Source organism: Amycolatopsis sp. NBC_01480, from assembly GCF_036227205.1.
GTDB lineage: Bacteria > Actinomycetota > Actinomycetes > Mycobacteriales > Pseudonocardiaceae > Amycolatopsis.
On sequence record NZ_CP109442.1, the window covers coordinates 1 to 55,980 of the forward strand.

Genomic DNA, 55,980 nt, shown 5'->3' on the forward strand with positions numbered 1-55,980 from the left:
GTGGTGCACCCGCCGTGCGGAGGTTGGTCAGGTCAGACCGCGGTGCGGCCGCCGTCGACGTTGAGGATCGCGCCGGTGATGTAGCTGGCCTTGTCCGTGGTCAGGAACACGATGGCGTTGGCGATCTCGTCGGCGTCGGCGACATAGCCCAGCGGCGCCTGCTTTCCGAGCTCGTCGAGCCCGTCGCCCATGATGCCGACGACCTTCTGGGTGCGGGTGGTTCCCGGGCTGACCGCGTTGACCCGGACACCGGCCGGGCCGAACTCCGCGGCCCAGGATTTGGTGAGCAGGTTCAGTGCGGCTTTGGTCGCGCCGTAGACCGCCATGCCCGGGGCGGCGAACTGGCCGACCATCGTCGAGGTGTTGACGATCACGCCCTTGCCGCGCGCGGCCATCTTCGGCGCCAGCTCCCCGACGAGGAAGAAGTGACCCTTGAGGTTCGTGTTGAACGTCGTGTCCCAGCCCTCCTCCAATGTCTCCGCCGTCGGGCCGAACACCGCCGTCCCCGCGTTGTTGACCAGGATGTCGACTTGGCCTCCGGAAATCGCCAGTGCTCGTCGGGCCAGCTCGCGTGCCGACGCCGCGTCGCCGAGTTCGGCGCGCACGTAATCGGCCTTGCCGCCGGCTGCGCGGATCGCGGCGACGACACCGTCTCCGAGCTCTTGGCGACGACCGGCCACGATCACGTGCGCCCCGTGCCCGGCGAGCTGCTTCGCCGTGGCCTCGCCGATCCCGCTGGTCGAACCGGTCACGAGCGCCGTACGGTCCGCGAGGTCTTTTTCTGCCATTGCTTCTCCTTGTCGATGCTGGTGGCGGTGGGTGTGCTGGTGAGGACCACGTTCGATGAAACGGCGTGTCAGTTCCAGCCGCCGTCGGCTTCGATGGTGGTGCCGGTGATGTAGGACGCGTCGTCGGAGAGCAGAAACGCGACCGTGGCGGCGATTTCCTCAGGTTGGCCGAGCCGGCCGAGTGCGCTCATCGAGCGGAGGAGGGCGGGGAACGGGACGTCGGTGAGCGCGGGGTGGACGTAGTGGGGGGCGTAGCCGGCCATGCGGGTGGCGGTGGCGCCGGGGGCGATCGCGTTGATGGCGATGTTCCGCTCGGCCAGTTCGGGAGACAGATTGCGCACCATGGCCGGGATGGCGGCCTTGCTCGCCGCGTACAGGGCGTGGTGGCGCACCGCCAGGCGCGTGCTGACCGAGGAGCTGAGCACGATCCGGCCGCCGTCGGTCATCGCGGCCACCGCCGCCTGGGTGACGAACAGCTGTCCGGCCACATTGGTCCGGAAGAGGTGCTCGAAGTCGGCCTCGGTGATGGTTTCCAACGCGCCGAAGTGCTCGACCCCGGCGTTGCTGACCAGCAGGTCCAGGCCGCCGAACTCGGACACCACCGAGCCGACCAGCTCGTGGGCCCGCGCCGCGTCACTGACGTCAGCCTGGAAAGCCGATGCGGTACTCCCGTTGCCACGCAGTTCGCCGACGAGCGCGTCGGCCGCGTCCCGATCGGAGCGGTAGTTGACCGCGACCGTGGCTCCCTGAGCGGCGAGCCGCCGCACAATCGCGGCACCGATCCCGCTGCTGCCTCCGGTGACCAGGACCCGCTTGCCCGCCAGGCTTGATGTCGATGTCATCGCTCTACCCACGTTCTCTCGTTGTCTTTCGCTGGATATGACTCTGGATTTGACGCTGGATGCGCACGGTCCCCCGCCGCCTGTCCCCCGCCGGAGCCATCATCCAATCTAGTCAGATATGCTTACTACAGTAGCCGTACATTGGAACCAATGACAACAGTGACAGCGACCACCTCGCCGAGAGACAGGCGGCGCGCGGGCGCCGCCATGCACGCACCGTCAAGACCTCGTCCGCGGCGATCCGGCCCGGCGACGTTGACATAGGGTGCGAGCCTCGTGGGATCAGGGGGCGATGAAACCGGATGGAACTGGGCGGCATGGATGACGAGCAGCGGGTTGATCTAGGGGTGGCGTTGTTCATCCCGTACCGGTACTCCGAGGACCGGATTTTCCGGACCCTGCAGGAGGCCGGGTTCGACGACTGGACCCTCGCCCAGTGCCGGGTGTTCCAGCGCATCCACCCGGACGGTTCACGCCTCACGGACCTCGCTGACCAGGCGCAGATGAGCAAGCAGAGTGCCGGTGTGCTGGTTGACCAGCTGGAGCGGCTCGGCTATGTCCGCCGGGTTCCCGACCCCACGGACGGGCGCGCCCGGTTGATCGTGATCGAGCAACGCGGCCGGCGGGCGGTCGAGGTGGCCATGGCGACACGGGACGAGATCCTCGCGGAGTGGCAGGCCTACCTGGGCACCCGCAACTTCGCGTTGCTGCACCAGATCCTGGCGCAGCTCCGCGAGATCACCGACCCCTACGCGCTCTGAAACCCGGCCCCAGCCACCCCCCGACTCCCAGTCCCCGCCACCCCGGACCACTGGGAAAGCGAGGCTCCGGCAGGATTCGACTCCGCCTTGACATCGTCAGAATGACTGACTAGCTTTATCAATGATTCTGACGAACGTCAGGCAATGGCCGAGTGGTAGCCACGGTCCAGACGAGTCCGGTTCGCCACCACGCCGTCCGCAGCCCCGCGCTGCCACCGCACCAGAGCGGCGCCCCCAAGAAAGGGAAACACCATGTCCATTGTCATCACCGGAGCTTCAGGCCACCTCGGCCGGCTCGTCGTCGACCGGCTGCTGGCCGCCGGAACACCGCCCGCGCAGATCGTGGCCACCGGCCGGGACGCCGGCAAACTCGCCGGCCTCGCCGAGCGCGGGGTCGTGGTGCGGCGCGCGGACTTCGCCGATCCGCGAACCCTCGACGACGCATTCGCCGGCGCGGACACGATGCTGCTGGTCTCGACCACGACGGTCGGGGAACGATTCGACAACGCCCGCAACGCCATCGACGCGGCGGCCCGGGCCGGGGTGTCCCGGATCGTCTACACCAGCATCGTCAACGCCTCGACCGCGCGGATGACGCTCGCCGCCGAACACCGCCGCACCGAGGAGTACCTGCGGGACAGCGGTTCGGCGTTTGTCATCCTGCGCAACGGGTGGTACCTGGAGAACTACACCGACCAGCTGCCGATGATCGCCCAGTACCACGCATTGCTCGGCAGCGCGCACGACGGCCGGGTCAGCGCGGCCGGCCGGGACGACCTGGCCGCGGCCGCGGTCGCGGTGCTGACGCAGGACGGGCACCTCGGCGCGACCTACGAGCTCGGCGGCACCCCGTTCACCCTGACCGAACTCGCCGCCACGATCAGCGAGGTCCTCGGCACCCCCATCGCCTACCAGGACATGCCGGTCGCCGACTACACCGCGACGTTGACCGGCGCCGGGCTGCCGCCGGAAATGGCCGCCGCGGTGGCCGACGCCGACGCCGGCCTCGCTCGCGGCGAACTGTTCACCGCCAGCGAAGACCTGGTGAAGCTCATCGGCCGACCGGCGACCACCGCGCACGAAGCCGTCCGGAACGCCGTGGCTGCCGGGGAGTCACGGTGAACACCTCCGGACCGGGCGTCGACACCCACGAGATGGTGCTGATGCACCGCGTCATCCGGCGCGAGTTCGGTCAGCTCCCCCGGCTGTTCCGCGCCGCGGCCAGCAACCGTGCGCGATCCAAGGTCGTCGGCGCGCACGCCCGGGAGATGCTGGACTTCCTCCACACGCACCACACCGGCGAGGACGAGCTGCTTTTCCCCTTGCTGCGCAAGCGAACCACGCTCGACCCGGAACTGATGGACCGGATGGACGCGCAGCACGCGCAGGTCGACGACGCCGTCGCGGCCCTCGGCAAGGACCTGCCGGCCTGGACAGCCACCGCGGACGCCCCCACTGGCGAGCGGATGGCGGCTCTCGTCGACGCCACGATGCCGACACTGATCGAGCACCTGGCCGAGGAGGAGGAGAAACTGCTCCCGATCGTCTCGGCCACGTTGACGCAAAGCGAATGGGACGCGCTGGGCAAGCACGGCATGAGCGCGATTCCGCTCACCCGGCGGCTGGTCATCCTCGGCCACATCACCGAGGAAACCGATGACACGGAACGGCAGCGGTTCCTGCAGGTCATCCCGGCCCCAGCTCGTTTGGCCTACAAGCTGATCGGCCGCCGTCAGTTCACCCGCGAAACCACCACCATCCGCAGCTGACCCACCCATAGTTTCAAGGAGATCCAATGAGCTTCGATACCCGCGCGGGCACGCGCGGCGGCAAGGTTCCCGCGGGACGGTTCGTTCGCGCGTTCAACAAACTGGCCGAGCGATGGCTGCGTCTTAGGGGTGGCCGTGTCATGGGTTTCAGTGCGCTGGTGCTGACGACCACCGGCGCCAAGACCGGTGCCGAGCGCACCACGCCGGTCGGCTACTTCCCCGATGAGGATGGAAGCTGGCTGATCGTGGCGTCCGCGAATGGCGCGGCGGGCAATCCGGGCTGGTACTACAACATCGGCGCGCATCCGGACAAGGTCCGCGCGGAGGTCGATGGCCGCGCGGTCACCGTCGTGCCCCAGCAGTTGCACGGTCCTGAGCGCGAGGCGGCGTGGAAGCAGATCACCGCAGCATCATCCCGGTTCGCGCAGTACCAGGAGAAAACGGACCGCGAACTGCCGATCATCCGCCTGACGCCCCAGTACTGACCTCGCTCGCAATCAGGTCCCGCGCGGTCGGCGCCAAATCCGTCAAACTGATACACGCCACGAAAAACAAGGAAGGACGCAGAGGTTCACCATGTCCGAGCTGCGGGGTCCTGCAGGAAAGAACGTTGTCGTCACGGGTGGCGCCAAGGGGCAGGGCTACCGCCACGTGCTCGCGTTCCCGGCCAAGGCCGTCGAGGAGCGCGGTGTGCGTTGTCACCAAGCACCGCGCATCGCCGCATGAGCGCCGCCGATGTCCACATCGACCTGCGTGGCCGGATCGCGCTCGTCACCGGAGGTACCGGAGGGATGGGCCGGGTCATCACGACCGAATTGGCCCGGGCCGGCGCTCACGTCGTCATCACCAGCAGGGACCACCAGCGCGGAGACGATCTGCGCCGCCGAATCGCGGCCGAGGTGGGTGCCGACCGGGTAGAGGTGCTGACCGCAGATCTCTCCTCCCGCGCCGACCTGTTCCGGGTCGCCGCCGGGTTCTCGGCCCGGCACGACGCTCTGCACATGCTCATCAACAATGCCGGTGCGCATTACCGGCACCGATGGCTGACCGTCGACGGCGTCGAAGCGCATCTGGCGGTCAACCACCTCGCCGGGTTCGGCCTTACCCACCTCCTGCGTGACCGCATCCGGGCAGACCCCCCGGCCCGTGTGGTCAACGTCGTCTCGGCGGCGATGTCCAACGTCCGCCTGCCGCCGTTCGGCCGGCCGCGTCCGGTTCCGCTCGACCTCGGCGGCGTTGCCGACGTGCGCGAACTCAATCCGGCCAAGGGGTTTACCCCGTTCGCCGCCTACGCCAGGGCCAAACTGCTGGCCACCATCTGCGGCTACGAATTCGCCGACCGGTGGCGGGACGAAGGCGTGACCGTGAACGCCGTGCACCCGGGAATCGTCAGCACCGGCATCGTCGACGACATCCTGCCCACCGGGCTCGCACCGTTCCGCTCGCTGATCCACCGGCGGCTGCTGACCCCCGAGCAGGGCGCCTCGGCAGCGCTACGCCTGGCCACCGACCTCAGCCTCGCCACCGCGTCCGGCCGCTACTACATGCGCGACCAGGAAACGCGTACCCCCAACATCTCCTACGACCCGGTCACACGCGCTGCGGCTTGGCAACTCAGCCTCAACTGGATCACAACACCAGACTGATCGACCCGACCAGCCCCAGGACTCCCGAAGCTGTGCCCGGAGTACGTAGTCATATTGGTGTCCGTTGTGGACACAAGATGCCATCTGGATGACTGGGGCGAGGGACTCAGCCGCGACTTCCCGAGGATCCCATTGGGAGAAATGAGAGCTAACGTGACGGACGACAAGCCTGCACAGACATTCGTTCTGGTTCCTGGAGCATGGCTAGGAGGCTGGAGTTGGCAGCCGGTAGCCCGGTTACTCGCCGACCGCGGCTACCAGGTCATCACTCCTACTTTCCCCGGGTTGTCTTATGACGGGTCTCCCGCCGGGCTCAGGCTTGCTGACGCCATCGACTACCTGGTCAGCGAAGTCGAGCAGCGCGATCTCACCGATGTCGTCCTCGCTTGCCACAGCTGGGGCGGTTACCCCGCCACCGCGGCTGCCCACCGCCTGGCCGGCCGCGTAACGAAGGTGATCTACCACAATGCGGTCGTCCCCGAGCAGGGCAAGTCGATGGCTGACGAGAACGGGCAATACGGCGAGATCATCCGGCAGGCCGTCGCGGCCAGCCCCGATTCGACCATTTCGATCGGTCTCGACGCCGTCCAGGGCGGCCTGATGGCAGGAGACCCCGCTCCACTCCAGGAACTCGTCAGCCGGATGCTGGTGCCGCAGCCAGGCGGATACATGCTCGACAGCGTGGATCTTCCCCCGGTCACGAAGATAGGGCTCGACGCAGCGTATGTGCTGTGCGCTGACGACTTCGCCCTGGCCCGGCCCGGAGCCGAGTTCGCGGCACGGCTCGGCGTCGATCCGGTGGTCGTGCCGGGCAATCACATGACACTGCTGACCCGGCCAGAGATCGTGGCCGACGCGCTGATCTCCGTGCTCTGACGCCGTGCGTATGCCGACGTCCAGGTGACGAGGTGGAGTAGGTCGAACTACGGACTGAAACCCAGGCCCGGTCGACTGCTGCGGGAACCAGCGCACGAGTGACGATGATCGGCGGTCAGGTCGGCTACTCGACAGCATTCGCGTTCGACATCCGTGATCGAGTTACCAGCTCACAGTGAAATACCGGCCGCCATCATCAGCGATGAAACGATCGTGCATGTTAGGGAGACACCAATGACAGTGCATCCACCGACCGACGGCCGGCGCTGGGGCGGGCGGTTACCGCTCGCAGAAGCGGGCACGCTGGACCGGGACCAGCGAGCGGTTGCCGAGCAGTTGCACCTGTTCGCGGTGCCCTGGGCAGAGCAGGCGGGTTTCACGCCGACCACCGATGACGGGTATCTGATCGGGCCGTGGAACGTCTTGGTCCACCGGCCGCAACCAGCCAGGGGTTTCAACGAGTGGGTCAAGGCCGACCAAGTCGGATCATCGCTGCCGGCCACCGTGCGCGAGGTCGTGATTCTGACGGTCGGAGTGGCCTGGCAGGCAGCCTACGAACTCTACGCCCACACGGCAGTTGCTCGGCATGTCGGCACGGCCGAGCCGGTGATCGGCGGCGTGCTCAACCATGCGCCGAACGACGACTTCTCGGCGGCCGAACTCGCAGCGCATCGCTTCACCGACGAACTGGTGCGTGCGCGCACGGTCACCGACGAAACATACGGGCGGACACTGGAGGTGTTCGGACAGCGGGGCGTCATCGACATGGTGCACCTCATCGGGATTTACTTGGCGACGTCCGCGCTCCTCAATGCGTTCGAGATCCCGGCGCCCGACGCCTGCTGACCGCAGACGATCTTGGCCACCGGTGACCGTGCGGCCGGCCGCACGGTCACCGGTGGCCGGAAGGATCAGCCGGAGGGACTCCAAACGGTCGCGGGAGATACGGGGCCGCGACTCGCCCTGTGTTAGACGGCACGGGGATGCCAATGAATCTCCTGTCGTTGGGGCTTCGTCGGCGGCAGCACCGTGCCGACGAAAGCCGTGAATGACGACTTGCTCGCTTCACTGCCTGCCTCGCGCCGCAGCGATGTGCTCGTGGCGATCGCTGCGGCGCGAGGCCGCGAAACTCCCGGCTCCCGCGCAAGAGTTCCGCGCGCTCTTGGACACGACCCTGCGACATGTCGTCGAGCAGGTGGCCGCAGCCTGCCGGGTGTTGATCAAGGTGGGGTCCGGATACCTCACGGGGTACGCCGACGACATCCGGGGACAGATCGCCGAACTCGGGGTCGGGTGCTCCCGCCGGAGGTGCGGGCGGTCTGACCATGGTCCTGCTGTTCTCGGTCGCGATCCCTCATGCGGAAGGACGGCTGGCCGCCCATGGCTCGTGGACGGAGGGTGATCCGGTGCCGACGGCGTTGCTGAAGTGCGGACGGATCGAGCGCAAGGGCACCATCGACAACGCCCTCAAGGAGCTGCGCCTCCATGACCTCGTCCAGCAGCGGCAAGATGGCTGAGCCGCTGGAAGTGCCGCGTGTGAGCAGCCGGGGGCGATCGACAGCAGACACCTGATCGCTGTCCAGACGTTCGACGTCGCGCGCCTGACGACCCACCCGGTGCCGATCGTGCCGGCACCTTCGGCGCGGTTTCCGGTGAAGGGCCGCGTGGAGGCATCCAACGGATGCGGTAAGACGAGTTTTCCCGTCGCCGTCTCGATCCCCTGCTAGGAGACCCGCAGTGGCGGTTCGACACAGCAGGTGGCAAAGCCGCCGCAGGTGTCCTGTTCCGGCCCGATTCGGCCGGTGTCGACGTCAAGAAGACCACTCCCGCCAGGAGCGGCTACATAGTCGGTGTCCTCGCCCATGAAGAACGACCACACGAGCCGCCGCCCAAGTAGCGATACTCCCAGGCTCGACAGTAGCCATGGCCACGAGCGGGCGTCGTGTCGGCTGCGTGTCGAAGTGAAGTGAGAAGCGGCGCCGTTACGCAGATGTCGCCGCCGAAATCTCCGTCGGTGGGGCCGCCTTGGATGGTGTTGACGCGGATGCCCCGGTCGGCGAGTTATCGGGTCAGCACCGTTTCCGCGCCTTTGGTTACCGCTCCGGGCGACCAGTTCGGGTTGCTCAGTGTCGTGAGGGTCGGGGGTGAGTCAGGTAGAGAATTGCCATGTCGGCGATCTCACCGCTCCATTGGCTCCACGTCAGGCCGTCAGGTGAATGGCGCAGGGCCAGGACGCGCTGGACGCACGCGCCGAGGATGAGTCGGGCGACGACGGACAGGGCGGTGATCGGATCTGGTCGCTGCACCTCGTCCAGGTGGCGGGCGGCCGCGTCCAGGAGCAGTCGCTGAGTCGTGGCGAGCGTGTTGACCACCGGGTCGTGAGGTTGCAACTCGGTGCGGGTCTGGGCGACGTACTGACGGAAGACGTTCGCTGCCGTGCCGACGTTCCGGACCACCGCTTCGACGTAGACGTCGATGATGACGGCCAGGTTGGGCGCGTCGGCTTGCAGAGCGGTGGCCAGGTCGGTGTCGAGTCGATCCAGGATCCGCGTTCGCACGGCGTCCAGGAGCTGTTCCTTGCTGTCGAACCTGCGGTACACGCCGCCGATCGACACGGCGGCCCGCTCGGCGACGGCAGCCATGGTGACCTCGTCTTCGGTTCCCTCGGCGAAGAGCTCCTCGGCCGCGGTCAGGACCTTCGCCAGGAGCGCGCGGCTGCGGGCCTGCTGAGGAGGACGTGGACCACGACGATCACGTGCCGGGCGATCAGCAGAGTCGCTCATGCGCTCGGAGTGGTCGGGCGTGCAAGCGAGCAGGACTGCTGACGAGCACACTTTAGCGAACTATAACTCGCATAATCTGAAGCGGAGGCCCCCCGGTGTTCTGTGAAAGGTCGCATCGCTGCAGCATAGCTCGGGAGGTTACCTCTGCCTCGATCGGGTAGATCCGCGTGAGCGAGGCGCGCTCCACTTGACAGTCACCGGCGGACGGCGGACGATCAAATGCGAATTAGAGTTCGCATTGCCGCCCGACGCCCATCAGTAGCGACCGCAAGGAATTGGGTGGCTGGAGGGCCTGCGTCGCACGGCTGATTCGAGTCATGAGGAGTCGGTATGAGCAGCGGATCGGCGGTCATGCTGCCGGCGTTCCCCTACGTCGAAGCTAACGAGGAGGGCGTCTTCAGCAAGTTCGAGCCCAGTTCCAGGGTGCTGCGCGCGGGGTTTCGGACATTGCCGTGGTGCCGGCCGTTGCCGGTCGATCTCGTCTTCGAGAAGGACGTCGCCGTCACGTTGCGCGATGGCGTAACGATCTATGCCGATGTGTTCCGGCCGACCGGGTCGGCGCCGGTGCCCGCCATCGTGGCCTGGAGCCCGTACGGCAAGAGCGAGGGCGCCGCTCCCAAGACCTTCGATCTGCTGACGTCACTGGGCATGGACGTCAGCGGCATGTCTGGTTTGGCGAAGTTCGAGGGCCCCGATCCGGCTTTCTGGTGCGCCAACGGGTACGCGGTCTGCAATCCCGACGCGCGCGGTGTCTTCGAATCGGAAGGCGACAGCGTCATGACCGGGGAACAGGACGGTCGCGACTGCCATGATCTGATCGAGTGGCTGGCCGGACAGGAATGGTGCACAGGCAAGATCGGGATGAGTGGCACGTCGCACCTCTCGATCTCGCAGTGGTTCACCGCGGCCGAGCAGCCGCCGCACCTCACCGCCATCGCACCCTGCGAGGGCATGAGCGACATCTACCGCGACCTCGTCATGCGGGGCGGGATGCCCGACTACGCCTTCCCGACCTCGTGGGCGACGCACTGGGTCGGCAAGCGCCGGCGGGAAGACCTCGTCGCGGAGGCCAAGCGCTATCCGCTGCTGAACGATCTGTGGCGTTCCAAGTCCGCTCGCCTCGGAACCATCACCGTCCCCGCCTACATCGTCGCCAGCTACTCGAACACGATCCACACGCCCGGCACGTTCCGCGCTTGGCGGCAGGCCGCCTCGACCGAGAAGTGGCTGCGCGTCCACAACACGATGGAATGGCCGTACTACTACGACGAAGCGAACACCCAGGAGTTGCGCCGCTTCTTCGATTACTACCTGAAGGGCGAGGACAACGGCTGGGCCGGCACCGCGCCGGTGCGCTACGCCGTGCTCGACCTCGAGGGGCACGACCAACTCGACGTTCCCGCGACCCAGTTCCCACCCGAAGAAGTCACCTACGTCAGGTACTACCTCGACGGGGTGTCCGGCACGCTCACCGAGCACGCACCCGCGCAGCCGATTGCGACGAGCTACGCAGCGGACCTCCCGAAGGGGCACGTGGCGTTCATCATCCGGTTCTCGGACGAAACCGAGATCGTGGGGTATCCCAAGGTGCGGCTGTGGGTCGAAGCCGACGGCTGGGACGACATGGATCTGTTCGTCTTCCTCCAGAAGCTCGATGCCTCGGGTGAACAGCTCGAGCAGTTCAACGTTCCGAATCACGGACCGGACATGCAGGCGCTGACCGACCACGGAGCCGCGATCCTGAAGTACAAGGGCTCCAATGGCCGACTGCGGGTCTCCATGCGACACCTCGACGAATCGACGTCGACCGACGAGATCCCCGTGCACAGCTTCGATCGCGTCGAAAAGCTCGAACCCGGGCAGGTCGTCCCCGTCGAGATCGACATGTTCCCGGTCGGTTTGGTCTTTCACCCAGGCGAGCAACTGCGCCTGGTCGTCACCGGCCACAACATCCTCGGCGGAGCGATGCCGAACATGGGGACCATCGTTCCCGACAACCACGGACGGCACGTCGTACACACCGGCGGACCGCATGCCTCCTACCTGCAGCTGCCCGTCAAGGCGACCGAGTCGAGCACAGCACCTGAGACCTTCCGCCCCGAACACAACCGTTCGAGGGCATCCAGCCAGAAGAGCGAGGAACAAAAATGAGTCCACACCGTCAGTTGGTGACGCTGACGTCAGGCATGGCAGGCGAAAGCATCGATGATTTCGAGCTGTTCTACGCGCGCCGCGCCTTGCGAATCCTCAAGTCGCGCCTGGGACATCAGGGGCTGCTCGACCTCTTGGCCAAGGACATCGACAAGGGCAATGCCTTCCTGCGTGAGTGCGCACAGGCCTCCGACGGGGCGTTTGCGGGCGGCACCATCGTCCTGTCGGCCGACGGTCTCAGCTCGAAGGACTTCGTCACCTGGCTGAGCAAGGCCTTCGCGGATGAGGATGTGTTGATCGCAGCTCACCCTGAGCACTGGGCGTTCTCGGAGCAGCCGGGTAGCGGTGTCAACGTCGTCGAGACGATCGGGAGCCACCTGAGCTCCTTCTATATGGCCGGCTGGGGCGCCGAGGCGCCGGCCTGGGCCGCCGAATCCGACGCGGTCCTGCCTGAATCGAAGTTCCCGCTCAAGATGGCTGCCGATCTGGTGCTCGGTGACGGCACGGTGATCGGACGAGTGCTCTGCCAGTTCGGCGACACCACCACCGGGTTTGACACCGCGCTCACGGTGTACGTGCCGCAGACCTGCAAGGAGGTAGTCGAACAGCACCTTCGGCACTTCTCCGTGGAGTTCCGGAACTGGATCGTTGCCGCCGCTGAAGCGCACAAGTCGCCCGAGTGAGGCTCGGGCGTCCTGGCCCGAGCCGCGTGTTGTTCTCAATTCGGCATTTCCGAGCGCTGTGAGCGGCCAGATCCTGCCAGGACCTTGACTCAGAACAGTCGCGGCGAACGGTGCGAAATAGCCGATGCCGGCGTTGGCCGTGGTGAAGCTGCCGTTCGACCACTGTGTGGAGGACGACCGCGGATCGGTAGACGCTGGCGAGCTTGTCGTGTCGGGTGGCCAGGCCATCGCCATTGTCCGAGTTCGTTGAACCGGCGCTCGACGACGTTGCGGCCGCGGTAGTCCACGGAGTCGAACGTTGGTGGCCGGCCACCGCGTGAACCCCGGCGTTTGCGGTGTCCGGCCGGTCGGCGCGTTCGAGGATCACTGCGACGATGCCACTGGCGCGCAGCTGCCCACGGATCGCGCGGGAAGAATAGGCCTTGTCGCCCCGGGTGCGGTCGGGGCGAGTACGTGCCCGACCGCGTCCAGCGCGGCGTATCCGCAGGTGCCGCATCAGGTGTGGGAACATCAGCGCGTCCCCGGCTTGCCCAGGGCCGACCAGAGCGATCAGCGGTCGGCTGTTTCCGTCGACGAGCTGGTGCACTCTCGTGCTCCAGCCGCCGCGGGAGCGGCCGATCGCATGATCAGGCGGCTCGATGAGCAACTCCGTGTGTGTGCCGGGCTCGACGCCTGGACAACAGTCACCTGCACCACGAAGGGGCCCTGAGGCGCAATCTGGTCAACGAAGGCGACTGGCGAGCCTGGCCGATGCTCAGCCCTCGGAGCGTGACGACGATTCCGATGCGGCTCGGAGGATCCAGTTGTGGAACTCCACCGCGAAGTGCTCCAGGTGGTGCTCGACCGCCGTCGGGCCGCACGAGGCCGGGAGGGTCACTGAGAGGCTGGCGGTGAACCCGCCCTCGACGTCGGTGCACGTGTTGGTGATGCCGCCGACGATGGTGCCGTCCTGGAGCACTATGCGTGAGCGGCGGCCGTACGTCGCGTCAGGGCCGGCCGGCTCTGACGGGGTCGTCGCCTCGTCCCATTCGCGCATGTAGAACGAGCAGACGTGGTCGCCGAGGGTCTCGACGATGTTGACCCGGCCGCCGCCGGCGTGGATGGAGTAGTGCTCTGGGTGCCCGGCGAGCAGGACGTCCTCCCGACCGAAGGCCTGTGAAAGCCAGTCCGTGAACTGGCCAGCGGTGATGCCGTGGCCGTGCAATGTCGTCGTGCCGGTCGTCTCTTCTCCGGCCGAGCGCGCGACGTGGTCGCGCAGGTAGGTCTCGCCTGCTGCGATCTCGTCGGCGAGGAGGTCGAGGAGGCGCTCGCGGCCGAGCTTGGCCTTGAGCAGCGCGAGGGCACGCTGTGCGGCGCGGACCTCGAACCGCTCGATCATGCTGTCGTCCTGCTCGCCGTCCAAGCGGACCCACGCTGCCGCGGCACTCCTGCTGCCGATGGCCGCTGTGTCGCTGCTCATGGTGGTCCCTTCGTCGGTCAGCGGGTCTGGACGGGGAGCTGGAGGTAGGAGGCGTGTTCACCGCCGGTGTGGATGACGTGCTCTCCGCTGTTGGCGCCGGCGTACTCCTGGATGGCGGGCATCAGGGTGCCCAGGAGGTTGCGGGAGCTGACGACGAAGCGCAGTTGCTCGCCGGCGCGGAAGGACAGTCCGATCGGGAGCAGGTCGATCTCGACGTCGACGATCTCGCCGGGGGCGAGGAGCTCGACCCGGTCGAAGCTGTGGGCCGGCACCTCTTCGGTGGACAGCTTCTCGTCCAAGTGCCGGGCCGAGACGCGCAGCCGTCCGTCCGAGCCCTTGTAGCGCAGGATCGACGCGCCGTGGTCGGTGAGGTCGTGGACCACCGCGGTGCGGTTGGGGACGGTGAAGGCCTGCAGGGGTGTGCCGTGGGCGTCGAGCTTCTGCACGAGGACGAACAGGTCCATGTCGTCGGCGTCGCGGGCCTCGACCCACAGGTGCGCCTTCGGGTAGCCGACGAGCACCGTGTCCTCGTCGAATCGCGCGAGGAAGGACACCGCGTCCGGGTTGGCGGCGACTGGGTAGGACACGGTGGCCTCACCGGTGGGGACGGTGGTCGTCATCGTGCGGGTGCGGCCGTCGAGGTAGTACTTGGCCGAGGTGACTTCGGCCGGGGGGAACGTGTCCGCGGGGATGTTGACCTGGTCGCCGCCCTGCAGGTCGAGGACGGAGTAGCGAACCCGGGGTGTGTGCTCCCAGCCGTTGTCGAGGTCCTTGAGGTAGCGGTCGAAGAAGCGGCGCAGGTCCTCGACGTTGGCCTCGTCGTAGTAGTCGGGCCATTCCTGGGTGTTGTGGATGCGCAGCCACTTCTCGGGGCTGGCCATCCGCCGCCAGGCCCGGAAGGTGCCGGCGGTGTGGAGGGTGTTGGAGTAGCTGGCCACGACGTAGGCGGGCACGGTGATCCGGTCGAAGTCGGGGATCTTGCGATCCCAGAGGCCGTCCGCGAGCGGGTGGAGTGCGGCTTCGGCGAGGACGTCCTCCTTGCGGTTCTTGCCGAAGAAGCTGCCCTCCTGAAGCTGCCGGGTGAACCCGGTGTCGGGCATCCCGCCGCGCATCACCAGGTCGCGGTAGACGTCGCTGACGCCTTCCCACGGGTTGATCGCTGCCAGGTGCGGCGGCTGCTCGGCGGCGGTGAACCACTGCGCCACCGCGAGGTAGGACGTTCCGCTCATCCCGACCTTGCCGGTGCACCATTGTTGCTGCGCCAGCCACTCGATGAGGTCGAAGCAGTCCCGGCCTTCCTGGCGGTCCCACAGGACGCTGTCGCCCTCGGAGTCGACGACGCCCCGGATGTCGGGGTTGCAGATCGCGTAGCCCCGGGCGCACCAGTACGCGGGGTCCGGGCCTTCGAACTTCTCCAGCCCGGACACGATCCCGTTGGTGAGGCCGACCATGCCGAAGACACCCATGACGCTCGCCGATGATCCCTGCCCTTTGCCGTACGGGCTCCACGCCACGATCACCGGCACGGGTTCCGTGCCGACCGGGCGGAACACGTCGACGTGGATCGTCACGCCGTCGCGCAGCTGCACCGCGACGTCCTTTTCGAAGACGACGTCGACCGGCAGCGGGCGGAACGGCGGGGCGAGGCGGAAGCCGGCCTCGAGGGTCCGGTTGCCCGGCTCGAACGGTGTCAGCACTCCGGTCCGGGCGGGCGGCAGCGACTGGGACGGCACGAAAACCTTCTGGTCATTGCTCACGACGGGCTCCTTTCGCTCGGGCACGTCCTGGTGCCGCATTCCTTCCTGAAGCGACCGTACGGCCGACTCGCGGAAAACTCAACGAGCGTGGAGAAAATGTCTTGCCACTACACTCGTTCGTATGACCGCGCAGGAGGAGGCGACGGCGGGGGTCCGTCGCGGCCGCAAGCCCGGACCCGGCAGTACCCGGCAGGCCGTGCTCGACGCGGCGAGAGCGCGGTTCGCCCGAGACGGCTTCGCCGGGACCACGATCCGCCGCATCGCCGCTGACGCCGGGGTGGACGCCTCCCAGGTGATGCAGTTCTTCCGCTCGAAGGACGACCTGTTCGCCGCCGTCATGGCCGTCCCGGCGTCGGCGCTGGAACGGTTCGACACCGCTTTCGAGGGGCCCGACGAGCACCTCGGCGAACGCGTGGTGCGTGCCTACCTGAGTGCGTGGGAGGGCAGCCCCGAGGAGTCGGAGCCCCTGATGGCCATGCTGCGCGGCGCGATCGGCAACGAGAACGCGCGTGTGCAGCTGCGCGACTTCCTCCAATCCCGATTGAGGCACGGCTCCGGCGGCGGTGGCGACACGATGCTGCGCGCCGGCCTGGCGGCGGCGATGCTGGTCGGCATCGTCACCAGCAGGCGGATCATCGGGGTGCCCGTGATCGCCGCCGCCGACACCGAACAGATCGTCGCGACCGTCGGCCCCGCGATCCAGCAGGTACTCGCCGGTGCCGCGCCGATCGGCTGACGGTTTCACCCGGCGTCCAGCCACGCGCGGATCTCCTCGTCGTGCTGGCCCAGCGCCGGCGGAGCCGTGTGGGTTCGCGGAACCTCGGTGCCATCGAGGCTCGCCATCCGCAATGGCGGTCCCGGCAGCTGGATCGTGCCGAGGACCGGGTGGTCGACATCGATGACCAGACCTTGGCTGAGGGTCTGATCCCAGGTGTAGACCTCGTCCAGGGTGCGTACCTTTCCCGACGGGACACCAGCCTCGGCGAACCGGCGGAGCCATTCCGCGGAAGTACTCTCTCCCAGCTGTTTTTCCAGGGCGGCGGTCAGCTCGTCGCGGTGCAGGACCCGGTCGCGGGCGGTGGCGAAACGCGGGTCCGTGGGGTCGAGTCCGGTGGTCAGCGCGACAGCGCGCCACTGGTGGTCGTTGCCGACCGCGATCTGGATGGTCCCGTCCTGCGTCACGAACGCTCCATAGGGGACGATGGTGGGGTGCTGGTTGCCCAGTGCGCGCGCCACTTCACCGGCCACGGTCCAGCGGGTGCCCTGGAACGCGTGGGCTCCGACGATCGCCGCCAGCAGCGACGTCCGCACGACGGCGCCCCGGCCGGTGTCCGCCCGCTCGGCCAACGCCGACACGACCCCGAAGGCGCCGTACATCCCGGCGAGCAGGTCGCCGATGGGCACACCGACCTTCGTGGGATCGTCTGGGCCCGGCCCGGTCAGGGACATGAGCCCCGCCTCCCCCTGGGCGATCTGGTCGTAGCCGGCCCGCCCGCCCTCGGGGCCGTCGTGGCCGAACCCGCTGATGGACAGCAGGACCAGGCGGGGGTTGAGCTCGTTGAGGCGGTCGATGCCGAAGCCGAGGCGCTTCAACGCGCCCGGCCGGAAGTTCTCGACGAGGACGTCCGCCCGCTCGACGAGCCGCTCGAGATCACGCCGCCCGGTGGCGGACTTGAGGTCGAGCTGGATCGACTGCTTGTTGCGGTTCGCCGACAGGAAATAGGTGGAGACCGGGTCGTCCGGCGACCCCACGAACGGCGGGCCCCACTGACGCGACTCGTCACCGACGCCCGGTGCCTCCACCTTGATGACCCGGGCACCCATGTCGCCGAGCATCATCGTCGCGTGCGGTCCGGCCAGGGCGCGGCTGAGGTCAACGACAAGGACGCCGGACAGCGGTCCGGCCGGCCGGTTCACTGTCCACTCCGGACGGTTGGGATGAGGCGGTGGTCGTTGGCCACCACCGGGTTGCGCAGGGTGCCCAGCCGCTCGACCTCGACCTCGACCTCGTCACCCGGGTGCAGCAGCCACGGCGGTGTGCGGGCGTAGCCGACGCCGGCCGGCGTTCCCGTCGCCAGCAGGTCCCCGGGCCGGAGCGTGAACGTGTGCGAGATCAGCGAGAGGGTGTCGCCGACCAGGTAGACCATCTCGGCGGTGGAACCGTCCTGGACCAGCTCGCCGTTGACCCGTGTCCGGACACGGAGGCCGTCGCGCAGGTCGCCGACCTCGACGGACGGGACCATCGGGCCGAGCGGTCCGGAGCTGTCGCCGTTCTTGCCGAGAATCCACTGGCTGGTGAGCTTCTGGGCCCGCCGCGACGTCACGTCGTTGAACGTCGAGTAGCCGACGACGCCGGCCAGCGCCTGCTCGGGTGTGGCGTCGACGAGCGTCGACCCCACGTAAGCCATGACCTCGCCCTCCCAGTCGATGCCCTCCTCGTTGGCGGGAACGGGGATCGGGGTGCCCCCGACGGTCAGCGATGCCGTCCAGCGGGCGAACAGCGACGGGTAGAGCGGCAGATCCAGATCGCGGAAGCTGCCCTCGGCAACGTGCTTGAGGTAGTTCAGCCCGATACAGATCACCCGCGCACCGGGCAGCACCGGCGGAACCAGCTGCGCGTCGGCGACCGCGACGGTCGGTCCGTCCGGGACCCGCGACAGCAGGCCGGTGGCGTCGGCCCAGAACTCGTCCAGCCCGGCCACTACTGTGGCCTTCGCGCCGTCGTCGGACAACGACGCAACCTCGACCGGTCCGCCGTCCCGGCGGATACCCACGATCCTCATCGGTGTGCCTGCTCGCGCTGAGCGCCGTGCCGGGTGTCGAGGTGGTGCTGCATGAGGAGGTCGGCGGCGAAGTCGTTGGAAGGGTCGCGCCAGACGCTGTGCACGTGGTTGGCGTTGTCCTCGGCGTTGTCGAACTCGATCAGGGTGGCGCCGCCCTGGATACGGAAGTAGTGCGGCAGGTCGATGGTGGTGCCCCCGGCCCACGCGAAGTGCAGCTCGCTGACGCCGCCGGCGGCCGCGATGCGGTCCATCTCGACGTCGACCAAGCCGGGACGGGCGCGGTGCACGAACGTCGCCAGCAGGTCGTCGAAGCAGGTTCGCTGGGCGGCGGAGAGGTCGCCGACGCGGATCCCGCGGGGGTGGGCGCGGAAGTAGGCGAGTGCCCTGCGGTCGTCGTCGGTGATCATCGCGTCGCGGCGGCCGACGCCGTGGTAGGCCGGGTACTCGACGTCACCGATGCGCGGCACGGTGCGGGTGACGAAGTCCGCCGGGGGCTTGTCGTGGATGACCGCTTGCGCCCGCTGGCCGTCGGTGAGGCCGTCGAGCAGGAGGAAAGCGGCGTCCTCTTCCTCGCCGAGGATGCGGAACGGGCCGATGCGCGCCGGCTCGGCGCCCAGCAGGAACGGCGTGGCGTTCGCCAGGTCGCCGTCGACGACGGTGACGTTGATCGACAGGTGGTGCCCGACCAGCCGGAAGCCCCAGGTGGTGTCGGGCTGCGGCTGGCCGAAGAAGGTCAGGAAGTAGCCGCGGGCGTCGCGGAACGTGGCGGCGACGTGGCCGAAGACCGGGAGGTTCAGCTCGCGCAGCACATGTTCGTTGCTCATCACCTGTACGACGCGTGCGTAGGCGGGCAGCGACATCGACTCGGCGATGAGCCGGTGCGCCAGCACCTCCTGGTGGCGGTCCAGGTCGCCGAGCGCGAGGCCGTGCCGGCCGGACTCAGGCAGGAAGTTCCAGTGTGTGCGCCCGGGGTCGGTATGCGGCAGCAGGACCCGGGACCGCTGGTCGCCGGTGAGGCTGTCGAACAGGCCCATCGCGGCGAAGGTGACCACGGTGGCGTCGAAGGAGCCGCCGGCACGGGGGTGGTGTTCGAGCGGGAGCTCGGTGTGCGGTGCGAGATCGGCCATCAGACGGCCGGCCGGATGACGAGCATGCTGGCCGGCAGCTTGCTGCGGTTGACCACCTCGCGGCGGGTGCCGGCGGTGAAGTGGACGGAGTCGTACGGGTGGAGGGTCGCTTCCTCACCCTCGCTGACCATCACCAGTTCGCCGCTGACGAGGACGTACACGGTCTCGGCCGGCTGCTCGCTCATCTCCGCCCGTCCGTCGGGCAAGTAGTGCGACAGCACGACGGTCACGTCCTTCGTCGGAGTCGACGCGCCGCCTTGCAGGCGCACCGGCCCGACACCGGTGTGGCCGGGTGGATCGAAGCGTTCGGCCTCGGTGAGCCGGGTGACGCGCATGGTCATCGCAGGTGCTTCCCTTCATTGGGGTGGGGCTGCAGCGCGCGGCGCAGCTCCGAGACGAGGCGCGGGATGTCGGTGTGGCCGCCGGCCCCGAAGACGTAGAAGTCCGGGCGGGCAAGGAATGCGGTGCAGCCGTGCCGGGAGAACCAGCTTTCGTAGGCCCCGTCGATGTCGCGCACCGGGCTGGCAGAGGAGAGGTCGGTGACGCTGCCGCCGATCTTGCGGAACCACGACGCGACGTCCTCGTCGAGGAGGTCTCCTGGATCGCCCGCGCGGCTCACGAGCTGCCAGCCGCCGCCGACGACGTCGTCGAACAGGCCGGTTCGACCGGCGACCGCGACCCGCCCCTGGGGTGCCAGCCGCCCCTCGATACCCCTGCTGGGGACGGTGATCGAGGGTGTGCCCAACCGAGGGTGCGGCGGTTCCACGGCGGTGCCTGCTTGCCGCTTCAGCTCGGTGTCACGGGCTGCGGCTCGCGCGGGGTCGAGCTCGCAGATGACGCGTCCGGCAGCGACCGCTTCGTCGATGATCTCCCGGACGTGGCCGGCCCGTTCCGGGCCGTAGGTCTCCAGCACACCCGCGTCTGCGAGGCCGGCGTGCACCATGCCCAGGCGCCAAGCCAGCGCGCGGGCGTCGCGGAGTCCGGCGCACAGGCCCTGTCCGAGGAACGGCGGCATGAGGTGCGCGGCGTCGCCGGCCAGGAAGGCGTGGCCCACTCGCCAGGTCTGCGCCCACCGGCCCCGGAAGGTGTAGACAGCATGCCGCTCCAGCTCGGCGTTGTCGGGGGTGACTCCCCAAGAGGCCATGAGCCGCCAGGCCGTCGCCTCCTGCGCCAGCTCGTCGACCGGCATGTCGTCGCGGCGCATGAACTCGAAGCGGCGGCGCCCCGGTCCACTGTTGACCGCGGTGGCCGGCTGGTGCGGATCGCAGTACTGGACGACGAAGGCGTCCCACGTCTCCTCGTGCAGAGGCCGGTAGTCGATGACCAGCCAGTCGGCCTCGAAACCGGAGTCGCCGACGCCCACCGCGAGTTGGGTGCGTACCGGGCTGTTCGCGCCGTCGGCGCCGACGAGCCATCGGCTGCACACCGTGGCCGTTGTCGTGGGCTCTGTGGTGGAGATGAGCTGCGCCGACACCGCACCGGTGTCCTGGGCGAAGGAGGAGAACGCCCAGCCACGGTGCACGGTCACGCCCGCCGTGGCTTCGGCGATCTCTTCGAGCACCGCCTCGAGGTCGGGTTGGTGAAAGCCGTTGGTGTTGGCCCACCCGGATTCGGCCGGACGGTTCCAGTCGATCGACCGCAGCAGTTCGCCGTCGCCGTTGCGGAACTGGTAACCGCCGCGGGCACCCCGTGACGGTGCGAAGAGATCGGCGTGGTCGGCCATGATCCCGGCGGACTGCAGGATGCGCAGTGCTTCGTGGTCGATCGTGCAGGCGCGCGGGAGTGGATACCGCTGCGGCCAGCGTTCGACGAGCGCGACCTGCATTCCCGCCTGCCCCAGCAGGATCGCGGTGAGCAGGCCGACGGGGCCACCGCCCACGACGAGACAGTCGACCTCGGAAGCGGGTCGTGTGGTCATGCACGGTCCCCGGTGCTGAGCCGCACGTCGGGGACGACGACACACTTGGCGTGGGGCGAGTCCGACTGTGTCCGCCACGCGGCCGGCGCCTCGTCGAGGGGGAAGACGCGGGTCGCCAGGTGCAGCTCCCCTCGAGAGATCGCTGACCACAGCCAGGTCAACGCCGGCTGTTTGTCCCGCAAGGACACGTGCAGGCCGGCAAAACCGGACATGACCAGCTGCTTGCCCCGCATCGACCCGGCCGGAACCTGAGCCGTCGGACCGGCCAGGTCGCCGATGTTGACCACCCGCGCCCGGGGAGCGCAGACCTGCAGGGCGGCCTCCAGGGGCACCCCGTAGATCCCGTCCAGGACGACGTCCACCGGTCCCGCCGCGCCGCGCAGCCGGGCGGCCAGGTCGTCCCGGCTCTCGTCGGGATGCAGCGCGACGACGGCGTCGGCGCCGAGAACGAGCACGCGTTGCAGCGCGGTGTGGTCCCGGCCGACGCCGATCACCCGCTCCGCGCCCGCCCGGCGGGCGATCTGCACCGCGAGCTGGCCCACGGCGCCGGTGGCGCCCAGCACCAGTACCGTTTCGCCGCGCCGCAGGCCGGCGATCTCCATCAGCGGCATGTATGCCGCAGTGCCTGCATTGCCGACCGCTGCAGCCAGCACCGGGTCGATGCTGTGCGGGAGCGGCAGTACGTCCGCGTCGGCGACGAGCACCCGATCGGCGAACGCCCCCGGCGTGGCCGGTGCGGCGTGGCATTCGGCGTACACCCAAGAGCCGGGCGCGTGCGCGTCGGACTCGAGCACGACACCCACGCACTCGCTGCCGGGAACGTACGGGGCTTCGTGACGGACTGAATGGAACGACCCGGAAGCGATGAGCAGGTCCAGCGGATTCAGCGGCGCCGCGGCCACCGCGATCAGCGTCGTGCCGGCCGTTCGGCGCGGCAGCACGGTCGAGCCCAGACGCGGCTCGGCGGCTGGGGCGTCGACCAGGACCGCGCGCACCGAGCCGCTTCCCGGTGCGTGGACCTCTGATGCCGCGTTCACGACGCCGACATCTCTGGCGAGCGGCATGGTTGGTGGCTCCGTTCGGGGCTCGATGCGGTACCGGCGGCCTACAGCCCTACGGCGAGAAGTGCGAACACGTGCGGGTGGAGCAATGGCTTCGGTCAGCCGGCCTTGCGCGCAGCACTCGCAGCGGACCGGTTGAGGGTGGTGATCCCGGCGAAGTCGTGGGGCTCGATGCCGGCCATGAGACGCCCGTAGTTCTCCGAGAGCGCTTCGAGGTTCAGTGCGCCGTGGAGGGTGACGACGCGCGCGTCGCGCCAGGCCCGCTGGATGTGTTCGAAGTCCATGATCGCGGTGGAGCCGGAGTTGCGCTGGAGCAGCTCGATCGCCTCGGCGCACCACTTGGCGGCGTAGGCGGTCTCGGCGAGGACGCGCGCGCTGAAGTGCTGCAGGTATTCCGGCGACGCCGGAGTACCTGCGGCGGCGAGCTCGCCCAGGCGATCGGTCTCCGCAGCGTTGGCCTCTGCCATCAGTGTCGCCGACCGGATCTTGCTGTGTACCTCGGTGAGCATGAGGTGCGTCAGCGGCGCCTCGAGCTGATTCTTGTAGGTCGTGCCGCGGATCGCCCGGCCGGCGGAGCGCTCGAGGAATCGAGCCAGCGCGCCGCGGGCGATCCCGATCGACATGCCGGCCATGAGGCTGAACGCCCAGCCAAGCGAGGGGGCTTTCCACAACGAGCCGGCAAGGCCGTTGTCCAGGGTGCCGGCCACGACGTCGCGGAAGTCGACGACGCGGTGGGCGGGGACGAACAGCTCGTCGGCCGAAAGAGTGATGGAGACGCTGCCCGTGGCGCGCATGCCGGCCACCTGCCAGTCGTCGAGAAACCGCAGCTCGTCGCGAGGTACCTCGACCCCGACGAGGTAGCGGCCGTCGCCGTCGCTGGCTATGCAGCCCAGGTTCGTGTACGGCGCCCACAGCGCGTCGCTGCCGAACGTCCAGGGTCCGCCGGAGATGATCCAGCCCCCGTCGACCCGCTTCGCGCGCCCCCGTGACGCTGGGAAGTGGCTCGATCCGGCTACGCGGGGCCCGACCCATGCGGGGCCGTAGACCTCCTCGACGACCTTGGCGCCCGAGCCGGCCGGGATCCAGTTCATCGTGGCCGCCACCCATACCGTCCACCCGGCCGAGCCGTCCCAAGACGACACCTCGGTGACGACGTCGAGCTGGTCGCGGACCGACAGTTCGGCGCCGCCGAACTCCGCGGGGCTGGCGATGTCGAAGGCGCCGGTGGCGTCGAGCGCAGCGATCGTCGCGTCGGAGTGGCGGCCGGCACGTTCAGCTTCCAGCGCGGCGGCGCGCAGGGTCGGGCCGAGCTCGTGCACCTTCTCCAGGACAGCGGCGAGCGTGGTGGGCTTGTCGTCGGTGACGAGCATCGTGGTCTCCGTGTCGGGTCGGTCGTTCGGGGGACGCAGAACTTCACCGGTGGTCTCGGCCGTCACTGTCACCGGATCGCCTTGATGGCGTTCAGGTAGGCGACCCGACCGGCTTCGGCGTGCTCACGCAGCACGTTGAGCTTCATGTCGGGCCGGTGCTCGGCGTTCGGCTCGGGTACGACCGGGTTGCCGGTCCAGGACATCAGCCGGCAGACGCGTCGCCGGATGCGCCAGCCGGCCTCGGTGCGGACGAGTTCGTCGTCGTACCAGCCGGTGCCCGTCCATGTGGGGCCGTCCTCGGCCGCCTCCCGGATGAGCAGCCAGTTCCCGTAGCTGAATGCGTTGGCGCGATCGCCGTCGACGTGGACCAGCTGACCCATCATCGTGTGCTGATGGCTGTCGAGCGTCTCGTGGAACTCCGCGAAGGACCGCTTGAAGTTCTCCAGACCCACCCATGCATTGCCGGCCGGACCGAACTCCGCGGTCACGTCCTCGGAGAAGACGAGGTCGAACAGGTCCCAGGCGTGCGCGTCCAGAGCGAATCCGTACAGGTTGAGCAATTCGATGATCGCTGCCTTGTCCTCGGTGTCAGCCACGCCGCTGGTCTCCATTCTGGGTTGTGAAATGTCACTGAGATACTGTGCCATGTTTATACTCGTCTGGTGGAGTGTGTCAAGACGCAACCTCGACTCGCCCACCGGTACTCTGACGGGCCAGTGGTTCTCCACTGCGAGGCAACGATTCGAGGGGTGACCCAGTGGCCGACGTGTCCGACTCCCGCGTCTCGCTGAACGAGACGGTCTACCGCCGGCTGAGGGGCGATATCATCGCGTGCCGCCTAGTGCCCGGTCAGCGGCTCACGGAGAAGCAGTTGGCGGCCGACATGGGTTTCAGTACCGCACCCCTTCGTGACGCCCTCACTCGCCTGGATCACGAAGGCTTGATCCGCACCCTGCCTCGCAAGGGCTACCAGGTCGCGCCGTTGACGCCGAAGTCCATCGACGACCTCTTCGTCGTCTGGGGGATTGTGGGACCTGAGCTCATCCGGCTCGGCCTGCGCCAGGCGAGCGAGGCGCAGGTCGACGCGGCACGGGAGGCGTTCGACGAACTGGACGTGCTCGCTCAGGAGCAGGGTGAACCACCGTCGGCCCTCCTCGACATCGACGTGGTCAACAGGACCTTCGCGATCCTGGCCGAGGCCACCGGCAACACCTATTTGATCAACTTCTTCCAGCGGCTCATGGGCGATATGAGCCGCATCCGGGCACTGCTGCTGACCTCGGGGCGTACGAGCGCTGCGACGCGTCCGGCCGGTCACTGGGTGCGCGGCATCCTCGACGAGCCTGATGTGGACAAGGCCGCCGAGCACGCCAGGCGCTACATCGAGGACGTCCACCAGCACGTGCTCCAGGCCGTCATCAGGTGGCCCTCGGTGATGAGCAGTGAGGTCAGCGTCCTGCCGCAACGATGATCGCATCGATTTGACGTCGGCCACTCTCCCTCCCTGGCCTCTTGGGTCGAAGCGACGCTTGACGCGAGGCATGGCCGTAGTCGTAACATGTCACAAGACTAGTTAAGACATGTTAGAGGGCTGTCCACCTCGGTGATGCCCCGGGACCCGAGAGGAGTGCACGATGACCGACGTCGGCAACGCGACGATCGACCCCGCACTGTTTCGAGAGACGCTCGGTCACTACCCGACCGGGGTAGCCGTCGTCACCGCGGTGTCCGATGACGGCATCCCTGAAGGCATGGTTGTGGGAACGTTCACCTCGGTCTCCCTGGATCCTCCTCTGATCGCCTTTTTTCCCGCCAGGAGCTCGAGGAGCTTCGCGCGGTTCAGGGACGCCGCCGCGTTCGGCATCAACGTCCTGGCATCCGATCAGGAACCGCTGTGCCGCCAGATGGCGACCGCCGGCGCGGCCAAGTTCGAGGGCGTGCGCTGGCGGCCGGGACCACTCGGCTCACCCGTCCTCGACGGCGCAGTGGCCTGGATCGAGTGCACGTTCGAGGACGTGCGCGAGGCGGGTGACCACTACATCGTCCTCGGACGCGTGCACGAGCTCGACGTCGCCCGGTCGACCTTGCCGTTGCTGTTCTTTCAGGGCGGATACGGAAAGTTCTCGACCGGATCGTTCATCGCCGCGCCGAATCCGGAGCTGATCCAGGCAGCGCAGCTCGCCGAGACGATCCGGTCGGAGATGGAGGAACTCAGCCTCGCCTTCGCGGTCGACTGCAGCGTCCTCGTCAAGATCGGCAGCGACGCGGTGCAAGTGCTCACTGCCAATGGCGGACGAGCGTCCGAGACCGTTCCGCTCGGACATCGACAACCCATCATCCCGCCACTCGGCGCCGTGTTCATGGCGAAGGCGACACCCGCGGAGACAGAGGCCTGGATGCAGCGGGCGCCCGACGACAGTCGAGGCCGTCGTGCTCTCCACGGCAGCCTGCTCGACGCTGTGCGTGATCGTGGCTACTCGCTCCTCGCTGCTGAGCCGGAGCTGCTGCAGCGCCATCAGGCGGTGCTGACGGAATTCGAGCGGTCCGACCGACTCCCCCGACAGGAACGCGACGTGCGGCAGGCGACCGCCGATCTCGTCGATCTGTTCTGCCCTGACCTCATCGTCGGCCGACGCTACGACCTCGCATCGATCATGGTGTCGGTCCCCGTCATGGCAAACCTGCCTCCGATGGCTCTCCGGATGACCGCGATGCCGAAATCCGCGCCGACTGAACAGGTCGAGGCCTGGATCCACGGCCTGAGGCGAGTGGCCGCCGCGGCGGCCATGGCCAGCACCCCTGGGTGATCGGCGGTCTGATCACGTCGCTGCCCGTGACACCACCGTCCGGACGAATGGAATGTGGCCGATCCGGTCAGCCGCACCAAAGATCCGTACGTGCATGTTCTGGCTCAGCGCGAAGCACGAGGCGCCGGGGACCGCGGCGCTGCTCGCCCTGGTCGCCGGTGGCCTGGGGGTCGGGGTCGTGCCGGCCTCGGCCCGAGCGTTGCCGCTGGCCGGGCTCGTGTTCCGCGACCTGGCCGGGGCCACGAGCGTCGAGCTCGCCTTGGCCTGGCACCGCGAGACCCGCTCTCCGCTGGTAACCACCGTCCTCGCCGCACTCGAGGACGTCTTCCCGTCCGCCCGACCACCCTCCGAGGTCAGCTGATGAAGATCACCCACGTCGAGGCGATCCCGTTCGCCATCCCGTACCGCAAGCCGTTGCGGTTCGCCTCCGGCGAGGTGCACGCCGCCGAGCACGTCCTCGTGCGCGTGCATACCGACGACGGGATCGTCGGCGTAGCCGAAGCGCCGCCGCGGCCGTTCACCTACGGCGAGACCCAGGCCGAGATCGTCGCCGTCATCGACTCGATCTTCGCCCCGCAGGTCGTCGGGCCCAGCCTGCTCGACCGCGAAACCGTGCACACCCGGCTCGGGCGCACGGTCGGGAATCCGACCGCGAAGTCCGCTGTCGACATGGCGATCTGGGACGCGCTCGGGCAGTCCCTCGACGTCTCGGTGACCGAGCTGCTCGGTGGCTACACCGACCGCATGCGAGTGGCGCACATGCTCGGCTTCGACGAGCCCGCCGCGATGGTTGCCGAAGCCGAGAGGATGCGCGACGCCTACGGCATCACGACGTTCAAAGTGAAGGTCGGCCGCCGCCCGGTGTCGCTGGACACGGCTGTGGTGCGGGCGCTGCGCGAGGGACTCGGTCACGCAGTGGATCTCTACGTAGACGGCAACCGCGGCTGGACCGCCGCCGAGTCCGCCCGCGCGATGGAGGAGATGGACGACCTCGACCTGCTCTTCGCCGAGGAACTGTGCCCGGCCGACGACGTCCTCGGCCGCCGCTGGCTCGTCCAGCAGCTGGACGTGCCGTTCATCGCCGACGAGTCCGCGGTGACGCCCGCCGACGTCACCCGCGAGATCCTCGGCGGTTCGGCCACCGCGGTCAGCATCAAGACCGCACGCACCGGCTTCACCCGCTCGCAGCGCACCCACCACCTCGCCGAAGGTCTCGGCGTGGAAGTCGTGATGGGCAACCAGATCGACGGCCAGCTCGGCTCGCTGTGCACGGTCGCTTCGGCGCGGCCTACGCGCTGACCTCGCGCCGCGCGGGCGAGTTGTCCAACTTCCTCGACATGAGCGACGACCTGCTCACCGAGCCGTTGCGCGTCAGCGACGGCGAGATCGTCGTCCGTCCCGGTGCCGGCCTGGGCGCCGCGATCGATCCCGAAAAGCTCCGGCGCTATCGCCAGGACGACTGACTCCCCACCACGAATCAAGGAGGATTCATGACCGCCACCCACGAAACGGCCACCGCAGCGGCGTCCGGTGCGAACGCGACCGAACGCTTCAAGACCGATAAGTTCGCCGGCGTCGCCGGGACGCCGCCCGAGCGCGTCAGCATGCTCGCCCGCGAAGTCCTGGAAGCTGTCCACGGCACGATCCGCAAGCACAAGGTCACCTACGCCGAGTACAACGCGCTCAAGTCGTGGCTGATCGCCGTCGGCGAAGGCGGCGAGTGCCCGCTGTTCCTGGACGTGTGGGTGGAGCACGTCGTCGAGGAGGTCGCGACCGAGCACCGCGAAGGAAACAAGGGCACGATCGAGGGCCCGTACTACGTGCCGGACGCGCCCGAACGGGGCGCCCGCGGCACCGTACCGATGCGGGACAACGAGCCCGGCACGCCGCTGACGTGGACCGGCCGGGTCACCTCGACCGACGGCACGGCACTGGCCGGAGCGAAGGTCGAGCTGTGGCACGCCGACGCGGACGGCTTCTACTGCCAGTTCGCGCCGGGCATCCCGGAGTGGAACCTGCGAGCGTCGTTCACCGCGGACGAGAACGGCCGGTTCGAGATCCGCACGGTCCGCCCGGCGCCGTACCAGATCCCCACGGACGGAGCGTGCGGCAAGCTGATCGCGGCGGCGGGCTGGCACGCGTGGCGCCCAGCGCACCTGCACGTCAAGGTGTCGGCGCCCGGCAACGAACTCCTGACAGCCCAGCTGTACTTCCCGGGCGACGAGCACAACGAAGACGACATCGCGTCGGCCGTCAAGCCGGAACTGCTGTTGAACCCTCGCTCCTCAGGCGACGGCGAGGCCATCGAATACGGCTTCGTACTGGACCCGGAGAGGTCCTGATGCTGTACCACGTCCGCATGGACGTCCGGCTGCCCGCGGATCTGGACCGGGCACAACGCGACGACTTCCTCGCGCGGGAAAAGACGTACAGCCAAAAGTTGCAACGCGACGGCAAGTGGCCCCAGTTGTGGCGGATCGCCGGCGAGTACGCCAACTTCTCCGTCCTGGACGTCGCCGACCACGACGAGCTGCACGCGTTGCTGTCCGGGCTACCGCTGTTCCCGTACATGGACATCCAGGTAACGCCGTTGGCGGCGCACCCGTCCAAAGTCGACGATTGAGGGCTCGACGGCGTACGACGTCTTGGTGGACTACTGCGGACAACGTGATGGCCGGTTAACGCCGATGGAGGGTGGGAGTCACCTCCGTGGTTCTCGCCCCTTCATACGTGCTCGAAGGTCGTGATGCCTAACAGCGCCGCCAAGGAGCCCTGCGTGACAGATAACTGACTGAGTACGCAAAATTGCACGGCCGAGAGGGGCCGCCCCGCTTCACCTCGTGTCGGGCTCGCAGGACCTCATTGTTGCCAATTCTGGATCTGCGAGCCCGACGCGAGGAGGTTCGTCACTTCGGGTCGATCCTCCCCAACGGCTCGCCGGTCGCCGACAGCGCCGCCCGGGCTTCGGACCAGGCAGCGGCGTCCAGCCCCAGGGCAGTGCGCAGGTACGCCAGCGTCACTCGCTGGACAGTGCGACACGCTCGGCGCTTTCGTCGGTGGTCCGCGTGTCATGGGCACCCTGGACGCCACCGAGCCCGTGTTCTGCACCGAAGAGGGTCAGCAGATCGGCGCCACCCGAGCCGAGCCGGAAGCCGTCGGTGAACCAGTCCGGCCCGCGCACCGTGAGCGGAGACTGGTCGTGATCGCCGGCGACGATCAGGCTCGGCGTCTTCATCTCGGCGAAGTCGGGGGTCATGAACGGGAAGTACTGGGCGGCCATCGGGGTCAGGTTCGCACCACCGGTCCCGGGCAGGCACAGCAGCACCGCCGCCCCGACCCGAGAGTCGGCCATGCTCTCCCCGGGTGCGCCGTCGACGCCGACGACCCGCGCGCCGGCCAGCGTGCTCGCGGTCTGCGCGCCCCACGAGTGCCCAGCGACCGCGATGCGCTCGCGATCGATGCGCCCGCCCATCCCGGGCACCGCCGCTTCGACGGCGCCGAGCTGGTCGAGGATGCCAGTCAGGTCGTCGGTGCGGATGCGCCAGATGCGCGGACCGTCGGGGCGAGCCCGAGCGAGTCGAGGTGGGTGGGCTGGACGACGACGAATCCGTGGGCGGCCCAGAAGCCGGCCAGCGGTGCGTAGTCGTCCACGCTCAGGGTCATGCCGTGCGAGAAGACGATGACCGGCAGGTCGCGGCCCGTCGCCGGCGCGGTGGGCCGGCTCGTCCGGCAGCCCGTCGAAGCGCGCGATGCCATGGGTGGCAAGGCATGCGGCCAGCTCGCCGACGCCACCGGAGGCCTGCACGTCGACCCGGCACGCGGCCAGAACGTCTGCGGTGCTGGCACTGTCGAGCATCGCGCTGCCCTCCCTGTTCATGACGGACCTGTCCGGTCCCTTGATCACACCCGGTGCACGCGGTTGCTGTCCACTGACGGATTGTCAACCTCGCACGAGCGGACCGGCGGGGCACGGACTGCTACCGTGCGGCTACCGCATCCCCAAGCCTCGGCGGAGGGTTCAACCATGACCAAGCCCGCGTACCCGGTGTCGATCAAGGGCGTGCTGGTCCGCGACGGCCGGGTCTTGCTGGTGCGCAATGAACGCGAGGAATGGGAGCTGCCCGGCGGCCGGATCGAGGAGAACGAGACCCCGGAACAGACGGTGGCCCGCGAGATCGCCGAGGAAACCGGCCTGCCGGTCACGGTGGCCGAGATCCTGGACTCCTGGATGTACCACATCACCGTGGCGGACAAAGACGTGTTCATCGTGACCTACGGCTGCACGACCGACTCGACCGCCGAAGCGATCGTCAGCCACGAGCACAACCGCATCGGCGAGTTCGCCGAACACGAGATCGCCGATCTGCCGATGCCCGAGGGCTACAAGCGCTCCATCGGCACCTGGCTCGAGCGGCTCCGCGTCCTCCAAACCACCCGATAGGCAACGCCGTGACCGCCGGGTGCACGCGCTGCGGAACGGCCCTGAGCCGCTTCGCCCCCACCGCGGTGTGCCCTACGTGCCAGGCAAGCACCGGCGCCTTGCCCGCGCCCCCGGCCCGGTTGGCGCCCGCGGTGTGGATGTGGTCCGACCCGGCCGCCACTGCGGCGCTGCGGTCCCGGGACCTGTCCACGATCCTGCGTGCCTACCGCCACGCCAACGAGTTAACCCAGGAAGCCCTCGCCGCGATCCTGGGGTACGACAAGAGCTACATCGCGATGATCGAGACCCGCCGCCGTGATCCCGGCGACGTAGTCGTCCGCCGGCACATCGCCCGTGGCCTGGGCCTGCCCTCGCACTTTCTCGGCGTCACCGAGCCGGATGACGCGGACTTCGCCGCGCTGGTGCAGTTCGGCGACTCGGTGATCCGGCTCGCCGAGATCGCCCGCCAAGCGGGCCGGGCCGTCGAGGCAGTCAACGAGCTATGGCCGCTGGTCGCCCGGCTGGAGGCCCGCGCCGCCGAAGGCCGCCTCGAACGCGACACGCTGCTCCTGCTCGCCTCCGCCCGCCTGACCCTGGGCGTGTCCCTGGGCACCGTGCTGCCAGAAGAACGCCTCGCCGCAGCCGCCGCGTGGACCGGCAAAGCCCTGATCCTCGCCCGGCACACCAACAACCAGCCGTTCCTGGCACACACGCTGCGGATGCACGGCAACGAGCTGCGCAAAGCCGGTCGGCTCCCGGCCGCCGTTGCCCGCCTTGACCACGCCCTGGCCATCTCCGCCGACCCCACCGGGCAAGGCTCCGCGCTGGCCCTGTCGGCCCGCGCCGCGGGCGAAGCCGGGCTGCCCGACCGGTTCGAAGCCGCGATCGACCGCTCTCGCCGTCTGTTGGACACCGGCGCAGAACACGGAATGCTGGTCAACCCCTTTACCCTGCGCGAAATCCACGCCCGCGGCCTACTCGCCCTGGGCAGGCCCACCCAGGCGCTGCGTGTGCTGACCGCAGCCGGTGCCGGAGAACCCGCCGCCCCGCAGTGGCAAGTGATCGAACGCGTCACTGCCGGCGAGATCCTCACCGCCAGCCGAGAGCACGACGGAGCCCAGGAATCCCTGCTGGCCGCCATCACCATCGCCGAACAGCGACGACTACCCCACCAACTCCAACGCGCGATCCGCGCCGCCAGCCGTGGCGGTCTGGATGCAGTCGCCGAGACCGGCCGCGCTGCGCTGCGACGTCTCCGCGACCAGCTTTCCCCAGCCACCTGAACATCAAGCTTTCTGTTCGTTTCCGGCTCGACTTTGGCAGATCGTGCGACCCATCGCTTGACCGGCGCGGGCACGACGGATGAGGCCGGTGATCGACTCGAACCCGTGTCCGCCTAGCCCGTCTGCCGGCGGCCGGTGTCGCCGACGCGTGGTCGCACCGGTCGCCGACGTCCTCGCTTCTGGCTATCTGCGTGGTCAGTGGCTCAGGGGCACAGCGACGTCGACCTCGGGCCGGCCGACCTGGTGCTGCTCGATCCCACGCGTACGATCCGGTTCGAGAGCACCGCCGCGGCGCACCTCCCCATCCTGCTTCCGCGCCGGAGCGTCGGATCCGGCCCGCGCGGATCGACCGGCTCATCGACGTCCGGATCGACGGCAGTCACGGTCCGGGCACTCTCGTCTCCGTGCTGACCCGGGAGCCGGCGCGGTCGGCGACCGAGTTCCGCGGGCCGGAGGCACTTCGGTCGCCGGCAGCTGCCGCGACACCGCGGCTGACGAGACCCACGAGCTCGGCGTGGGTTTCGGCTTCGACCCGGCCGCCCTCGCGGGACGGTTCGATCTGGTCTTCGACACGCCCGGCCTGCTTCCCTTCGCCGCGGCCCGAATGCTGCTGAAGCCCCGCGGAACCATCATCGACATCGTCCCGACCCCGGCCAAAATGATCAGGAGCGCCCTGCCCGGACCGTTCCGGGCGATGATGGGCCGGCCGGCGACCTGGAGGAGGTAGCCCGGACCCTGCGCCTGCCCATCGCCCGTACGGTCCCGTTGGCCGAGGCGATTCAGGCCCTGACGGAGCTGGAGCGCGAGCAGCGCCCGAAGGGCGGCAAACTGGTCATCACCGTGGCCGGAAGGTGAGCCGTGCCGAGCTGCAGCAGGCTCGTCCGTCCTCCTTTGCCGTTCAGCACCAAAGCCTTGGTGAGATCACGTCAACGGGGCGACGACATGCCGGAAGTACGGAAGGCCATTTCTCAGAGCACAAAAGGGCACAGTGGCCAAACCCGCGTGAGTGGCTACGACAGTGCGAACCGTCGTGAGCAGGAGACGGCGCGCTGCTCTGAGACACCCAGCGCCGGACGGCCGTCGCCCGACCACGCTCGTCGCGCTGGAGGCCTACGTCGCCGAATCAGCTCGCGGTCTCGGACTCGCAGCGCGCACCGAGCTGAAAACGGCACCCAGACAGCGGTTTTGCGGCGCTTCGCCGTGCGAGTCCGGCGCACCGCCGAGGCCGCGCGCCCGCTGGAGTCCGTCGCGGACCACCTTGTCCGCCGTGACCGCGAAGGCCGGTCCGTGAACCGAACGTCTGGCTCGGACATCCGTTGCCGGACGGTAGCGGATAACCGGTCAGCCGGCCGGGACGGCAGCGCGCGCCCGGCGTTCGGTCACCCGGTCCGCCACTAGGACGCCACCATCAGCGGCCAGACATACCGGCCCGCCGAGGTGCTCACGAAGCTCACCGGAATGGACAGCAGGAAGACCCCGGCCGCGGTGAAACCGCCGATGACGATGTCGCGCATCTTGCGTTCGGAGCCTCGTCCGGGGGTGGACCGGGCCGGCGCGGTCGGCGTGCGCGGCCATCGCGGCCACGACCAGGGCCAAGGCCGCGATGACGACCGCGTACAGCACCGGTCCCAGTACGAAATGACTGTCCACCACGTCCACCTTGGTGGCGAACGGCGTCACCACGATGAAGAACAGGCACAGCATGTTCAGCCGCCGCAGTGTCGGGTCGATCACGTGGACCCGGCGGAAGAGCTGACGGTGATGCATCCAGAACAGCGCGGTGACCGCGAACCCGATGACGAAGGTCAGGTACTCGCCCGGCAGCAACTCCACAAAGGAATGCCACACCTGCGCCTTCGTCTCCCCGTGCGGCAGCGGCAGGTCGATGCCCAGCAGCGTCATCGCGATCGCGACCACCGCGTCGGAGAAGAAGATCAGCCGTTCACGCAGGTGCCGCCGGCTTCGTCGTCGATGAAGCACGGGGACCGCTCGTATTCGTTCGCCACGGCCGGTAAGTCTGTCATGGAGCGCCCGGTCACGACGGCACGGTCGGCGCCCGGAACAGCTCTGCCGCCTGGCTGCGGCGCGGAAGCGGCCGCAAGCGATAGGTGTAGTGGTAGTCGCGGTTCGCGAAGAGCTTGTACTCGTCGTGCGTCTGCGCGCCCCAGCTGTCGTCGCCGCCGACGCCCATCTGCCGGTGATTCAGCCGCAGCACGACGTCCTCACGCGGGGTGAGCTGGTAATCGTGCAGCGCGCCGCTCGACAGGTCCTCCGGCGTGAAGTGCGACGCGGTGAACTCCAGCAGCGGTTCGCCGGTCGCCAGCAGTCCGACGCCACGTTTGTCAGTCAGCGCGACCCACCGTACGTCGGTCTTGTTGCCATTCTCCTGTGGACGGATGTACCCGGTCCATTGTTTGTCCACAGTGGAGGAATATCGGCTGACGTCGGAACCGGTGTTGCGGTCCCAGTGGTTCTCCTCCGGTCCGCGGCCGTAGTAGTCGATCGTGTCGAACTGACCGGGCAGGAACAGCATCATCCCGACTTCCGGCAGGTACGGCAGATCCGGCGAACCCGGGTGCACGAAATGGTCCACTTTGATCTCGGCGTTGCCGAACACCGTGTACGTCGTGGTGTAAGTCGAGGGAACCGAAGTCGGCAGCGTGCCCTCGACGGTCACGACCACCGTCCGGCCGACGTCCACCGAGACCTTCGTGACTTTCCGGTCGGCCCCCGCGTACCGCCAGGTCGCGTTACGGCTCGGCTGCCCGTTGCCGATGTCGTTGTCGGTCGGCGCACGCCAGAAGTTCGGCACCGGCCCGGATTTGACGAGCTGGACGCCGCGGGCCTCGAACGCCGTGAGAAGTCCGGTGTCCTTCGCGATCGTCACGGTGAACCCGTCGCCGCCGACCTCGACGTGCTGCTCGGTCTGCCGTGCGGTGGCCGCGGGAACCTGCGCGAGCGGCACCGCGGCGACGGCGGGGCTGCCGAAGTCGACCGGCAGCTGCTGCTTCGCCACCTCGTACCCGCGGTCGGCCCAGAGCGTACGTGCCTTGGTGGTGAAGGAAAGCCGCAGGAAGTACTCCCCCGACGGACGGGCGGGCCGGCTCAGCGGCACGGTGATCGTGCGGCTCGATTGCGGCGGCACGTCGAGCTGCGCGCGGTTGAGCCGACCGCGTTGCACGACCTCGCCGTCGTTCTCGAGTTGCCAAGCGCCGTCGTAGGAATCGACGTTGGTGAACAGGTTTTCGTTCTTGATCGTCACCTGGCCGGTCGGGAGGTCGGCGCCCGCGGAGACGTTGATCGCCTGGTAGATCTGCTTGACCTCGATCGCCTTGCCGCTGACGCGGCGGTCGGCGGTGACCATGCCGTTGGCGCAGAAGTTGCCGTCGTTGGGGTTGTCGCCCCAGTCGCCGCCGTAGGAAAGGTACGTGCGCTCCGCCGGCTGCTTCTCGCCGTAACTCGCGGTGGCCGCGTCGAACCAGAGCCGCACCGCCTCGTCGTGCGGACCACGGTCGCCCGCCGCGAGTTCCGCCGCGCTGAGCGCCCGCGCGTAGACGCGACCGACCCGGATATGTCCGCCGAACACCCGTTCCGGATTCTCGAAGTCGGTCCCGAGGGCGAGCTGGATGGTAGTGCTGTCCGGAACGCGGTCGGTGTCCTTGTGCGCCACCGCTTTGCCATCGATGTACAGCGTCAGCGTCTTCGCGTCGTGGTCGAGCACGCCGGCCATGTGGTGTTCGCGCCCCACCCAGTCGGCGGGCAACGGCGCGCTGGCGCTGATCCAGCTACCGGCATAAATGAAGAATTCGAGGTTGTTGTCGGTCTGCTTCAGCGAGTACTGGTGGTCGCCCTTGGCGATGATCGCCTGATGGCCGCCGACCGCGGCAGGAGTGGCCCACGCTTCCAGAGTCAGCGATCCGGTCAGGTCGAGGCTTCGCGTCGGCGGCACGACCGCGGCGCCGGTCAACCCGTGCTCGCGGTCGAACGTCGCAGCCGGCGCGAGTTCCGCGATGAGCGCCGACGGGCCGGTTTCGGTGAGCAGCTTGCGTTTCGGCGTCGGCCAGTACAGTGCCTGGTCCACGAAGTCCCAGATGAAACCGCCCTGCAGCACCGGATGCGCCCGGATGACGTCCCAGAATTCCTTGAGGTTCCCGGTGGAGTTCCCCATCGAGTGGGCGTATTCGATCATGATGTACGGTCGGCGGTCGGTTTGGTCGAGCGCGCGCTGCTCGAGCGCCTTCGGGGTCGGGTACATCTGCGAACGGACGTCGCTGATTCCCGGCCGGTCGTCACCCTCGTACTGGATCACGCGCGTCGCGTCGTAGGAGTGGATCCAGTCGTACATCGCGGAGAAGTTGCTGCCCGTTCCGGCTTCGTTGCCCAGCGACCAGATCACCACGCTCGGGTGGTTCTTGTCCCGGTGCACCATCGCCTTCGCACGGGCTAGGACCGCGGGCGTCCAGGCCGGATCCGACGCCGGATAGTGGTCCCGGACACCGTGCGTCTCCAGGTTCGTCTCGTCGATCAGGTACAGCCCGTACTCGTCGGCCAGCTCGTACCAGACCGGATCGTTGGGATAGTGCGAAGTCCGGACGGCGTTGATGTTGAGCCGCTTGATCAGCCCGATGTCCTCGACGAGGTCCGCGCGCGTGAGCGCCCCGCCACGGACGGGATGCTCCTCGTGCCGGTTGGTGCCACGCAACGAGATCGGCTGCCCGTTGATCCGCATCAGCCCGTCCCTGAGCACGAACTCGCGGAAGCCGATGCGGGAGGACAGCGTTTCGATCGGCTTGCCGGACGGATCACGCAGCACCATGACCGCGGTGTACAGGTTCGGCTGCTCCGCGGACCAGAGCTTCGGCCCGCGGACCTCCTTGGTGGCCTGCACGCTCACGTCTTGTAGGGCCGGCACCGAACTGAGGCCGACCGGCTGACGCAGCGGCTCCGGCCAGACCGGGCGCCGGTTTTCGTCGTAGAGCTGGGTTTCCACGGTGTACGTGCGATTGTCCGGACTACCGTAGTTGCGCACGTTCGCGGTCACGGCCAGGTCGGCGTCCGTGTAGCCGTCGCGTAGCCGCGGGTCCAGGCGGAAGTCACGCAGGTGCGCGGTCGGTGTGGAGTACAGGTAGACCGAGCGGAAGATGCCGGACAGCCGGATCATGTCCTGGTCTTCCATCCAGTCGCCGTCCGGGAAGCGGTAGACCTCCACGGCGAGCTGGTTGGTCCCCGGCCGCAGATGTTCGGTGATGTCGAATTCGGCCGGCGTGCGCGAGTCCTCGCGGTAGCCGAGCAGGGTGCCGTTGACCCACACGTAGCACGCCGACTTCACTCCCTCGAAGTGCAGGAATGTACGCCGGCCGGACCAGCCCGCCGGGACCTGGAAGCTGCGCCGGTACTGGCCGACCGGATTGAACTTCGTCGGCGCGTACGGCGGCTGGGCGTTCTCGTTCTGCCCGTTGGCACCCCACCAGGGGTAGGTGATGTTGACGTAGATCGGGAAGTCGTAGCCGTGCAGCTGCCAGTCGGCCGGCACCGGGATGGTGGGCCACGACCGGTCGTCGAGGTCCTCTCGGTAGAACTGCGGGTCGCGGGCGTCCGGGCGGTCGGCGTACCGGAACTTCCAGTCCCCGTCCAGACTTTGCCGGAACGGCGAACGGGTGCGGTCGCCCTCCAGGGCCTGGCCGAGGTCGGCGTAGGGCATCAGGGTGGCGTGCGGCGGCTCGGTGCCGACGTCGAATATCCCGATGTTGTTGTTCCACTCCGGGAACCCGTTGCCCGCCGGGTTCTTCGGCGCGGCCGCGGCCGGGCAAGCCAGCGACGAGAGCGTGGCCGGCAAGGCGAGTGTGCTGAACAACGCCACCCCGCCGCCCAGGAAGCTGCGGCGACTGACCACGCTCCGGCGTACGGCCGGTTCGGGCGACGGCCGCTCGGCCGGCTCGGGCGACATTTGCGACATGGTGCACCACTCCGTTTCTGGATGCCCAAAGCGTTACCTTTCAACCGTGCGAAGTCAACACCTTTGCGCAGAGTCCAACGGGACGTCTGTTGAGTTCTGTTGGAACTGCCGTCGAAATCGCCCGAACGGCGCAGCGGTCAGTCGAGCACGAGGTGCTGGTGCCCGTCGATCGCCTCGCGGACGATGTCGACATGCCCGGCGTGCGTCGCGGTCTCGACGACGTGCAGTACGGTCTCGCCGGCAGTCCGGGCGGGGCCGTGGAAATCGGGCCAGGCCACCGTGGACGCTTCAGCGTCGGTCCGCGCCCGACGAATCCGCCGCCGCGCCCTGGGGGCCTGACTCGGGCTTCCAGCCGAGGGGCCAGTATCCGCGCAGCTACCTGGCCCGGTTGCGGACGGTGGTAGCCGGTGCCCGGTCGTCATCGAACAGGGCACCGGCGGCTATCACCTGGCCGTCGAGGACGAGCTGGTCGTCGACGTGCACCGGTTCACCGAGATGGTCACGCGGGCTCGGGCCGTGGCCGACGAAAGCGCGGCGGCCGAGCTGTTCGCTGAGTGGGGTACGGCACGATCGGTGCTTCCGCGCTGCTCGGCGCGGTCCTGCTCGCGCTGATCGCTTACACCACGTGGCAGCGGCAGGCCCGGACGGTCGAATACACGGCCTGACCTGTGTGACCTCGCAGGCCTTGCGCAACCCTGATCTCGAGTTGCGCCATGCCACATCCGACCGGTTCCCGTGATGCACATACCGGTTCCCGATCTGGTGAGCAGGCGCGAAGGCTTGTTGCCCACGGCCAGGACAGTCCGGGTCACGCGCTGGCGGTGGCCGCTGGTCGGGCGACCGTGAAGCAGGCAGCGGGACAGGGCCGACCTTGCGCGAGCCGGATCAGCGTGTGGCGATGGTTCTCCCGCTGACCGGCGCTTCGCCACGCTCATCCCTCGGTTAAGGTTCGACCTGGTTGAGCCCACAGCCGCCGAACCGCAGGGCCGGCCACGCTCCCGTGCCAGGTAACCCCAGGAGGCGCTCACCCCATGCCCACACCCGAGGACCCGGCCGAGGAGATAGCCACCGAAGACGGGGCATTCGCCGCCGCCGAAGCCGCGGCGGCCGAGCTCAGCACCCCGGAACAACCCATGGGCGCCAAGGGAAAGCCGCTCGACTGGCGGTTGCCGTTCCTGATCGGCATGACCGCCGCCGCTGGCGTGGCGGTGACCTACGGACTGGTCCAGGTCCTGGCCGGCCTCCAGGACGTGCTGATCCTCATCGGTCTCGCACTGTTCCTCGCCATCGGCCTCGAGCCCGCGGTCGCGTGGCTGGTCCGCCGCCGCTTCCCCCGCTGGCTCGCCGTGACCACGGTGTTCGTGGTCGGGCTGCTTGCCGTCGGCGGGTTCCTCACCGCCGCCATCCCGGTCCTGGTGGACCAGGCGACCCAGTTCATCGCCAAAGCGCCCGGCTACCTGCACGACGCGCAGGACCACGCGACCATCCTGGGGCAGCTCAACGAGCGCTTCCACCTCCAACAGCAACTCGAGGGCCTGGTCAGCGGATCGGCCGGCGGCCTCGGCGGCGGACTGCTGGGCGCCGGGCAGGCCGTGTTCAGCGCGATCACCAACGTGCTGATCCTCATCGTGCTGACCGTGTACTTCGTCGCCGACCTGCCGCGCATCCGAGCCGGCGGCTACCGGCTCATACCGAACTCGCGGCGGCCGCGGGCGATCCTCATCGGAGACCAGATCTTCACCAAGGTCGGCGGCTACGTGCTGGGCAACCTCGCCATCTCGGTCATCGCCGGAGTGCTCACCCTGGCCTGGCTGCTGATCTTCGGCGTGCCCTACGCCGCCCTGCTGGCTATCGCCGTCGCCATCCTCGACCTGGTCCCCGTGGTCGGCTCGGTGATCGGCGGGGTTCTCGTCAGTCTGGTCGCGCTCACCGTGTCCTTGCCCGTGTGCCTGGCGACGATCGTGTTCTTCGTGATCTACCGGCTGGTCGAGGACTATCTGCTGGTACCGAAGATCATCGGCACTGCGGTGCAGGTCCCGGCCCTGGTCACCGTAGTCGCCGTGGTGCTCGGCGGCGCCCTGCTCGGCGTCGTCGGCGCCCTCGTCGCCATCCCGGTCGCCGCCGCCGTGCTCCTCCTCATCCGCGAAGTGCTCTACCCGCGCCTCGACCAAGCTTGAATCCGGCGCGAACAGCACCGAAGTATCCACGAGCTGCTCGGGGAACACCTCGGTCCGGCGCGGGTCCTCGGACGCGGGCGACACCATGTGCAGCGGTTCGAGCCCCAGCAGCGCGATGAAGGTCTGCATGGTGTTGTAGGTGAACATCCCGCCGCAGCTGCCGTGCCCGGGGCAGGCGTTGCGGGCCCAGCGCTCGCGCTTGTCCGCATCCGGGTCCCCCGCGACCTGGAAGCAGCTGACGAGGTCGATCGTCTCGCCGGTCAGCGGATCCGTGCCCGGACGGATGGAGCCGTCCGAGAGCACCACGGCGGGAACGTTGCGTTCCATGATCGCCGCGGTGGTACCCACGGGCGGCTTGTCACAGGCGACGACGGCGACCACACCACGGATGTCGCTGCCCTCGAAGTGCAGGGACAGCCCGTCATTGGTCGTCTCCCGGCCGATCAGGGAGTAGCGCATCTGCGGTGTGCCGTTGCGCTGCCCGTCCGAGATCCCGCCCGAGTAGTTCGGCGCCAGCAACCGGACCGGCATGACGCGTGTTCACGCAAACGCCGACCCTGTCCTTGTCCCGGGCGATCAGCGGGTGGGATGTGTGGCAGCTGTCGATGGAGAACTGACGGGCATGAGCGAAGGAAGGCAGCTGGTACAGCTACCCGGCTACATCGGCTCAGGTGTTCAAGGAAGCATCGCGACACCGAGCCGGACGCTTCCGTCATACCGGGATAGCGTTGACCACCTCTGCCATGGTGTCGACCACGGCGTCGCCCAATTTCTCGAACTCTCGTTTCAGAAACGGGTCTGCCAGTTTCGCGATTCCGTGGAACACGATGGTGGCCTGGTAGATGATCACGCTGCCGTCGTGGGCCGAAGCCACGGTCAGGTCGTCGGTGGAGGTCGCGGTCTTGTTTTTACCGATGAAGAGGAGGCGCTCCGGTTCCAGGCGGACGAGCTCGTAGATCAGCTCCGTCTCCTTTCCCTTGAACCGGGAGATATTGCGCCAGCGAGCCCCGACCTGGATCGGTCCGTCGTCAACGCGGACACACGACAGCGTGCCCGGGTCCCACTGTTCCGTTCGAGAGAAATTCCGCAGATAGTCCACGACCACATCCACCGGTTTCCGCACGGAAATGGTGCGCTGCAACTGGATCATATCCGTCCTTTCTTTTCTGATAATTCTGAAAAGCGAGGCGAGGCAGCCGCGGTCCGGCTAACGGCCGCGCGGCTCCTTCTTGGGCGATAGTGGGAGAAACCCGCTGGTCCGGCGCATGTACGCGCGATAGCCAGGACGGGTGATCATGGCTCGCTCGAGTGCTTTCTTCCCGGAGCCCAGGGTGAGCAGGTAGGTCATCAGCATCAGCGCCGGCACGTTGCGGACCCCGGCCAGTGTTCCGCGGCGACCAGGAAGATCCACACACACCAGACGCACGCGTCGCCGACGTAGTCGGGGTGACGGGTGAATCGCCACAACCCGCGGTCCATGACGCTGCCAGTGAGCGTTTCCGGCGGCTCGGCCCGCTTCCACTTCTTGTATCGCTCCATTTGCGCGTCACCGACGGTCTCAAACACCATCCCGACGCACCAGAGCGCCACACCGGCGTAGGCGGCATAACCGAAACACACGCCTCGTATGCGCGGACCGGCAACGGCGCTGAGATGACGAACGCCAGCACCGCCGGCGGTGCGTAGACTTCCAGGACAGCGTTCACGACCGGATGGATTTGCCCGGTGCGCAACAGCTTCTCGTAACGCGGGTCCTCACCCTTGCCGAAAGACCGCCGTCCGATGTGCACGGCCAGGCGCACTCCCCACACGCACGCCATGACCGCAAGGACCCAGCGGCGCACGGGTTCGCCGTGTCCCTGCGAGTTGACGAAAGCGGCGACGGAGATCCCGGCGAACAGCAAGCCCCATACCGTGTCGACCACGTTGTGGCGGCCGGCGACTATCCCTTCCACGGCGATGGCGACCATCAACACGGCCACCGTGCCGGCGGACCGGACCAGGCCGGCTGTGAAAGCGTCACCGGCGAAGTCCGTCACCGTGCGACTCCGAGGTCGCGTACCTCGAACAGCCTGGTCTGTCGTCGCTCCGTCACACGCCAAGTGTCCGCGCCACGCCACCACACCGCTGGGCGAAGCGACGGCACTTCCCCTGCCTTGCTGCCTTGCATCGCGTATGCAACGATATCGAAGTTCGAGCTGGCGCCACACCATTGATGCGTATGCTTGGTAATGAGCGCTACTTACTCAGCGCAGCTCGCACCACCGCCCAAGTCCCTGGCGGCATCTGCCCAGCGATACGCAGTGCACCAGAGCGACAGGTGGTCATGGTTCTTCCCGCGCAAGTATCCCCAGTGCTATGGCTACCGGGCTCGATGCCACCCGGTTCCGGGTCACAGCCGGTCCCTGCCCCGGCCCGCCCATCCGGCGCCCAGACCGGAAGCAGGTCACGATGGCCGAGCTGAGTCGTCTGCCACGCCCGGTCACCACCATCTGGGACTGGCAGCTCGAGGCCGCGTGCCGCGATATCGACAGAATGACGTTCTTCCACCCCGAGCAAGAACGCGGTTCGGGCAAAGACGACCGGGACCGCCGTGCCAAAGCGATCTGTTCACGCTGCCCGGTGCTCCAGGCCTGCCGCCGTCACGCGCTGCTCGTACAAGAACCCTACGGGGTGTGGGGTGGTCTCACGCCGGCGAGCGCACGGTGCTTCTCCGGCAGCAGTCCGGCCGGGTCCCAGCCGCCCCGGCCGCCACCCGCCCCACCGACCACGCAGTGGTCATCCAGCCGATGGAGGCAAGGCACGATGGGTGAATTGCAGGCGACAACCGCCACCGGCTTTTTCTTGATCAGCAGCACCGGAGTCGAGACCGAACTGCGGATCAAAAGACACACCGCGCGAGTGCCCGGCGGCGACGGCGAAGTGTTGCAGGCCCTCGACGAGACTATGACGACTATCAAGCGGCTCGCCGAACAGGAAAATGTGGCCGGCTGATCACGAGCTCGAGGTGGCACGCCGTCGGCTCGATCGATCGCATCGACGACGACCGATGCCCGGGCAGCGCCGGGCGGCCGATTTCGCCGGTACGGAACACGGAACGAGGGCGGCGAAGATCATCGCGCCGTCCGGCCGGAGGCCACGCCCATGACCGGAATCGCACGCAGCAAGGCGCACCGGTGCCTCACCGGAACTACCGTGCAGCTCTGCAACCGGGTCCCGGGGCCGGGGCCGGGGCGCAAGCCCTCACCGCCCCGCCCCGGCCGCGCCCGGTACACCGAGAACGGGCGCGATCCGGTGATACCCATTGCCGCGCGGCTTACACACCCGTACGGACGAGCCGCCTCACTGAGCGCTCGCCCGCAACTCGTAGCGGCGCTCGGCGTAGGCCAGGTCGTCCCGCCAGAGCCGCATCGCGGTGCGGCGGATCAGCGGGCGGAGCGCGCCGGCGGCCTTGCGCGCGGCACCGAACCCGGCCCGCTCGGACCCCGCGACAACCGCCTCGATGACGGCGGTCCTGGGCCGTCCGTCGACCCCGGCGCCCAGCGGGGTGGCGTGGGTCTCGACGACGCTGCCCAGTCCCTCGCCCTCGACGATGCGCATCACTACCGTGCGCGGGCCGGGGCAGACGAACTCGGCGACCACCGGCACACCCCACCGCCCCGCCAGCCGGAAGGTCACCTCGACGAGGAACCGGTCGCCTTCTCCGGCGACGTCCGCCTCGGCGGGTGCCTCGAGCACGTTCAGGCGCGCGAACGAGTACGGGTGGAACCAGGCGCCGTGCCAGGGATCGAGGCGGTTCGCGACGATGTCAGCCGGCTCACACACACCGGTCACCGTCGCGACCGCATCCACGCTGCCGCCGCTTTCGGGACGGTCCGGCACCGCCGGTTCCGTGGTCGGGGGTTCGCCGCCGAGCCGGTCCAGCCGCGCCCAGACCAGCACCCCGTCGTCGAACGACGGGACCGGCGACCAGTCCGGCCGCGGCCGGCCGCCCACGCGCAGGCCGTGCCAGCGGCACACCAGCTCGTCGCCGTCGGGCCGGGCCTGGGCCAGCGACGCACCCAGGTGCGGGCACGCCCCGGGACCGACCCGCAGTTCGCCGGACCGGGTGCGCCACGCGACCAGCTCCTGGCCGCCGATGGTCCGACCGAAGGGACGGTCCGGCCGGATCTGCCGGCTAGCCGCCAGCACGTACCAGTTCCCGGAAGCCCTGGCCACGGCCCGTTCGACGGCAGCTTCGATCACGGCGGGGCAGCATTGGCCGTAAGTCGGCCGCTGCCGGGCCCATCCCGGCTCACCGAAGGGCTGGATCGGCCAGTCTGCCGGCCACCGCCGGTCGAGCTGCTCCATGAAGGTCACCAGTCTGGTTTACCCGATCGGACGCGGGATAACCCGGCCGAAGAGCTTCCGGCGTGGACAGGCCGGACAGGAAACCAGCGAGGAGAGGAAACCGGATGGCCGTCACGGCAGAGGGTCTCGTTCCGGTGACCGGCCCTGACGACTGGCTGACCGCGCTCGGCGGGGAGTTCTCCAGCCACGTCGACGAATTCGTCGCCGCGCGCTGCGCTGAGCAGTTCGGCGGACGAGCCGAAGGTGTACTCGCCGCGACGGCCCTGCCGGAGTTCGTCCGCGGCGGCAAGTTCCTGCGGCCGATGTTCGCCTACGCCGGCTGGTGCTGCGGTGCGCCGGAGGACGACGCCGCGATACGCGCAGTCGCCAGCCTCGAGCTGCTGCACTGCTTCGCCCTCGCCCAGGACGACGTGATGGACGCTTCGGCTCGACGTCGTGGCCGGCCGGCCCTGCACACCCAGTTCGCCCACTGGCACCGGGACCGGGGCTGGAGCGGTTCGCCGGCCCGGTTCGGCGAGTCCGCGGCCACCCTCTGCGGCGACCTCCTGCTCGTCTGGTCCGAACAGATGCTGCGCGAAAGCGGGCTCCCGGCCGAAACACTGTCGCGTGGGTGGCCGCGATACGACGCCATGCGCTCGGAACTGGCCACCGGGCAGCTCGCCGACCTGGTGAACGACGCCCGGAACCAGCCGAGCTGGGGATCGGTCCTGGACGTGCTCCGCCGCAAGTCCGGCAACTACACCGTTCGCCGGCCGCTGGAGCTCGGCGCCGCTCTGGCCGGCTGTGACGCCCGGGTGTCCCGGGCCCTCACCGGCTACGGTGGACTGGTCGGCGAGGCCTTCCAGTTCCGCGACGACGTGCTGGGCGTCTTCGGCGACCCGGCCGTGACCGGCAAGCCCGCGGGACAGGACCTGCGCGACCGGAAGGCCTCGAGCGTCGTCGCTCTCGCGGTCACGATTGCCGGCCCCATCCTGGGACGAGAGCTCCAGCGCCTTCTCGATCGCGAGGTCGTCGACGACGACACCGTGGCCGCGCTGCGCGACGCCATCGCCGCGTCCGGCGCGCCGGACCAGCTGGAGAAGCTGATCGACAAGCAGGTGCGGGCAGCCCTGGAAGCGATCGACGATGCGGGCCTGCCATCCCGGATGTCCGAGACCCTGGCCGTGCTCGCGGCCCGCTGCACGGACCGCGTCCGATGAGGACAGTGCCCGGCCGCACGAACGGGATTGTCGTCGTCGGTGCAGGCCTTTCGGGGCTCTCCGCGGCCCTGCACCTGGCCGGGCGCGGCCGGCGGGTCACGGTCGTGGAACGCGGACCGGGCCCTGGCGGCCGCGTCGGCCGGCTGGAGCTGGGCGGCTACCACCTCGACACCGGGCCCACCGTGCTGACCATGCCGGGAATCGTGCGAGACACCTTCGCCGCCGTCGGCGCCGAAATGACCGCGTACCTGACGCTGCGGCGGCTGGAGCCCGCCTACACCGCCTGTTTCGCCGACGGGAGCCGGTTGCCGGTGCACACCGGCGCTGAGGCGATGGCCGAGGCTGTTCGCGACTTCGCCGGACCGGCCGAGGCCGCCGGGTACCTCCAGTTGCGGACCTGGCTCACCCGGCTCTACCGGGCCGAGTTCGACCGGTTCATCGCGTCGAACATCGATTCACCGCTGAGCCTGCTCTCCCGCAACCTGGCCCAGGTGGTCGCGCTCGGCGGGTTCCGCCGGCTCGACCCGAAGATCTCCACCTTCCTCGGCGACGAGCGGTTGCGCCGGGTCTTCACTTTCCAGGCGCTTTACGCCGGCGAATCACCGATGCACGCCCTGGCCCTTTATGCTGTGATCCCGTACATGGACACGGTCGGCGGAGTGTACTTCCCCGAAGGCGGCATCGCCGCGCTCCCCCGAGGTCTCGCCGCGGCAGCCGAGTCCGCCGGCGTGCAGTTCCGCTACGGCGATGGAGCCGAAGCCCTGGAACGGCGTGGTGGTCGGGTGTTGGCGGTGCTGACCAGCTCCGGCGACCGGATCCCCTGCGACGCCGTTGTCCTCACCGGCGAGCTACCCGAGAGCTACCGGCTGCTCGGCCGGACCCCGCGGCGGCCGCTCCGGCTCTCCCCCGCACCGTCGGCCCTCGTCATGCACGTGGGTGCCGCGGGTGACTGGCCCGACGTCGGGCACCACACCATCTCCTTCGGCGACGCCTGGGCCTCGACCTTCCGGGAACTGATCACCGAAGGGCGACCAATGGGCGACCCGTCCCTGCTGATCACCCGCCCCACCGCCGGCGACCCGAGCCTCGCCCCGCCGGACCGGCACCTGTTCTCGATACTCGCGCCGACGCCGAACCTCGAACGCGGGCCGATCGACTGGAGCCGCGAGGCCGAGCCGGCCGCGGCGGCGCTACTCGGCGAAGTCCGCAAACGCCTGCTGCCCGGTCTCGAAGCGGAGGTCTCACATCTGATCAGCCCGGCGGACTGGGCCGGCCGCGGCATGGTGGCGGGCACACCGTTCAGCTATGCGCACTCGTTCGTCCAAACCGGACCGTTCCGGCCGCGGAACCTGCCCCGCGGGGTGGAGAACGTCGTGCTCGCCGGCGCTGGAACCGTACCGGGCGTAGGGGTGCCGACTGTGCTGCTGTCCGGGCGGCTGGCGGCCGACCGCGTCACCGGTCCGGCGCCGGGTTCCCGGACGGGGGACTCGCGATGACCCGCAAGGAGCTCGACGCCGCCGGTATCCACGACCCGGCCCTGAGGTCGGCTTACCAGCGGTGCCGGGCACTGAACGCGCGCCACGGCCGCACCTACTTCCTCGCGACCAGGCTGCTGTCCCCGCCTCAGCGCCCAGCCGTCCACGCCCTGTACGGCTTCGCCCGGCGGCTGGACGACATCGTCGACGAGCCGGCGGCGGGAGCGACCCCCGCGACGATCGCCGCCGAACTCCACACGGTCGAGCATCGGTTCTTCTCGGCCCTCGCCACCGGCCGCAGTGAGGATCCGCTGCTCGCCTCCGTCGTCGACACCTCCGCCCGCTACGACATCGCGGACCGGCACTTCCGCGCGTTCTTCCGCTCCATGCGGATGGACCTCACCGTGACCGACTATCCTCGCCGGGCCGCGCTGGACGACTACGTGCACGGCTCGGCGGAGGTCATCGGGCTGCAGGTCCTGCCCGTGCTCGGCACCGTCACCGACCGCGACGAGGCGGCCCCGTACGCCGCGGCACTGGGCAAAGCGTTCCAGCTGACCAACTTCCTGCGCGACGTCGCCGAAGACCTCGCCCGCGACCGCGTCTACCTCCCGGCCGACGAGCTCGCCGCGTTCGGGGTGGACCGCGACCGCCTGGGCTGGTGCGTCGAACACGGCCGTGCGGACAGCCGGGTGCGGGAGGCTCTCGCGGCCCAGGTCTCGGTGACCTGGACGCTCTATGAGCAAGCGCGGCCGGGGATCGCCATGCTGCACCCGGTGTCCAGGGCCTGCGTCGCCACCGCTTTCCGGCTCTACCGGGAGATCCTCGTCCGGATCGAGGGGGCTGGGTACAACGTTTTCGGCCGCCGGATCGTGGTGCCACGCCCGCGCCGGCTGGCGGTCGCGGCCCGGGCGCTCGGCCACGCCCAGTGGCTGCAGCTGCGAAACCCGGCGCCACCGACGGGGGCCTGACCGTGGGCCGGCTGGAATACCTCGCCGTGCTCGGTGCCTGCGTCCTGGTCACGCTGCCGCTCGAACTGGCGGGCGCCCGCGTGTACCGACGGCCGCGGCGGCTGGCCCGTGCCGTGCTGCCCGTGGCGCTCGTGTTCCTGGTGTGGGACGCCATCGCCATCGCCGGCGGGGTGTGGGACTACGCGCCGGAGAGCCTCACCGGGATACGGGCGCCGTTCGGCATCCCGCTCGAAGAGGTCCTGTTCTTCGTCGTCATCCCGATCTGCGGCGTCTTGACCTACGAGATGGTGGGCCTCACGCTGGCGGCGGTGCGACGGTTCGCCGGGCGGCGGGTGCGGAGGTGATCCCCTGCGGCTACACCTTGCCCGCGGTCGCGGCTGTGCTCGTGGTCGTCGCGCTCGAACTACTGGCCCTGCGGACCGGCTTGTTCCGCAAACCCGGCTACTGGATCACCATCGCCGTCGTGACCGGCTTCCAGATCCCGGTCGACGGATGGCTGACCAAGTCCTCCCACGCGATCGTGCGGTACGCCCCCGAGCACATCACCGGGCTCCGCTTCCCCGGGAACATTCCGATCGAGGACTTCCTCTTCGGGTACGCACTGGTGACCGCTGTCCTGCTCCTGTGGGAGCGAGCGGCACGAAAGGAGAATGCTGAGTGAGCCGACTCGCGGAGGACGGCCTGCCTCGCACCCGGGTGACCGCGGCGTTCGACACCGAGGCCGCGTCCTACGACCGGCTCGTCGGGGCCAGCCCCGGCTATCACGACCACCTCCGGCTGTCCGCCCGGCGCCTCGGGCTGACTGGTGACGGCGCGGGCTTGCAGGTGCTCGACGCCGGGTGCGGCACCGGCGCCTCCACCGCGGCCCTGCTGAAGGTGTTGCCGTCCGCCGAGATCACCGCCTTCGACGGGTCGGCTGCGATGCTGGCTCAGGCCCGGCGCAAGCGTTGGCCCGCCAAGGTGCGTTTCGTGCACAGCACAATCGAAGACCTGGAAGGGTCCGGGATCACCGGGCCGTTCGACGCCGTCCTCGCGGCCTATCTGATCCGCAACCTCGCCGATCCGGACGCCCAGCTCCGCAAACTGCACACGCTGTTGCGTCCCGGCGCGCCGATCGCCCTGCACGAGTACTCCGTAGCAGACTCCCGCCGGGCCCGGATCGTCTGGAACGCGGTGTGCGCAGCGATCATCATCCCGCTGGGCAAGGTCACCACCGGCGATGCGACGCTCTACCGCCACCTCCGCCGGAGCGTGCTCGCCTTCGACGGCATCCGCGCCCTGACCGCCCGGCTCGGCAACGCCGGGTTCATCAACACCCGCGCCGAAACCATGTCCGGCTGGCAACGCGGTATCGGGCACACCGTCGTCGGCACCCGGCCGCCGGAGACACTGTGACCAGGCCCCCCAGCCGTGACCGGCGGCTCGTGACCCATCCCGCGCCGACGGGCCTCGACTCCGCCCGACGGCTCGACCGGCGCCCCCGAACCGCCGTCGTGGGCGCCGGGATCGCGGGTCTCACCGCGGCGACCGGACTGGCCGAACGCGGCGTCGAGGTGACCCTCTACGAGCGCGAGGATCATCTCGGCGGCCGCGTCGGCGGCTGGCCGGACCGGCTGGCCGACGGCACCAGCGTCACGATGAGCCGGGGTTTCCACGCTTTCTTTCGGCAGTACTACAACCTGCGCGCGCTGCTGACCCGCACGGACCCCCGGCTCGAACGGCTCACCCCGCTAGAGGACTACCCCCTGCTCGACGCCCACGGGCGCACCGACACCTTCGGCGGCCTCCCCACCACTCCCCCGCTGAACGCGCTCGCCTTCGCCTTGCGCAGCCCCACTTTCCGGCTCCGCGACCTGCTCGCCCTAGACGGGCGGGCCGCATTGCCCCTCGCGACCGTGGCCGTGCCCGGCATCTATGAACGGCTCGACCACGTCGATGCCGCAGCGTTCCTGGAACGAATCAGGTTTCCGGAAGCGGCCCGGCACCTGGCGTTCGAAGTGTTTTCGCGGAGTTTCTTCGCCGACCCGAGCGAGCTGTCCGCGGCGGAACTGGCCGTCATGTTTCACCTGTATTTCCTGGGGTCGAGTGAAGGCTTGGTCTTCGACGTGCCGACCGAGCCGTTCCCCCAGGCCCTGTGGACGCCGCTGGCCGCGTACCTGACCGTCCGGGGCGTGACCATCCGCCTCGGCACGGGCGTCGAGAACATCGAGAAGTCCGGTGGCACCTTTCACGTCACCTCGGGGTCCACAACGGAGTTCGACGCAGTTGTACTGGCGGGCGAGGTCGGCGGTCTGCAATTACTGGTCGAGGCGTCACCCGGCCTCGGCACCGGCGCTTGGCGGGCGGGGATCGCCGGGCTCCGCACCGCGCCGGGCTTCCTCGTCCGCCGACTCTGGCTCGACCGAGCGGTGGACCCGCGGCGACCGCCATTCCTGGGAACAGGCAGCGTGCCGCCGCTGGACAACATCAGTGTCCTGGACCGGTATGAGGGAGAAGCCCGCAGCTGGGCAAACGAAACCGGCGGCTCCGTCGTGGAACTGCACGCCTATGCCGCCACCACGACCGACGTCGGGGCCCTGTCCAAACAGCTGGACGAACGGCTCCACCGGATCTACCCGGAAACCGCCGCGGCCCGGGCAGTCGGCGAGATCACGCTCTGGCGGGAAGACTGCCCCCTGTTCGGGATCGGCCGCTTCGCGCACCGCCCCGCCGTCACCACGACCACCCCGGGCCTCGTGCTGGCCGGCGACGGGGTCCGGATCGACCTCCCGGTCGCCCTGATGGAACGGGCCGCGACCACCGGCTGGGCCGCCGCGAACACCCTTCTGAGCGGATGGGGCGTCGCGGGCCACCCGATTCGTTCCGTCCCCAACTGCGGACGGCTCACCCCGCTCAACCGCCTCGCCCCCTGGCTCGAACGCGCGCTCCGATGAGGTCTGCCGGAACACCCTCGATCACACCACTGTCTCCGCCGGCGAATACGTCCGCCGATGCGCGACCGAGCTTTCCAGCGTCACAACCGGGTCAGGACTTGCAGGAGAACGAGTCCACGCCGAGGCCCGGATCTCCTTGCCACGGCTCGAATCCGAACTGGACACTCGTCAGGTACCAGGACGGATGGGTGATACCACGGGCGACGCTGTCGTTGGTGAAGTCCTTGATGGAGAGGTCGAGCGCCTCGGTCGTCTCCTGGCGCACAAAGGAGTTCACGTTCCAGCAGCCGTCACCGCAAAGCCGCCCGGACCACACGTCCCAGGTGGCGCCGACCTTCTGGCCCGCCGGCTGCGGCGCGCCCGCGTGATCTCCCCAGATCATGATCTCGGTGCCGTGGTTCTGCCTCGCCAGGTTCGGTGTGGGCCCGAACCAGATGCTGTACACCGCATCCCATTGCCCACCGGCCGTGTGGTAGCCGCCTGTGGTGCGCGGGGCGCCGAACTGGCTGATCTGCAAGGGAAGCCCGTTGCCAGCGAGCTGTACTTGTGCTCCGTCGGGCAGGTCGTGGATGGACGGTGCCACGGGGCCGCGGATGCGCATGCAGACCGCGGCGCCGCCTGCTGTGAGGCTGACGTCGTCGCAGCTGCCGCCGAAGGCGAACAGCTGGTTCAGGGCCAAACGATCGGCCTGCTGGTGGAGAAGCGGAACGCAGCCGACCGCGGTTTCACCACCTGGACCCTCAACGGCCAGCCCTACTCGATTTCCGCCAATCAGCAGGCGATCCCAGTCCAGCGCGGCAAGCGGTACCGGTTGTACCTGCACAACTCCACCAAGGACATGCACCCCGTGCACGGGCACATCGTCGAGGTCGCCGCGATCGCCGGGACGCCGACCGCCGGGATGTTCGAGGACGTCGTCATGCTCGGCGACTACCAGAAACTCGACCTCGGCTTCGTCGCCGACCAGTCCGGCCTCTCGCTGCTGCACGGCCGCCAGCAGCTGCACATGAACTACGGCTTCATGACCCTGCTCAATCGCCCCTGACCGCAGCGGCGCCGGCCATCCCCGGGAGACGCGGCGGTCGGCGAGCCCCGCAGCGAACATCACGGGTCCCGGCGAGCGCGGCACGACGGTGAACAGGAACGTCGCGGCCCGGCGGCGAGGTCCACGCCCAGCCAGCGTGCCCTCGGCATCCCCGACTCGGCGCAGAGATCGCACCGGCGCGGGCGCGCCGTAGGCCGTCGACACCGGAGGTTCGGCACCCCGAGCACCGCTCGGCGGAGAGCCCCGCCCGCCGAAGTGCGTCAGATCGCTCGTGCTCGGGTGTCTGTACGGGCAACCAGGCTCGTCCAGCCGAGTGGACTGGGCGCGGGGTTCTGCCATGGAGAACCCTCGGAATCCGCTGGCGGACTACCGCCGGGAGCTCTCGCGGTCGGTGAATAGATGCCCCATGCGTTGCTGTTTCGCTGCCAGGTAACGAAGATTCGCCGACGTACCACCCACCGTCAACGGAAGCCTCCGCAGGACGGAAACCCCGCCCGCTTCCAAATCCCGGATCTTCCCGGGATTGTTGGTCAGGACCTGCGTCCGCGCGATCCCAAGATCCCGCAGGATGGCCGCGGCAGCCCCGTATTCTCGTGCGTCGGCCGGTTCGCCCAGACGGAGGTTGGCGTCCACTGTGTCCAGTCCGCAGTCCTGAAGCTCATACGCCGCCAGCTTTTTCGCCAGTCCGATACCACGCCCCTCGTGCCCGCGCAGATACACCAGCACCCCGCCGTCACGGCTGATCCGGGCGAGGGCGGCGTCTAATTGCGGGCCGCAGTCGCAACGGGCGGAGGCCAGGGATTCGCCGGTCAGGCATTCGGAGTGCACGCGTACGGTCGCCTCGTCGCCCGGTTCGCCACAGATGAGCGCGACATGGTCGGCACCGGTGCGCAGGTCCAGATAGCCCACCGCGCGGAAGCGGCCGTACCGGGTCGGGAGTTCGGTTTCGGCGGTTCGCACCACGCGCGGCTGTTCACCGGCCGGGAGAGGATTCCGCAGCCGATGGGAGATCAGGTCCTCGATGCTCAGCGCGGGCAGGCCGAACCGGCGCGCGAGCTCCGCGACTCCGGGGCCGCGGAGCATTGACCCGTCGTCGGCCACCAGTTCCGCGATGGCCGCGACCGGTGCCACGCCTGCGAGTCGGCACAGATCGACCGCCGCTTCGGTGTGTCCTGGTCGCTCCAGGACGCCGCCGGGTCGCGCGCGCAGCGGGAGGACGTGGCCGGGGCGGGTGAAATCCGCGGCGGCGGCCGCCGGGTCGGCCAGCAGCCGCAGGGTGCGGGCGCGATCGGCGGCACTGATTCCGGTGCTCACGCCGGTTTTCGCGTCCACGGTCACGGTGTAGGCGGTGCCGCGCGCGTCCTCGTTGTGCTCCACCATCGGCGGCAGCCGGAGGTCCGCCGCACGGTCCGGGGGCATCGGGGCGCACAGCAGTCCGGAGGTGTGCCGCACGGTCCACGCGACCCAGCGCGCCGACGCGGTGTGCGCGGCCAGCACTGCGTCGCCCTCGTTCTCGCGGTCGGCGGCGTCGGTGACGAGCACCGGCCTGCCCTCGCGCAGCGCGTCCAGCGCCATGGTCATTCGGTCCATGACCCAAGTATAAGCATGCTTATGCCCAATGAGCATGCTTACTCGTCGCCGCGCTCCATCTCGCGCAGCTCGCGTTCGACGACGAGGGCGGCCTGACGCAGCTGACGGTCGGCGGCGACGATCTCGTCCCGGCCGAGGAGCGACCCCAGGGTGTCGCTGATTCGGAGCACCTCGGCGTCCATCTCCTCAAGCGCGGCAAGCCCGGTCTTGGTGACTTCGAGCGACAGGGCACGCTCGCTTTCCGGGTGCGCGCCGCGGGCGACGAATCCGCGCTTCTCCATCTGGGTCACGATGCGCGTCATCGTCTGCGGGCGGGCGTAGCACCGACGGGACAGCTGAGCCAGCGTCAGATGCGGCCGGTTGGCCAGGATTCGCAGCGCGGTGTAGCTCGACAGCGTCATGTTCCACCGCCGCAGCCGCGCGTTGCCGATCCGCGAGACCGCGCGCTCGAACCGGAACACGGCGTCGATCAAGGAGGACGCCTCGTCCATGCCGGTCTCCGCGCGCGCGGGCGAGCGGCCGTCGTCGAACGGATCTACGTATGGCAAGGGATCGGTCACCCCCGCAGCGTAGAGCGCCGGGCGCGGATGCGCGTCAGCATGCTTGCATTTGTATCCGCACGCTTATATTGTCTAAGCATGCTTACTTCATCCCGATTCCGCTCCGCCTTGGGGAATTTCCCCAGCGGCGTCGTGGCGATCACCGGGCGGGACGCGGACGGGCGGCCGGCGGGCCTGGCGGTCTCGTCGTTCACGTCGGTCTCGCTCGATCCGCCGCTGGTGGCTTTCCTGCCCGGCAAGACGTCCTCGACGTTCCCGGTGCTCGCCCGGCGCGGCACGTTCTGCGCCAACGTCCTCGCCGCCGGGCAGGAGGACGTCTGCCGTGCGCTCGCGGTCTCCGGCGGGGACAAGTTCGCCGGCGTCGACTGGCATCCCGGGCCGCACGGCGATCCCGTGCTCGACGGGGCCGTCGCCTGGATCGCCTGCACGATCGAGGCCGTGCACGACGCCGGCGACCACCACCTCGTCCTCGGCCGCGTCGACGACCTGGCCGCCGACACCACGGCAGAGCCGCTGCTGTTCTTCCGCAGCCAATACCACCACCTCGCGGCCTGAGCCGCGCCCCCACGTCAGCCCCGACCTCAACGGAGAGGCACGTCATGACCACACCGGCAGAAGCAAGACGCACGACGCTCGCGGCCTCGATCGGCAACACCGTGGAGACCTACGACTACGCCGTCTACGGCTTCCTCTCCGCCGTGCTGGCGAAGGTGTTCTTCCCGGCCGCGAGCACCGGCGCGGGCCTGCTGTCGTCGTTCGCGGTGTTCGGCTCGGCGTTCCTGGCGCGTCCCGCGGGGGCCTTGGTGTTCGGCCCGATCGCGGACCGGCACGGCCGCCGTCCCGCGCTAGTGGCGTCGCTGCTGCTGATGGCCGGCGGCAGCACACTGATCGGCCTGCTGCCGGCGACCGGGACGATCGGCGTCGCCGCGCCGATCCTGCTGGTGCTGTTGCGATTCGCCCAAGGGCTGGCCGGCGGCGGCGAGTTCACCACGGCGATCATCTACGTCGCCGAGTTCGCCCCGCCGCACCGGCGCGGTGCGCTCTCGAGCCGGGTGCAGGTCGGGAGTCTTGCCGGATTCCTGCTGGGCGCGGTCGTCGTGCTGTCGCTGAGCGCCGCGCTGACTCCGGCGCAAATGCTCATGTGGGGCTGGCGGCTGCCGTTCCTGCTGGCGTTTCCCATCGGCGGGATCGGCCTCTATCTGCGCAGCCAGTTCGGTGAGACCCCGGAGTTCCTCGACGCCCGCAGTCGACCGTCCGCACCGGACCGATCGGCGGACCGGCAATGGTCCTCGGTGCTCCTGCTCGTCGGAGTGTCGGTGTTGCACATCGTCGGCATCTACATGGTCTACACCTACGTGCAGAGCTACCTCATCCAGCTGCGGCTGTCCCCCGTCGCGGCAACCGCGGTGATCGCGTTCGCGCTGCTCGTCGGAATCTTCC

Annotated in this window: 57 protein-coding genes and 3 pseudogenes (1 of these 60 only partly in view); 33 read left to right on the top strand and 27 right to left on the bottom strand. The window is 68.9% G+C overall.

Translation table 11 applies throughout. From position 1 onward, the window contains the following. Positions 1-32: 32 nt before the first annotated feature. Positions 33-788 carry an SDR family NAD(P)-dependent oxidoreductase gene (locus OG371_RS00005; RefSeq protein ID WP_329064180.1) on the bottom strand — a complete coding sequence of 252 codons (756 nt, stop codon included), beginning with the start codon at positions 786-788 and terminating at the stop codon, positions 33-35. Positions 789-856: 68 nt separating this feature from the next. Beyond that, positions 857-1,630, bottom strand: coding sequence for an SDR family NAD(P)-dependent oxidoreductase (locus tag OG371_RS00010; protein WP_329064182.1), 774 nt, complete (start codon positions 1,628-1,630; stop codon positions 857-859). A gap of 317 nt (positions 1,631-1,947) precedes the next feature. Here OG371_RS00010 and OG371_RS00015 point away from each other — a divergent pair, with 317 nt between their 5' ends. From OG371_RS00015 to OG371_RS00055, 9 genes are all read left to right on the top strand, one after another. Further along, a complete protein-coding gene (locus OG371_RS00015; protein ID WP_329064183.1) occupies positions 1,948-2,391 on the top strand; it encodes a MarR family winged helix-turn-helix transcriptional regulator in 444 nt (147 codons plus the stop codon). Between the two features lie 252 nt (positions 2,392-2,643). After that, positions 2,644-3,513, top strand: coding sequence for an SDR family oxidoreductase (locus tag OG371_RS00020; RefSeq protein WP_329064184.1), 870 nt, complete (start codon positions 2,644-2,646; stop codon positions 3,511-3,513). After that, complete coding sequence (locus OG371_RS00025; protein WP_329064186.1) at positions 3,510-4,160, top strand: hemerythrin domain-containing protein; 651 nt, start codon at positions 3,510-3,512, stop codon at positions 4,158-4,160. The genes OG371_RS00020 and OG371_RS00025 overlap by 4 nt, the downstream gene beginning before the upstream one ends. A gap of 26 nt (positions 4,161-4,186) precedes the next feature. Then, on the top strand, positions 4,187-4,645 hold the full coding sequence (locus tag OG371_RS00030) for a nitroreductase/quinone reductase family protein (protein ID WP_329064188.1): 459 nt from the start codon (positions 4,187-4,189) through the stop codon (positions 4,643-4,645). A 91-nt stretch (positions 4,646-4,736) separates the two neighbouring features. Further along, a complete protein-coding gene (locus OG371_RS00035) occupies positions 4,737-4,886 on the top strand; it encodes a hypothetical protein (protein ID WP_329064189.1) in 150 nt (49 codons plus the stop codon). Continuing rightward, positions 4,883-5,806 (top strand): SDR family NAD(P)-dependent oxidoreductase, encoded by a 924-nt coding sequence (locus tag OG371_RS00040; RefSeq protein ID WP_329064191.1) that lies wholly within the window; start codon positions 4,883-4,885, stop codon positions 5,804-5,806. Before OG371_RS00035 ends, OG371_RS00040 begins: the two co-directional genes overlap by 4 nt. A gap of 153 nt (positions 5,807-5,959) precedes the next feature. Next, positions 5,960-6,682: an alpha/beta fold hydrolase gene (locus OG371_RS00045; RefSeq protein ID WP_329064192.1), complete on the top strand. Its 723-nt coding sequence runs from the start codon at positions 5,960-5,962 to the stop codon at positions 6,680-6,682. A gap of 234 nt (positions 6,683-6,916) precedes the next feature. Further along, on the top strand, positions 6,917-7,528 hold the full coding sequence (locus OG371_RS00050; RefSeq protein ID WP_329064194.1) for a carboxymuconolactone decarboxylase family protein: 612 nt from the start codon (positions 6,917-6,919) through the stop codon (positions 7,526-7,528). 479 nt (positions 7,529-8,007) lie between these two features. Further along, positions 8,008-8,199: a hypothetical protein gene (locus OG371_RS00055; RefSeq protein ID WP_329064196.1), complete on the top strand. Its 192-nt coding sequence runs from the start codon at positions 8,008-8,010 to the stop codon at positions 8,197-8,199. A 606-nt stretch (positions 8,200-8,805) separates the two neighbouring features. Here OG371_RS00055 and OG371_RS00060 read toward each other — a convergent pair. After that, positions 8,806-9,465, bottom strand: a complete 660-nt coding sequence (locus tag OG371_RS00060; protein WP_329064198.1) for a TetR/AcrR family transcriptional regulator — start codon at positions 9,463-9,465, stop codon at positions 8,806-8,808. Between the two features lie 330 nt (positions 9,466-9,795). Here OG371_RS00060 and OG371_RS00065 point away from each other — a divergent pair, with 330 nt between their 5' ends. Both OG371_RS00065 and OG371_RS00070 read left to right on the top strand, forming a co-directional pair. Further along, entirely contained in the window at positions 9,796-11,616 is a 1,821-nt protein-coding gene (locus tag OG371_RS00065) for a CocE/NonD family hydrolase (protein ID WP_329064200.1), read from the top strand. A 17-nt stretch (positions 11,617-11,633) separates the two neighbouring features. Beyond that, positions 11,634-12,299 carry a hypothetical protein gene (locus OG371_RS00070; protein ID WP_329064202.1) on the top strand — a complete coding sequence of 222 codons (666 nt, stop codon included), beginning with the start codon at positions 11,634-11,636 and terminating at the stop codon, positions 12,297-12,299. Here the strand turns inward: OG371_RS00070 and OG371_RS47285 are convergent. From OG371_RS47285 to OG371_RS00080, 3 genes are all read right to left on the bottom strand, one after another. Continuing rightward, positions 12,181-12,885: a hypothetical protein gene (locus OG371_RS47285; protein WP_442876218.1), complete on the bottom strand. Its 705-nt coding sequence runs from the start codon at positions 12,883-12,885 to the stop codon at positions 12,181-12,183. The genes OG371_RS00070 and OG371_RS47285 overlap by 119 nt on opposite strands. Before the next feature lie 168 nt (positions 12,886-13,053). Further along, positions 13,054-13,758, bottom strand: coding sequence for a hypothetical protein (locus OG371_RS00075; RefSeq protein WP_329064203.1), 705 nt, complete (start codon positions 13,756-13,758; stop codon positions 13,054-13,056). A gap of 17 nt (positions 13,759-13,775) precedes the next feature. Continuing rightward, on the bottom strand, positions 13,776-15,515 hold the full coding sequence (locus tag OG371_RS00080; RefSeq protein WP_329064205.1) for a CocE/NonD family hydrolase: 1,740 nt from the start codon (positions 15,513-15,515) through the stop codon (positions 13,776-13,778). Between the two features lie 121 nt (positions 15,516-15,636). On the opposite strand from OG371_RS00080, the gene OG371_RS00085 reads away from it, so the two are divergent. Continuing rightward, positions 15,637-16,251, top strand: a complete 615-nt coding sequence (locus OG371_RS00085; protein WP_329064207.1) for a TetR/AcrR family transcriptional regulator — start codon at positions 15,637-15,639, stop codon at positions 16,249-16,251. Between the two features lie 5 nt (positions 16,252-16,256). Here the strand turns inward: OG371_RS00085 and OG371_RS00090 are convergent, their stop codons facing one another. The 8 genes from OG371_RS00090 to OG371_RS00125 all read right to left on the bottom strand — a co-directional run bounded on the left by OG371_RS00090 (position 16,257) and on the right by OG371_RS00125 (position 24,370). Further along, positions 16,257-17,432 carry a CaiB/BaiF CoA transferase family protein gene (locus tag OG371_RS00090; RefSeq protein ID WP_329064209.1) on the bottom strand — a complete coding sequence of 392 codons (1,176 nt, stop codon included), beginning with the start codon at positions 17,430-17,432 and terminating at the stop codon, positions 16,257-16,259. Continuing rightward, positions 17,429-18,298: a fumarylacetoacetate hydrolase family protein gene (locus OG371_RS00095; RefSeq protein ID WP_329064211.1), complete on the bottom strand. Its 870-nt coding sequence runs from the start codon at positions 18,296-18,298 to the stop codon at positions 17,429-17,431. Before OG371_RS00095 ends, OG371_RS00090 begins: the two co-directional genes overlap by 4 nt. Further along, a complete protein-coding gene (locus OG371_RS00100) occupies positions 18,295-19,425 on the bottom strand; it encodes a DUF3500 domain-containing protein (RefSeq protein ID WP_329064213.1) in 1,131 nt (376 codons plus the stop codon). Before OG371_RS00100 ends, OG371_RS00095 begins: the two co-directional genes overlap by 4 nt. Continuing rightward, a complete protein-coding gene (locus OG371_RS00105) occupies positions 19,425-19,766 on the bottom strand; it encodes a cupin domain-containing protein (RefSeq protein ID WP_329064216.1) in 342 nt (113 codons plus the stop codon). Before OG371_RS00105 ends, OG371_RS00100 begins: the two co-directional genes overlap by 1 nt. Beyond that, positions 19,763-21,343, bottom strand: coding sequence for a bifunctional 3-(3-hydroxy-phenyl)propionate/3-hydroxycinnamic acid hydroxylase MhpA (gene mhpA, locus OG371_RS00110; RefSeq protein WP_329064218.1), 1,581 nt, complete (start codon positions 21,341-21,343; stop codon positions 19,763-19,765). Before mhpA ends, OG371_RS00105 begins: the two co-directional genes overlap by 4 nt. Then, positions 21,340-22,380 carry a quinone oxidoreductase family protein gene (locus OG371_RS00115; RefSeq protein ID WP_329064220.1) on the bottom strand — a complete coding sequence of 347 codons (1,041 nt, stop codon included), beginning with the start codon at positions 22,378-22,380 and terminating at the stop codon, positions 21,340-21,342. Before OG371_RS00115 ends, mhpA begins: the two co-directional genes overlap by 4 nt. A gap of 122 nt (positions 22,381-22,502) precedes the next feature. Continuing rightward, on the bottom strand, positions 22,503-23,774 hold the full coding sequence (locus tag OG371_RS00120) for a hypothetical protein (RefSeq protein WP_329064222.1): 1,272 nt from the start codon (positions 23,772-23,774) through the stop codon (positions 22,503-22,505). 68 nt (positions 23,775-23,842) lie between these two features. Then, the gene (locus OG371_RS00125) at positions 23,843-24,370 is read right to left on the bottom strand and encodes a nuclear transport factor 2 family protein (protein WP_329064224.1); all 528 of its coding nucleotides are present in this window, start codon (positions 24,368-24,370) and stop codon (positions 23,843-23,845) included. Between the two features lie 161 nt (positions 24,371-24,531). On the opposite strand from OG371_RS00125, the gene OG371_RS00130 reads away from it, so the two are divergent. From OG371_RS00130 to catC, 6 genes and pseudogenes are all read left to right on the top strand, one after another. Beyond that, positions 24,532-25,245, top strand: a complete 714-nt coding sequence (locus OG371_RS00130) for a GntR family transcriptional regulator (protein WP_329064226.1) — start codon at positions 24,532-24,534, stop codon at positions 25,243-25,245. A gap of 163 nt (positions 25,246-25,408) precedes the next feature. After that, positions 25,409-26,581, top strand: coding sequence for a flavin reductase family protein (locus OG371_RS00135; RefSeq protein WP_329064228.1), 1,173 nt, complete (start codon positions 25,409-25,411; stop codon positions 26,579-26,581). 94 nt (positions 26,582-26,675) lie between these two features. After that, on the top strand, positions 26,676-26,942 hold the full coding sequence (locus tag OG371_RS00140; protein WP_442876065.1) for a LysR substrate-binding domain-containing protein: 267 nt from the start codon (positions 26,676-26,678) through the stop codon (positions 26,940-26,942). After that, a pseudogene (locus OG371_RS00145) lies at positions 26,942-28,044 on the top strand (mandelate racemase/muconate lactonizing enzyme family protein). Before OG371_RS00140 ends, OG371_RS00145 begins: the two are co-directional and overlap by 1 nt. A 27-nt stretch (positions 28,045-28,071) precedes the next feature. After that, on the top strand, positions 28,072-28,923 hold the full coding sequence (catA, locus tag OG371_RS00150) for a catechol 1,2-dioxygenase (RefSeq protein ID WP_329064230.1): 852 nt from the start codon (positions 28,072-28,074) through the stop codon (positions 28,921-28,923). Further along, on the top strand, positions 28,923-29,204 hold the full coding sequence (gene catC, locus OG371_RS00155; RefSeq protein ID WP_329064232.1) for a muconolactone Delta-isomerase: 282 nt from the start codon (positions 28,923-28,925) through the stop codon (positions 29,202-29,204). Before catA ends, catC begins: the two co-directional genes overlap by 1 nt. A gap of 393 nt (positions 29,205-29,597) precedes the next feature. On the opposite strand, the gene OG371_RS00160 is transcribed toward catC, so the two are convergent. Continuing rightward, positions 29,598-30,053, bottom strand: coding sequence for a hypothetical protein (locus tag OG371_RS00160; protein WP_329064234.1), 456 nt, complete (start codon positions 30,051-30,053; stop codon positions 29,598-29,600). A gap of 47 nt (positions 30,054-30,100) precedes the next feature. Continuing rightward, positions 30,101-30,337 (bottom strand): alpha/beta hydrolase, encoded by a 237-nt coding sequence (locus OG371_RS00165; RefSeq protein WP_329064236.1) that lies wholly within the window; start codon positions 30,335-30,337, stop codon positions 30,101-30,103. Between the two features lie 268 nt (positions 30,338-30,605). Between OG371_RS00165 and OG371_RS00170 the strand changes: the two genes are divergently transcribed. The 3 genes from OG371_RS00170 to OG371_RS00180 all read left to right on the top strand — a co-directional run bounded on the left by OG371_RS00170 (position 30,606) and on the right by OG371_RS00180 (position 33,011). After that, positions 30,606-31,022, top strand: a complete 417-nt coding sequence (locus OG371_RS00170; protein ID WP_329064238.1) for an NUDIX hydrolase — start codon at positions 30,606-30,608, stop codon at positions 31,020-31,022. Between the two features lie 119 nt (positions 31,023-31,141). Then, the gene (locus OG371_RS00175) at positions 31,142-32,284 is read left to right on the top strand and encodes a helix-turn-helix transcriptional regulator (protein WP_329064240.1); all 1,143 of its coding nucleotides are present in this window, start codon (positions 31,142-31,144) and stop codon (positions 32,282-32,284) included. A gap of 514 nt (positions 32,285-32,798) precedes the next feature. Beyond that, the gene (locus OG371_RS00180; protein WP_329064243.1) at positions 32,799-33,011 is read left to right on the top strand and encodes a hypothetical protein; all 213 of its coding nucleotides are present in this window, start codon (positions 32,799-32,801) and stop codon (positions 33,009-33,011) included. A gap of 614 nt (positions 33,012-33,625) precedes the next feature. Here the strand turns inward: OG371_RS00180 and OG371_RS00185 are convergent. The 3 genes from OG371_RS00185 to OG371_RS00195 form a co-directional block, all read right to left on the bottom strand. Further along, a complete protein-coding gene (locus tag OG371_RS00185; protein WP_329064245.1) occupies positions 33,626-34,264 on the bottom strand; it encodes a TMEM175 family protein in 639 nt (212 codons plus the stop codon). Positions 34,265-34,319: 55 nt separating this feature from the next. Then, complete coding sequence (locus tag OG371_RS00190; protein ID WP_329064247.1) at positions 34,320-38,231, bottom strand: glycoside hydrolase family 2 TIM barrel-domain containing protein; 3,912 nt, start codon at positions 38,229-38,231, stop codon at positions 34,320-34,322. Positions 38,232-38,377: 146 nt separating this feature from the next. Continuing rightward, positions 38,378-38,662, bottom strand: a complete 285-nt coding sequence (locus tag OG371_RS00195; protein WP_329064249.1) for a mycothiol transferase — start codon at positions 38,660-38,662, stop codon at positions 38,378-38,380. Between the two features lie 609 nt (positions 38,663-39,271). Here OG371_RS00195 and OG371_RS00200 point away from each other — a divergent pair. Then, entirely contained in the window at positions 39,272-40,417 is a 1,146-nt protein-coding gene (locus tag OG371_RS00200) for an AI-2E family transporter (RefSeq protein ID WP_329064251.1), read from the top strand. 54 nt (positions 40,418-40,471) lie between these two features. On the opposite strand, the pseudogene OG371_RS00205 reads toward OG371_RS00200, so the two are convergent. The 4 genes and pseudogenes from OG371_RS00205 to OG371_RS47295 form a co-directional block, all read right to left on the bottom strand. Further along, positions 40,472-40,948, bottom strand: a pseudogene (locus tag OG371_RS00205) (dihydroxy-acid dehydratase domain-containing protein); the annotation flags it as partial. Positions 40,949-41,129: 181 nt separating this feature from the next. Next, positions 41,130-41,567, bottom strand: coding sequence for an SRPBCC family protein (locus OG371_RS00210; protein WP_329064252.1), 438 nt, complete (start codon positions 41,565-41,567; stop codon positions 41,130-41,132). Positions 41,568-41,770: 203 nt separating this feature from the next. Then, positions 41,771-42,037 (bottom strand): DUF1295 domain-containing protein, encoded by a 267-nt coding sequence (locus tag OG371_RS47290; protein ID WP_442876066.1) that lies wholly within the window; start codon positions 42,035-42,037, stop codon positions 41,771-41,773. Positions 42,038-42,063: 26 nt separating this feature from the next. Beyond that, a pseudogene (locus tag OG371_RS47295) lies at positions 42,064-42,630 on the bottom strand (DUF1295 domain-containing protein); the annotation flags it as partial. Between the two features lie 238 nt (positions 42,631-42,868). On the opposite strand from OG371_RS47295, the gene OG371_RS00215 reads away from it, so the two are divergent. Next, positions 42,869-43,411, top strand: coding sequence for a WhiB family transcriptional regulator (locus OG371_RS00215; RefSeq protein WP_329064254.1), 543 nt, complete (start codon positions 42,869-42,871; stop codon positions 43,409-43,411). Between the two features lie 348 nt (positions 43,412-43,759). On the opposite strand, the gene OG371_RS00220 is transcribed toward OG371_RS00215, so the two are convergent. Further along, entirely contained in the window at positions 43,760-44,767 is a 1,008-nt protein-coding gene (locus OG371_RS00220; RefSeq protein WP_329073464.1) for a DUF5914 domain-containing protein, read from the bottom strand. Positions 44,768-44,871: 104 nt separating this feature from the next. Between OG371_RS00220 and OG371_RS00225 the strand changes: the two genes are divergently transcribed. Genes OG371_RS00225 through OG371_RS00255 form a run of 7 tightly spaced genes read left to right on the top strand, consistent with a single transcriptional unit; the run spans position 44,872 to position 51,345 of the window. Continuing rightward, on the top strand, positions 44,872-45,966 hold the full coding sequence (locus tag OG371_RS00225; protein ID WP_329064257.1) for a polyprenyl synthetase family protein: 1,095 nt from the start codon (positions 44,872-44,874) through the stop codon (positions 45,964-45,966). After that, positions 45,963-47,462, top strand: a complete 1,500-nt coding sequence (crtI, locus tag OG371_RS00230; RefSeq protein ID WP_329064259.1) for a phytoene desaturase family protein — start codon at positions 45,963-45,965, stop codon at positions 47,460-47,462. Before OG371_RS00225 ends, crtI begins: the two co-directional genes overlap by 4 nt. Next, positions 47,459-48,412, top strand: a complete 954-nt coding sequence (locus OG371_RS00235) for a phytoene/squalene synthase family protein (RefSeq protein ID WP_329064261.1) — start codon at positions 47,459-47,461, stop codon at positions 48,410-48,412. Before crtI ends, OG371_RS00235 begins: the two co-directional genes overlap by 4 nt. A gap of 2 nt (positions 48,413-48,414) precedes the next feature. After that, positions 48,415-48,756 carry a lycopene cyclase domain-containing protein gene (locus OG371_RS00240; RefSeq protein ID WP_329064263.1) on the top strand — a complete coding sequence of 114 codons (342 nt, stop codon included), beginning with the start codon at positions 48,415-48,417 and terminating at the stop codon, positions 48,754-48,756. Next, positions 48,753-49,073 carry a lycopene cyclase domain-containing protein gene (locus OG371_RS00245; RefSeq protein ID WP_329064265.1) on the top strand — a complete coding sequence of 107 codons (321 nt, stop codon included), beginning with the start codon at positions 48,753-48,755 and terminating at the stop codon, positions 49,071-49,073. The genes OG371_RS00240 and OG371_RS00245 overlap by 4 nt, the downstream gene beginning before the upstream one ends. Further along, entirely contained in the window at positions 49,070-49,807 is a 738-nt protein-coding gene (locus OG371_RS00250) for a class I SAM-dependent methyltransferase (protein WP_329064267.1), read from the top strand. The genes OG371_RS00245 and OG371_RS00250 overlap by 4 nt, the downstream gene beginning before the upstream one ends. After that, on the top strand, positions 49,804-51,345 hold the full coding sequence (locus OG371_RS00255; protein ID WP_329064270.1) for an FAD-dependent oxidoreductase: 1,542 nt from the start codon (positions 49,804-49,806) through the stop codon (positions 51,343-51,345). Before OG371_RS00250 ends, OG371_RS00255 begins: the two co-directional genes overlap by 4 nt. Before the next feature lie 91 nt (positions 51,346-51,436). Here the strand turns inward: OG371_RS00255 and OG371_RS00260 are convergent, their stop codons facing one another. Further along, the gene (locus tag OG371_RS00260) at positions 51,437-52,024 is read right to left on the bottom strand and encodes a GH12 family glycosyl hydrolase domain-containing protein (RefSeq protein ID WP_329064272.1); all 588 of its coding nucleotides are present in this window, start codon (positions 52,022-52,024) and stop codon (positions 51,437-51,439) included. A gap of 15 nt (positions 52,025-52,039) precedes the next feature. Here OG371_RS00260 and OG371_RS00265 point away from each other — a divergent pair, with 15 nt between their 5' ends. Beyond that, positions 52,040-52,390 (top strand): multicopper oxidase domain-containing protein, encoded by a 351-nt coding sequence (locus tag OG371_RS00265; protein WP_329064274.1) that lies wholly within the window; start codon positions 52,040-52,042, stop codon positions 52,388-52,390. Positions 52,391-52,756: 366 nt separating this feature from the next. On the opposite strand, the gene ribB is transcribed toward OG371_RS00265, so the two are convergent. After that, positions 52,757-53,980, bottom strand: a complete 1,224-nt coding sequence (ribB, locus tag OG371_RS00270; protein WP_329064275.1) for a 3,4-dihydroxy-2-butanone-4-phosphate synthase — start codon at positions 53,978-53,980, stop codon at positions 52,757-52,759. Positions 53,981-54,018: 38 nt separating this feature from the next. Then, positions 54,019-54,540 carry a MarR family winged helix-turn-helix transcriptional regulator gene (locus OG371_RS00275; RefSeq protein WP_329064277.1) on the bottom strand — a complete coding sequence of 174 codons (522 nt, stop codon included), beginning with the start codon at positions 54,538-54,540 and terminating at the stop codon, positions 54,019-54,021. A 78-nt stretch (positions 54,541-54,618) separates the two neighbouring features. Between OG371_RS00275 and OG371_RS00280 the strand changes: the two genes are divergently transcribed. After that, on the top strand, positions 54,619-55,095 hold the full coding sequence (locus tag OG371_RS00280; RefSeq protein WP_329064279.1) for a flavin reductase family protein: 477 nt from the start codon (positions 54,619-54,621) through the stop codon (positions 55,093-55,095). A gap of 44 nt (positions 55,096-55,139) precedes the next feature. Then, on the top strand, positions 55,140-55,980 hold the 5' portion of the coding sequence (locus OG371_RS00285) for an MFS transporter (protein WP_329064281.1). It continues 461 nt past the right edge of the window; the window shows 841 of its 1,302 coding nt (coding positions 1-841); the start codon lies at positions 55,140-55,142; the stop codon falls past the right edge of the window.

Bases quoted from the DNA above. Each gene is read 5' to 3' on its own strand.
- OG371_RS00005 (WP_329064180.1), bottom strand. From the start codon at position 788: ATGGCAGAAAAAGACCTCGCGGACCGTACGGCGCTCGTGACCGGTTCG.
- OG371_RS00010 (WP_329064182.1), bottom strand. From the start codon at position 1,630: ATGACATCGACATCAAGCCTGGCGGGCAAGCGGGTCCTGGTCACCGGA.
- OG371_RS00015 (WP_329064183.1), top strand. From the start codon at position 1,948: ATGGATGACGAGCAGCGGGTTGATCTAGGGGTGGCGTTGTTCATCCCG.
- OG371_RS00020 (WP_329064184.1), top strand. From the start codon at position 2,644: ATGTCCATTGTCATCACCGGAGCTTCAGGCCACCTCGGCCGGCTCGTC.
- OG371_RS00030 (WP_329064188.1), top strand. From the start codon at position 4,187: ATGAGCTTCGATACCCGCGCGGGCACGCGCGGCGGCAAGGTTCCCGCG.
- OG371_RS00035 (WP_329064189.1), top strand. From the start codon at position 4,737: ATGTCCGAGCTGCGGGGTCCTGCAGGAAAGAACGTTGTCGTCACGGGT.
- OG371_RS00040 (WP_329064191.1), top strand. From the start codon at position 4,883: ATGAGCGCCGCCGATGTCCACATCGACCTGCGTGGCCGGATCGCGCTC.
- OG371_RS00050 (WP_329064194.1), top strand. From the start codon at position 6,917: ATGACAGTGCATCCACCGACCGACGGCCGGCGCTGGGGCGGGCGGTTA.
- OG371_RS00055 (WP_329064196.1), top strand. From the start codon at position 8,008: ATGGTCCTGCTGTTCTCGGTCGCGATCCCTCATGCGGAAGGACGGCTG.
- OG371_RS00060 (WP_329064198.1), bottom strand. From the start codon at position 9,465: ATGAGCGACTCTGCTGATCGCCCGGCACGTGATCGTCGTGGTCCACGT.
- OG371_RS00065 (WP_329064200.1), top strand. From the start codon at position 9,796: ATGAGCAGCGGATCGGCGGTCATGCTGCCGGCGTTCCCCTACGTCGAA.
- OG371_RS00075 (WP_329064203.1), bottom strand. From the start codon at position 13,758: ATGAGCAGCGACACAGCGGCCATCGGCAGCAGGAGTGCCGCGGCAGCG.
- OG371_RS00085 (WP_329064207.1), top strand. From the start codon at position 15,637: ATGACCGCGCAGGAGGAGGCGACGGCGGGGGTCCGTCGCGGCCGCAAG.
- OG371_RS00095 (WP_329064211.1), bottom strand. From the start codon at position 18,298: ATGAGGATCGTGGGTATCCGCCGGGACGGCGGACCGGTCGAGGTTGCG.
- OG371_RS00100 (WP_329064213.1), bottom strand. From the start codon at position 19,425: ATGGCCGATCTCGCACCGCACACCGAGCTCCCGCTCGAACACCACCCC.
- OG371_RS00105 (WP_329064216.1), bottom strand. From the start codon at position 19,766: ATGACCATGCGCGTCACCCGGCTCACCGAGGCCGAACGCTTCGATCCA.
- mhpA (WP_329064218.1), bottom strand. From the start codon at position 21,343: ATGACCACACGACCCGCTTCCGAGGTCGACTGTCTCGTCGTGGGCGGT.
- OG371_RS00120 (WP_329064222.1), bottom strand. From the start codon at position 23,774: ATGCTCGTCACCGACGACAAGCCCACCACGCTCGCCGCTGTCCTGGAG.
- OG371_RS00135 (WP_329064228.1), top strand. From the start codon at position 25,409: ATGACCGACGTCGGCAACGCGACGATCGACCCCGCACTGTTTCGAGAG.
- OG371_RS00140 (WP_442876065.1), top strand. From the start codon at position 26,676: ATGTTCTGGCTCAGCGCGAAGCACGAGGCGCCGGGGACCGCGGCGCTG.
- catA (WP_329064230.1), top strand. From the start codon at position 28,072: ATGACCGCCACCCACGAAACGGCCACCGCAGCGGCGTCCGGTGCGAAC.
- catC (WP_329064232.1), top strand. From the start codon at position 28,923: ATGCTGTACCACGTCCGCATGGACGTCCGGCTGCCCGCGGATCTGGAC.
- OG371_RS00160 (WP_329064234.1), bottom strand. From the start codon at position 30,053: ATGGGCGGGCGCATCGATCGCGAGCGCATCGCGGTCGCTGGGCACTCG.
- OG371_RS00165 (WP_329064236.1), bottom strand. From the start codon at position 30,337: ATGGCATCGCGCGCTTCGACGGGCTGCCGGACGAGCCGGCCCACCGCG.
- OG371_RS00170 (WP_329064238.1), top strand. From the start codon at position 30,606: ATGACCAAGCCCGCGTACCCGGTGTCGATCAAGGGCGTGCTGGTCCGC.
- OG371_RS00190 (WP_329064247.1), bottom strand. From the start codon at position 38,231: ATGTCGCCCGAGCCGGCCGAGCGGCCGTCGCCCGAACCGGCCGTACGC.
- OG371_RS00195 (WP_329064249.1), bottom strand. From the start codon at position 38,662: ATGACGACCGGGCACCGGCTACCACCGTCCGCAACCGGGCCAGGTAGC.
- OG371_RS00200 (WP_329064251.1), top strand. From the start codon at position 39,272: ATGCCCACACCCGAGGACCCGGCCGAGGAGATAGCCACCGAAGACGGG.
- OG371_RS00210 (WP_329064252.1), bottom strand. From the start codon at position 41,567: ATGATCCAGTTGCAGCGCACCATTTCCGTGCGGAAACCGGTGGATGTG.
- OG371_RS00215 (WP_329064254.1), top strand. From the start codon at position 42,869: ATGGCCGAGCTGAGTCGTCTGCCACGCCCGGTCACCACCATCTGGGAC.
- OG371_RS00220 (WP_329073464.1), bottom strand. From the start codon at position 44,767: ATGGAGCAGCTCGACCGGCGGTGGCCGGCAGACTGGCCGATCCAGCCC.
- OG371_RS00225 (WP_329064257.1), top strand. From the start codon at position 44,872: ATGGCCGTCACGGCAGAGGGTCTCGTTCCGGTGACCGGCCCTGACGAC.
- crtI (WP_329064259.1), top strand. From the start codon at position 45,963: ATGAGGACAGTGCCCGGCCGCACGAACGGGATTGTCGTCGTCGGTGCA.
- OG371_RS00235 (WP_329064261.1), top strand. From the start codon at position 47,459: ATGACCCGCAAGGAGCTCGACGCCGCCGGTATCCACGACCCGGCCCTG.
- ribB (WP_329064275.1), bottom strand. From the start codon at position 53,980: ATGGACCGAATGACCATGGCGCTGGACGCGCTGCGCGAGGGCAGGCCG.
- OG371_RS00280 (WP_329064279.1), top strand. From the start codon at position 54,619: ATGCTTACTTCATCCCGATTCCGCTCCGCCTTGGGGAATTTCCCCAGC.